Source organism: Rubellimicrobium roseum (assembly GCF_006152145.1).
Lineage (GTDB): Bacteria > Pseudomonadota > Alphaproteobacteria > Rhodobacterales > Rhodobacteraceae > Rubellimicrobium > Rubellimicrobium roseum.
In genome coordinates this window covers 1-57,671 of record NZ_VDFV01000001.1, presented here as the reverse complement: position 1 = coordinate 57,671, position 57,671 = coordinate 1, and the positions used below count along the sequence as shown (strand labels likewise).

Annotated in this window: 46 protein-coding genes and 2 tRNA genes (1 of these 48 running past the window's edge); 23 read left to right on the top strand and 25 right to left on the bottom strand. The window is 68.1% G+C overall.

Going from position 1 to position 57,671, the window contains the following annotated elements:
- From FHG71_RS00240 to glmM, 10 genes are all read left to right on the top strand, one after another.
- Positions 1–4,479, top strand: partial view of an Ig-like domain-containing protein gene (locus FHG71_RS00240; RefSeq protein WP_139079602.1) — the 3' portion only. The gene continues 1,347 nt to the left of window position 1, outside the view; 4,479 of the gene's 5,826 nt are visible here — the last part of the coding sequence; the start codon falls outside the window, past its left edge; the stop codon is at positions 4,477–4,479.
- A gap of 203 nt (positions 4,480–4,682) precedes the next feature.
- Positions 4,683–5,687, top strand: coding sequence for a hypothetical protein (locus tag FHG71_RS00235; protein WP_139079601.1), 1,005 nt, complete (start codon positions 4,683–4,685; stop codon positions 5,685–5,687).
- Positions 5,688–5,780: 93 nt separating this feature from the next.
- Entirely contained in the window at positions 5,781–6,689 is a 909-nt protein-coding gene (locus FHG71_RS00230) for a glycosyltransferase family 2 protein (RefSeq protein ID WP_176559217.1), read from the top strand.
- A 93-nt stretch (positions 6,690–6,782) separates the two neighbouring features.
- Positions 6,783–7,310: a DUF6446 family protein gene (locus tag FHG71_RS00225; RefSeq protein WP_139079599.1), complete on the top strand. Its 528-nt coding sequence runs from the start codon at positions 6,783–6,785 to the stop codon at positions 7,308–7,310.
- Position 7,311: 1 nt separating this feature from the next.
- Entirely contained in the window at positions 7,312–9,606 is a 2,295-nt protein-coding gene (glyS, locus tag FHG71_RS00220; RefSeq protein ID WP_139079598.1) for a glycine--tRNA ligase subunit beta, read from the top strand.
- 360 nt (positions 9,607–9,966) lie between these two features.
- Positions 9,967–12,468, top strand: a complete 2,502-nt coding sequence (locus FHG71_RS00215; RefSeq protein ID WP_139079991.1) for a putative PEP-binding protein — start codon at positions 9,967–9,969, stop codon at positions 12,466–12,468.
- A 199-nt stretch (positions 12,469–12,667) separates the two neighbouring features.
- Positions 12,668–13,324, top strand: coding sequence for a cell wall hydrolase (locus FHG71_RS00210; RefSeq protein WP_246045276.1), 657 nt, complete (start codon positions 12,668–12,670; stop codon positions 13,322–13,324).
- Positions 13,325–13,385: 61 nt separating this feature from the next.
- On the top strand, positions 13,386–14,291 hold the full coding sequence (locus FHG71_RS00205; protein WP_139079597.1) for a dihydroneopterin aldolase: 906 nt from the start codon (positions 13,386–13,388) through the stop codon (positions 14,289–14,291).
- Positions 14,288–15,292: a dihydropteroate synthase gene (folP, locus tag FHG71_RS00200; protein ID WP_139079596.1), complete on the top strand. Its 1,005-nt coding sequence runs from the start codon at positions 14,288–14,290 to the stop codon at positions 15,290–15,292. The genes FHG71_RS00205 and folP overlap by 4 nt, the downstream gene beginning before the upstream one ends.
- Positions 15,289–16,650: a phosphoglucosamine mutase gene (gene glmM, locus FHG71_RS00195; protein ID WP_139079595.1), complete on the top strand. Its 1,362-nt coding sequence runs from the start codon at positions 15,289–15,291 to the stop codon at positions 16,648–16,650. Before folP ends, glmM begins: the two co-directional genes overlap by 4 nt.
- A gap of 35 nt (positions 16,651–16,685) precedes the next feature.
- Here glmM and FHG71_RS00190 read toward each other — a convergent pair whose 3' ends face one another.
- Positions 16,686–17,366, bottom strand: a complete 681-nt coding sequence (locus tag FHG71_RS00190; RefSeq protein WP_139079594.1) for a PEP-CTERM sorting domain-containing protein — start codon at positions 17,364–17,366, stop codon at positions 16,686–16,688.
- 302 nt (positions 17,367–17,668) lie between these two features.
- Here FHG71_RS00190 and FHG71_RS00185 point away from each other — a divergent pair, with 302 nt between their 5' ends.
- On the top strand, positions 17,669–18,550 hold the full coding sequence (locus tag FHG71_RS00185) for a manganese catalase (protein WP_139079593.1): 882 nt from the start codon (positions 17,669–17,671) through the stop codon (positions 18,548–18,550).
- A 33-nt stretch (positions 18,551–18,583) separates the two neighbouring features.
- On the opposite strand, the gene FHG71_RS00180 is transcribed toward FHG71_RS00185, so the two are convergent.
- From FHG71_RS00180 to FHG71_RS00160, 5 genes are all read right to left on the bottom strand, one after another.
- Entirely contained in the window at positions 18,584–19,003 is a 420-nt protein-coding gene (locus tag FHG71_RS00180; RefSeq protein WP_139079592.1) for a hypothetical protein, read from the bottom strand.
- Positions 19,004–19,170: 167 nt separating this feature from the next.
- Positions 19,171–20,193, bottom strand: coding sequence for a ketol-acid reductoisomerase (ilvC, locus tag FHG71_RS00175; RefSeq protein WP_139079591.1), 1,023 nt, complete (start codon positions 20,191–20,193; stop codon positions 19,171–19,173).
- A 102-nt stretch (positions 20,194–20,295) separates the two neighbouring features.
- Positions 20,296–21,513, bottom strand: a complete 1,218-nt coding sequence (locus tag FHG71_RS00170) for an Ig-like domain-containing protein (protein ID WP_139079590.1) — start codon at positions 21,511–21,513, stop codon at positions 20,296–20,298.
- 138 nt (positions 21,514–21,651) lie between these two features.
- Positions 21,652–22,827: an FAD-dependent monooxygenase gene (locus tag FHG71_RS00165; protein WP_139079589.1), complete on the bottom strand. Its 1,176-nt coding sequence runs from the start codon at positions 22,825–22,827 to the stop codon at positions 21,652–21,654.
- Positions 22,828–22,869: 42 nt separating this feature from the next.
- A complete protein-coding gene (locus FHG71_RS00160; protein WP_139079989.1) occupies positions 22,870–23,514 on the bottom strand; it encodes a pyrimidine 5'-nucleotidase in 645 nt (214 codons plus the stop codon).
- Between the two features lie 84 nt (positions 23,515–23,598).
- Between FHG71_RS00160 and FHG71_RS00155 the strand changes: the two genes are divergently transcribed.
- The gene (locus FHG71_RS00155) at positions 23,599–24,249 is read left to right on the top strand and encodes a GntR family transcriptional regulator (RefSeq protein WP_139079588.1); all 651 of its coding nucleotides are present in this window, start codon (positions 23,599–23,601) and stop codon (positions 24,247–24,249) included.
- Here FHG71_RS00155 and FHG71_RS00150 read toward each other — a convergent pair.
- Both FHG71_RS00150 and carA read right to left on the bottom strand, forming a co-directional pair.
- A complete protein-coding gene (locus FHG71_RS00150; protein WP_139079587.1) occupies positions 24,200–25,969 on the bottom strand; it encodes a glycosyltransferase in 1,770 nt (589 codons plus the stop codon). The genes FHG71_RS00155 and FHG71_RS00150 overlap by 50 nt on opposite strands.
- A 76-nt stretch (positions 25,970–26,045) precedes the next feature.
- A complete protein-coding gene (gene carA, locus FHG71_RS00145; RefSeq protein ID WP_139079586.1) occupies positions 26,046–27,215 on the bottom strand; it encodes a glutamine-hydrolyzing carbamoyl-phosphate synthase small subunit in 1,170 nt (389 codons plus the stop codon).
- A gap of 125 nt (positions 27,216–27,340) precedes the next feature.
- On the opposite strand from carA, the gene FHG71_RS00140 reads away from it, so the two are divergent.
- Positions 27,341–27,799, top strand: a complete 459-nt coding sequence (locus FHG71_RS00140; RefSeq protein ID WP_139079585.1) for a GatB/YqeY domain-containing protein — start codon at positions 27,341–27,343, stop codon at positions 27,797–27,799.
- 431 nt (positions 27,800–28,230) lie between these two features.
- Entirely contained in the window at positions 28,231–28,431 is a 201-nt protein-coding gene (locus tag FHG71_RS00135; protein WP_139079584.1) for a DUF3008 family protein, read from the top strand.
- Here FHG71_RS00135 and FHG71_RS00130 read toward each other — a convergent pair.
- The 3 genes from FHG71_RS00130 to lipB all read right to left on the bottom strand — a co-directional run bounded on the left by FHG71_RS00130 (position 28,428) and on the right by lipB (position 31,655).
- Positions 28,428–28,934, bottom strand: a complete 507-nt coding sequence (locus FHG71_RS00130) for a DUF2244 domain-containing protein (RefSeq protein ID WP_139079583.1) — start codon at positions 28,932–28,934, stop codon at positions 28,428–28,430. The two genes, FHG71_RS00135 and FHG71_RS00130, sit on opposite strands and share 4 nt — an antisense overlap.
- A 196-nt stretch (positions 28,935–29,130) precedes the next feature.
- Positions 29,131–30,804, bottom strand: a complete 1,674-nt coding sequence (ctaD, locus tag FHG71_RS00125) for a cytochrome c oxidase subunit I (protein ID WP_139079582.1) — start codon at positions 30,802–30,804, stop codon at positions 29,131–29,133.
- A gap of 185 nt (positions 30,805–30,989) precedes the next feature.
- Positions 30,990–31,655 carry a lipoyl(octanoyl) transferase LipB gene (gene lipB, locus FHG71_RS00120; protein ID WP_139079988.1) on the bottom strand — a complete coding sequence of 222 codons (666 nt, stop codon included), beginning with the start codon at positions 31,653–31,655 and terminating at the stop codon, positions 30,990–30,992.
- Positions 31,656–31,766: 111 nt separating this feature from the next.
- Here lipB and FHG71_RS00115 point away from each other — a divergent pair.
- From FHG71_RS00115 to FHG71_RS00095, 5 genes are all read left to right on the top strand, one after another.
- Positions 31,767–31,853, top strand: a tRNA-Leu gene (locus FHG71_RS00115).
- A gap of 288 nt (positions 31,854–32,141) precedes the next feature.
- Complete coding sequence (locus FHG71_RS00110; protein WP_139079581.1) at positions 32,142–33,245, top strand: ABC transporter ATP-binding protein; 1,104 nt, start codon at positions 32,142–32,144, stop codon at positions 33,243–33,245.
- A gap of 34 nt (positions 33,246–33,279) precedes the next feature.
- Positions 33,280–34,425, top strand: coding sequence for an extracellular solute-binding protein (locus FHG71_RS00105; protein WP_139079580.1), 1,146 nt, complete (start codon positions 33,280–33,282; stop codon positions 34,423–34,425).
- Between the two features lie 54 nt (positions 34,426–34,479).
- Complete coding sequence (locus FHG71_RS00100) at positions 34,480–36,051, top strand: ABC transporter permease (RefSeq protein ID WP_425467308.1); 1,572 nt, start codon at positions 34,480–34,482, stop codon at positions 36,049–36,051.
- A 4-nt stretch (positions 36,052–36,055) separates the two neighbouring features.
- Positions 36,056–36,907: an ABC transporter permease gene (locus FHG71_RS00095; RefSeq protein WP_139079579.1), complete on the top strand. Its 852-nt coding sequence runs from the start codon at positions 36,056–36,058 to the stop codon at positions 36,905–36,907.
- A gap of 334 nt (positions 36,908–37,241) precedes the next feature.
- Here FHG71_RS00095 and FHG71_RS00090 read toward each other — a convergent pair whose 3' ends face one another.
- Genes FHG71_RS00090 through FHG71_RS00060 form a run of 7 tightly spaced genes read right to left on the bottom strand, consistent with a single transcriptional unit; the run spans position 37,242 to position 43,779 of the window.
- Positions 37,242–38,171 carry an AEC family transporter gene (locus FHG71_RS00090; RefSeq protein ID WP_139079578.1) on the bottom strand — a complete coding sequence of 310 codons (930 nt, stop codon included), beginning with the start codon at positions 38,169–38,171 and terminating at the stop codon, positions 37,242–37,244.
- A complete protein-coding gene (locus FHG71_RS00085) occupies positions 38,168–38,962 on the bottom strand; it encodes an MBL fold metallo-hydrolase (protein WP_139079577.1) in 795 nt (264 codons plus the stop codon). Before FHG71_RS00085 ends, FHG71_RS00090 begins: the two co-directional genes overlap by 4 nt.
- Positions 38,959–39,774 (bottom strand): TatD family hydrolase, encoded by an 816-nt coding sequence (locus FHG71_RS00080; RefSeq protein ID WP_139079576.1) that lies wholly within the window; start codon positions 39,772–39,774, stop codon positions 38,959–38,961. Before FHG71_RS00080 ends, FHG71_RS00085 begins: the two co-directional genes overlap by 4 nt.
- 10 nt (positions 39,775–39,784) lie before the next feature.
- Entirely contained in the window at positions 39,785–40,891 is a 1,107-nt protein-coding gene (locus FHG71_RS00075; protein ID WP_139079575.1) for a DNA polymerase III subunit delta', read from the bottom strand.
- On the bottom strand, positions 40,891–41,640 hold the full coding sequence (gene tmk, locus FHG71_RS00070) for a dTMP kinase (RefSeq protein ID WP_139079574.1): 750 nt from the start codon (positions 41,638–41,640) through the stop codon (positions 40,891–40,893). Before tmk ends, FHG71_RS00075 begins: the two co-directional genes overlap by 1 nt.
- On the bottom strand, positions 41,630–42,937 hold the full coding sequence (locus FHG71_RS00065; RefSeq protein WP_139079573.1) for a D-alanyl-D-alanine carboxypeptidase family protein: 1,308 nt from the start codon (positions 42,935–42,937) through the stop codon (positions 41,630–41,632). Before FHG71_RS00065 ends, tmk begins: the two co-directional genes overlap by 11 nt.
- Before the next feature lie 17 nt (positions 42,938–42,954).
- On the bottom strand, positions 42,955–43,779 hold the full coding sequence (locus tag FHG71_RS00060) for an SPOR domain-containing protein (protein WP_246045275.1): 825 nt from the start codon (positions 43,777–43,779) through the stop codon (positions 42,955–42,957).
- 207 nt (positions 43,780–43,986) lie between these two features.
- On the opposite strand from FHG71_RS00060, the gene FHG71_RS00055 reads away from it, so the two are divergent.
- Positions 43,987–44,076: transfer RNA gene (locus FHG71_RS00055), tRNA-Ser, on the top strand.
- A gap of 730 nt (positions 44,077–44,806) precedes the next feature.
- Positions 44,807–45,988 carry a P63C domain-containing protein gene (locus tag FHG71_RS00050; protein ID WP_218013998.1) on the top strand — a complete coding sequence of 394 codons (1,182 nt, stop codon included), beginning with the start codon at positions 44,807–44,809 and terminating at the stop codon, positions 45,986–45,988.
- Between the two features lie 201 nt (positions 45,989–46,189).
- Here the strand turns inward: FHG71_RS00050 and FHG71_RS00045 are convergent, their stop codons facing one another.
- From FHG71_RS00045 to FHG71_RS24680, 5 genes are all read right to left on the bottom strand, one after another.
- Entirely contained in the window at positions 46,190–48,754 is a 2,565-nt protein-coding gene (locus FHG71_RS00045) for an RNA-binding domain-containing protein (RefSeq protein ID WP_139079571.1), read from the bottom strand.
- A gap of 990 nt (positions 48,755–49,744) precedes the next feature.
- Positions 49,745–51,604 (bottom strand): DUF1998 domain-containing protein, encoded by a 1,860-nt coding sequence (drmB, locus tag FHG71_RS00040; RefSeq protein WP_139079570.1) that lies wholly within the window; start codon positions 51,602–51,604, stop codon positions 49,745–49,747.
- Positions 51,601–52,161 carry a hypothetical protein gene (locus FHG71_RS00035; protein ID WP_176559216.1) on the bottom strand — a complete coding sequence of 187 codons (561 nt, stop codon included), beginning with the start codon at positions 52,159–52,161 and terminating at the stop codon, positions 51,601–51,603. Before FHG71_RS00035 ends, drmB begins: the two co-directional genes overlap by 4 nt.
- Entirely contained in the window at positions 52,112–52,792 is a 681-nt protein-coding gene (locus tag FHG71_RS00030) for a recombinase family protein (protein ID WP_218013997.1), read from the bottom strand. Before FHG71_RS00030 ends, FHG71_RS00035 begins: the two co-directional genes overlap by 50 nt.
- 1,017 nt (positions 52,793–53,809) lie before the next feature.
- Positions 53,810–54,346 (bottom strand): HGGxSTG domain-containing protein, encoded by a 537-nt coding sequence (locus tag FHG71_RS24680; RefSeq protein WP_139079568.1) that lies wholly within the window; start codon positions 54,344–54,346, stop codon positions 53,810–53,812.
- 1,213 nt (positions 54,347–55,559) lie between these two features.
- Between FHG71_RS24680 and FHG71_RS00020 the strand changes: the two genes are divergently transcribed.
- Both FHG71_RS00020 and FHG71_RS00015 read left to right on the top strand, forming a co-directional pair.
- On the top strand, positions 55,560–56,138 hold the full coding sequence (locus FHG71_RS00020; protein WP_139079567.1) for a GNAT family N-acetyltransferase: 579 nt from the start codon (positions 55,560–55,562) through the stop codon (positions 56,136–56,138).
- 263 nt (positions 56,139–56,401) lie between these two features.
- On the top strand, positions 56,402–56,632 hold the full coding sequence (locus FHG71_RS00015) for a hypothetical protein (RefSeq protein WP_139079566.1): 231 nt from the start codon (positions 56,402–56,404) through the stop codon (positions 56,630–56,632).
- Between the two features lie 35 nt (positions 56,633–56,667).
- Here FHG71_RS00015 and FHG71_RS00010 read toward each other — a convergent pair whose 3' ends face one another.
- Positions 56,668–56,865 (bottom strand): hypothetical protein, encoded by a 198-nt coding sequence (locus FHG71_RS00010; RefSeq protein WP_139079565.1) that lies wholly within the window; start codon positions 56,863–56,865, stop codon positions 56,668–56,670.
- A gap of 128 nt (positions 56,866–56,993) precedes the next feature.
- On the bottom strand, positions 56,994–57,671 hold a 678-nt coding region (locus FHG71_RS00005), incomplete at its 5' end, for a calcium-binding protein (RefSeq protein ID WP_425467307.1).

Genomic DNA, 57,671 nt, shown 5'->3' with positions numbered 1-57,671 from the left:
CGCGTCGGCCGGATCGCCGATGGGCAGAGCATCGACCCGGACCTGCTGTCGGGCGGCCAGTACAGCATCGAGGTGGTCCCCGATCCGAGCCTGGGCGCCAGGAGCGTCAAGCTGACGCTGGGAAGCCAGGTCCGCATCGAGGGCGCCGCGCCCTATGCCCTGTTCGGGGACAGCAGCGGCAACTTCGCGGGCGTCGCGCTGCCGAGCGGGCCGCAGACCCTTCTCGTGCAGGTCTACTCCGGCACCAACGCCTCGGGGACGCTCCTGTTCGATCAGGCGCTCGACTACAGCTTCGTGGCGCCCGCCCCCAATGCGGCGCCCGTGGCGGGGGATGACGTGGCGACGGGGGCGGAGGACGCGGCGATCACGGTGTCGGTGCTGGGCAACGACCGCGACTCGGACGGGGGCGTGCTGAGCGTGACGGCGGTGACGCAGGGGGCGAACGGCGCGGTGGCGGTGAACGCCAACGGCACGCTGACCTACACGCCCAAGGCGAACTTCTTCGGCACCGACAGCTTCACCTACACGGTGTCGGACGGGCAGGGCGGCACGGACACGGCCAGCGTGTCGGTGACGGTGAGCCCGGTCAACGACGCGCCGGTGGCGGGGGACGACACGGGCCGCACGGCGGCGGGCCAGGCGGTCACGGTGTCGGTGCTGGGCAACGACAGCGACGTGGACGGGGGCACGCTGAGCGTGGGCTCGGTCACGCAGGGCGCGAACGGCGCGGTGGTGAAGAACGCGGACGGCACGCTGACCTACACGCCCCGGGCGGGCTTCAGCGGCGCCGACAGCTTCACCTACACGGTGTCGGACGGGCAGGGCGGCACGGACACGGCCAGCGTGGCGGTGACGGTCGACCCGGCGGCCGGCGCGACCCTGGTGGCGGCGGTCAACGCGGGCGGGCCGGCCTTCACGGCCGCCGACGGCGACGCGCACGCGGCCGACCAGTTCTTCACGGGCGGCAAGGCCTACAAGAAGGTCGCGGCGATCGCGGGCACGGTGGACGACGCGCTCTACCAGACCGAGCGCTTCGGCAACTTCACCTACGCGGTGCCCGTCGAGAACGGCACCTACGAGGTGACGCTCAAGTTCGCCGAGATCTTCTTCAGCGCCGCCGGGCAGCGGGTGTTCGACGTGGCGGCCGAAGGCCAGGTGGTGATCAACGACCTCGACATCTGGTCGGCGGCGGGGGGCAAGAACATCGCCTACGACGTGCCGGTCACGGTGCAGGTCTCCGACGGCGTGCTCAACCTCCAGTTCATCAACGGCATCGAGAACGCCAAGGTCAACGCCATCGAGATCAACCGCCTCACCGGCCCCGCCCCCAATGCGGCGCCCGTGGCGGGGGCCGATGCCGCCACAACCTCGACGGACACGCCGGTGATGATCGACGTGCTGGCCAACGACCGCGACTCCGATGGCGGCACCCTGCGGATCCAGGGCGCGACGGCGCCGGCCAACGGCACCGCGACCGTGGACGACCGGGGCACGAGCGCCACGACCGACGACCGGATCGTCTACACCCCCAAGGCCGGCTTCACCGGCACCGACACCTTCTCCTACACCGTCGCGGACGGCCAGGGCGGGACGGACACGGAAACGGTTACGGTGTCCGTGGAGTCGCCCGACCAGGTGGCCTTCACGACGGTCTCCCTGACCGGCATCCCGGACAAGAGCTACACCTCGATCCAGTTCGGGCCGGACGGGCGCCTCTACGCATCGAGCCGCTTCGGCGAGATCTTCGCCATCGACGTGGAGCAGCGCGTCGACGCCAGCGGCAAGATCATCGGCTACGCGGCCACGCGGGTCGAGACGATCAACCTCATCAACACCATTCCCAACCACAACGACGACGGGACGCTCAATACCGCCATCACGAACCGGCAGGTGACCGGGATCGTGGTGGCCGGCACCGCCGACCGGCCCGTGATCTACGTGGGGTCGAGCGACCCGCGCGAGGGCGGCGGGAGCGGCGGCGGCAAGGGCGACACCGGGCTCGACACCAACTCGGGCGTCCTGTCGCGGCTGTCGTGGAACGGCGCCTTGTGGGAGAAGGTGGACCTCGTCCGCGGCCTGCCCCGGTCGGAGGAGAACCATTCCACCAACGGCCTCGCGCTGACCACCGACCCCGAGACCGGCCATAAGGTCCTGCTCGTGGCGCAGGGGGGGCACACGAACGCCGGCGCGCCGTCGGTCAACTTCGCCTATTCCAACGAATACGCCCTTTCGGCCGCGATCCTGGAGGTCGACCTGACCGTCCTGGAAAGCGGGACGGGCGCCTACTCGGTCAAGACCGACGGGGCGCACAGGTACGTCTACGACATCCCCACCGTGCTGGGCCCGGTCTTCGGGGGGCAGGACGGCCTCAACCAGGCCCGGCTCGTCGCGGGCGGGCCCGTCCAGGTCTATTCCTCGGGCTACCGGAACCCCTATGACGTCGTGGTCACCGAGGCCGGCGAGGTCTACACCATCGACAACGGCGCCAACCAGGGCTGGGGCGGGCTGCCGGACGGGGAAGGGACGACGAACGTCACCAACAAGATTCCGACCCTCGATCCGAACGGCAGCAAGAGCGTCAACAACCTCGACCATCTCGAATACATCCCCCAGGCCGGCTACTACGCGGGGCACCCGAACCCCGTGCGGGCCAATCCGACCGGCGCGGGCGTGACCTACACCAGCGCCTCCGGGACCGAGACCTGGACCCAGAGGCCGCCGGGAACCTGGCCGCCGGTCGATCCGGGCCTGTCCTTCCCCGAGGACGGCGACTTCCGCCTGCCCGGCGTGGAGGACGACGCCCTCGTTACCTGGGCGGTCTCGACCAACGGCCTCGACGAGTACACCGCCTCCAACTTCGGCGGGGCGCTCAAGGGCAGCCTGATCGCGGCGGCCTTCGATTCGAGCATCTACCGGATCGACGTCGATCCGACCAAGTCCGGCGCGACCAAGGAGGCGATCGCCAGCGGGCTGAGCGGCACGCCGCTCGACGTTATCGCGCAGGGCGACTTCGACCGCTTCCCCGGCACGATCTGGATCGCCTACGTCGCAGGGACGTCGGACATCCAGGTGCTCGTCCCGACCACCGTGAACGGCACCGCCAACGACCTCGACGGCGACGGCTACAGCAACGAGGACGAGCTCGCCAACGGCACCAATCCCAACAGCCCGTCGAGCATCCCGCCGGACAACGACACGGACCGGCTCTCCGACCTGCGCGACCTCAACGACGACAACGACGGCCAGGCCGACCGCCTCGATCACTTCGCGCTCGACGCGGCCAACGGCACGGCGCTCACCGTCACGGGCAGCGAGGGCTTCTTCAACCCGCTGCGCAACGACAATCCGGGCTACGGCTTCAGCGGCCTGGGCTTCACGGGCTGGATGAGCAACGGCACGGCAGACTACCTGAACCAGTACGACGACGACAACCTGATCGCCGGCGGGACCTCGGGCATCTTCACCATCATCCAGACGACCTCGGGGGATGCCCGCGGCAGCCTGAACACGCAGGACAACGGTTTCCAGTTCGGCGTGCGCAGCGACCTGGCGGGGTCGGGCTTCGACTCCTTCCTCGTCAACGCCCGGATGCTCAGCGTCTTCGCGCCGCTGACGGCGGCCCAGCTCGCCAACGGGCAGTCGGCCGGCATCCAGATCGGGACCGGCGACCAGGACAACTACATCAAGCTCGCGGTGGCCTCGAACGGCGGCAAGCTCGCCATCGCGGTGCTGCGCGAGGAGGGCGGGCAGGTTTCCGAGACCTTCATCCCCGCCACGATCCCCATCGGCGCGCAGGTCGACCTGTTCTTCCAGGTCAATCCCACGGCGGGCACCGTGACCCCCGCCTGGCAGGTCGACGGCGGCGAGCTCCAGACCGGGGCGGCCATCACGCTGGCCGCCGACAGCGAGATCCTGTCGGCCATCCGGGGGACCTACCAGAACGGCACCGAGCCCAGCGCCCTGGCGGTGGGGGTGATCGCGACGCATGGCAGCACAGGAACGCCGTTCTCGGCCCAGTACGACCACATCAACGTCTATGCCGGCTCGCTCGCGACGCAGGCGACGACCACGGTCCTCCTGGCCGAGAGCAACCTGGAGGCGCTGACCTTCGACGCCAACGACACCTTCATCTTCGGGGGAGACCTGACCTTCGAGGAGGTCAGCAGGCTCAATCTGGACCGGCCGCTGCCCCCGGGGATCCTGATCAGGGAGGCGCTCCCGCCCGGCCTCGCCAAGAGGGACGTGCTCCCGCCCGGCCTGGACAAGAAGGACGTGCTCCCGCCCGGCCTCCAGAAGCGGGTGACGACCGAGCAGGACGGTCAGGAGACGGGCCCGGACGACCGCCTGTCGGCACCCCTCGACCGTGCCGCTTCGGCCCAGCCCGAGGCGTCGGGCCGCGATCTGGCCGGGGTGCTGGCGGCGCAGGGCGCGGAGGACGGAATCATGGCGTCCGCCGACGACTGGCTGGCCTGGGCCTAGAACGGGCAGGCGGCAGGCCGGGCTGGGCGAGCTTGACTTGCCGATGAGGAGGCCGCCATGGTCGTCCCAGCACCTCGGGGCGGCCTGTGGCGGCCCGGCCCGTCCCCAGGATGCGGGACGGGGACCGGAATCCCTGGGCGGGGGCATCACGCCAACGGCAACCCGGCCCCGCGCATGTCGGCGGGCCTGTGAATTCGGAGCGAGTGAGACTGGGTACCCTGCACATCTGCATCAGCGAGAACCGGCCCGCGGACGAGGTCGGTGTCAAGCTCCTCGTCCTCAGCCTGGCCCGGCACGAGCCGACCGCCATCCTGCATCTCTTCGTCAACGACCTGAGCGACGGGCTGAAGGCGTGGCTTTCGGCGCGCCCGAACGTGATCCAGGACAGCCTGCCGATCGACCCGGATCTGACCTGGAACATCAAGCCCAGGCTCCTGACCAAGCTTCTGGACGATGACCTCGACTCGGTCGTCTGGATCGACTCCGACATCATCGTGACCGCGCCCATCGGCCGCTTCTTCGACGGGCTGGACGACGACACCCTCGTGCTGACCGAGGAATACTTCGGCTACCGGAACCAAGGCGCCGCCGTGCGGACGCAGGGCTGGAAGCTGCCCGCCGGGCGCGATCTGCCCTTCACGCCCAACAGCGCCGTGCTCCGCGTCACCCAGCGTCACCGGCCGCTCCTGTCCGCCTGGCAGGCTCTTCTGGAGCGGCCGGACTACCTCGCGGCCCAAGCCGCGCCGTGGGCGCAGCGCCCCTTCTACATGATGGGGGACCAGGACGCCCTGTCGGCCCTCCTGGGCAGCCGCGACTTCGCCCATGTGCCCGTGCAGCCGCTCCGCCGGGGCAGGGACATCGCCCAGTGCTTCAAGGAGGACGGCTACAGCCCGACCGAGCGGCTGGCCAACCTGCGCAGCCTGCCGCCCTTCATCCACGCCCAGGGCGGAAAGCCCTGGCGTCCGGTGGCCCGGTCGATGGCCTATCAGTCCGTCAGCCCCTTCTGGTATGCCGCGCAGCCCTACCGGGACGAGCTGACCTCCGACGAGCGACGCTGGCTCGACGAACGTCCTGCCTCGGCCCGCGTGCTGCACGCCATGACGCTGGGGCATCCCAGCCTCGCGGGGCTTCCGCCGGCCGTCGGACGCGTCGTGGCCAAGCGGTGGGCCGCGGCGGCTCGACGGGCAAGGAAGCTGATGCAGCGGTAGCATGGTGCCGGCCGCGTCCCGAAGCAGGACGGCAAGGAGGCCGGCCCGTGCGGCTCGGGTCGGCTCGGATCGATCAGGAATGGGTGCGCACGCGTGAAGATCTCGGTCATCATCCCCACCTTCAACAACGAGGACACGCTCGGGGCGACGGTCCGGTCCGTGCTGGCGCAGGATCACGGCGATCTCGAAGCCGTCGTCGTGAACGACGGAGGCCGTTCGCCGTCGGGCTTCCTGGACATTTCCGATCCGCGCCTCAGGGTCATCGACCTGCCAAGCAACGGGGGCGTGTCCCGCGCGCGCAACCGCGGCTTCCACGAGACCTCGGGCGAGCTGGTCCTGTTCCTCGACTCCGACGACGTGGTGGCGCCCGATCTCCTCTCCTTCGCGGCGCGCGTCCTCTCCGACCCCGCCATCGCCGTCCTCGCCGTCGGGCACGAGACCGTCGAGGACGACGTCATCCGGGACAAGGGCCTCGTGCTACCGACGCATCGCTCGGAGGGGCTCCGCACCCTGTCCGCCCGCGACAGCTTCGACCTGATGCGCCGCCGGCCGAGCGCCCTGCTGCCTTCGGGCATGGTCTTCCGCCGCCGGGTCGTGGCCGACGCCGCGGGGCCCGAGCCCTTCCACACCGGGCTCAAGATCGCGCAGGACACGCTCATGATCCTGCTGGTCGCCTGGAAGAACGAGATCCGCCTGTCCGACGACAAGTACTTCATCTACCGGGTCCGTCCCGACAGCCTCAGCCGGAACGAGCGCAGGACCCTGCTGGAGCGGATCGAGGTCATGGACATCTGTGCCGCGACCATCCGGCAGGCCGGGGGCGACCCGGCGCTCGTGGACCTGGCGCGGCGGATGCGCCAGAACTCGGCCCGTCGGGTGGCCCGGCTTCTCCGGCAGGACGGCGACCGCCACGGGGCCCGCCGCATCCTGGCCGCGGACCTGAGGCACCGGTTCAACTGGAAGTCCGCCGTCGAGTACGCGGCCACGCTGGCGCGACGCTGACAGGCCCCGCGCGGCGGCTCCGGCCCGTCACGCCTTGTGCGCAGGGCCGAGCGGGGGTAGGTGCGGGGCGCTAGGCGGCTCTTGGGAAGATCGGTGCTCGGACGGATTATCGTGGTCACGATCCTGGCGCTCGCCGTCCTGGGCGGGGCCCTTCTCTACTACATGCAGGTCTACGCCTTCTACGAGGAGCTGACCCCCGAGCAGGCCGGGCCCATCGCGCTCTCGCTCGCCGACGGCTCGGGCTCCGAGCCCCTGCGCGTCTCGGACCTGCGCGCCATCGACGCCGGATCCTCGCCCATCCGCTTCCGTGCCTGCTTCACGCAGGGCGAGCCGTTCGACAGCCTCGCCGCCCGCGCGCAGCCCTACGAGGACCCCCGGCCGCTCAATGCGCCCGGCTGGTTCGACTGCTTCGACGCCCCCGCCATCGGCGCGGCGCTGGAATCGGGGCAGGCGCGCGCGTTCCTGTCCGCCAAGGACATCCGCTACGGCATCGACCGGGTCGTGGCCCTGTTCCCCGACGGGCGCGGCTATGCCTGGCACCAGATCAACGCCTGCGGCGAGGTCGTCTTCGACGGCGAGCCCCCGCCCGAAGGCTGCCCCCCCGTTCCCGAAAGCGAATGAGATGCCCGACCTCCTGATCGAGCTCCTGTCCGAGGAGATCCCCGCCCGGATGCAGGCCAAGGCCGCCGAGGACCTGCGCCGCCTGATGACCGACGGCCTGGTCGAATCCGGGCTGACCTACGCCCACGCCGCGAGCTTCGCGACGCCCCGCCGCCTCGCGCTGACCGTCGAGGGCCTGTCCGAGCGGTCGCGCCCCGTGCGGGAAGAGCGCAAGGGGCCCGCGACCACCGCGCCCGAGGCCGCGATCCAGGGCTTCCTGCGCTCCACCGGCCTGACGCTCGACCAGTTGGAGACCCGCGCCGACAAGAAGGGTCAGGCCTACTTCGCCGTCATCGAGAAGCCCGGCCGCGAAGCCGCCGCCATCGTCGCCGAGGTGCTGGAACGGACGATCCGCGACTTCCCCTGGCCCAAGTCGATGCGCTGGGGCTCCGGGTCGCTGCGCTGGGTGCGCCCGCTCCAGTCCATCCTTTGCCTGCTGGTCGCCGAGGAGGGCGCCGAGGTCGTCCCCTTCGAGATCGAGGGCATCAGGGCGTCCAACGTCACGCGCGGCCACCGCTTCCACGCGCCCGCCGAGTTCGCCGCCACGTCCTTCGAGGACTACGAGCAGAAGCTCACCCGCGCCCACGTCATCCTGCGCCCCGAGGAGCGCAAGGACCGCATCCGCCACGACGCCGCCACGCTCGCCTTCGCGCGCGGGCTGGAGATCGTCCCCGACGAGGGGCTGCTCTCGGAGGTCGCGGGCCTCGTCGAATGGCCCGTGACGCTGATGGGCCAGATCGAGGAACAGTTCCTGGGCTTGCCGCCCGAGGTGCTGCAAACCTCGATGAAGGAGCACCAGAAGTTCTTCTCCGTGAAGAACCCCGCCACGTCCCGCATCGAGGGCTTCGTGACGGTCGCCAACATCGAGACCGCCGACCGGGGCGAGACGATCCTGGCGGGCAACGCCAAGGTCCTCCGTGCCCGCCTCTCGGACGCGCGCTTCTTCTGGGAGAACGACCTGCGGGTGGCCAAGTCCGGCATGGAGGAGTGGAAGGAGGGCCTGCGCGCCGTCACCTTCCACAACAAGCTGGGCAGCCAGTGGGAACGCATCGAGCGCATCGCGGCGCTCGCCCGCGAGATCGCGCCCCATGTCAGCGCGGACCCGGACCTCGCGGCCCAAGCCGCCGAGGTCGCCAAGCTCGACCTCCGCTCCGCGATGGTGGGCGAGTTCCCCGAGCTTCAGGGCCTCATGGGCCGCTACTACGCCGACGCGGCGGGCCTGCCCGCCGAGGTCGCCGCGGCGGCCGAGGAGCACTACTCCCCCCTCGGCCCCAACGACGAGGTGCCCACCGCCCCGGTGTCGGTGGCCGTCGCACTAGCTGACAAGCTTTTTGCGCTCGTCGGATTCTGGGCCATTGATGAGAAGCCTACAGGAAGCAAAGATCCATATGCTCTCCGTCGGGCAGCACTGGGTGTCATCAGAACCGTTCTCCACAACGGTTCTCGCATCAATCTAAGACGGCCCATCTCTTACGAGTTTGCGGCGTTGCCTTCAGTAGTCGCTCGCGGAGTTTTCAAGGAGATTGCTCCCGGGAAGGTCGATGGCGAACGGCTAATGCGGGCGCTCGATGGTGTTCTTCCTGACGGTAAGACCGTCTCCTTGACCTTGGCCATGATGAGAGACTTCGATCTCTTCTTGTCGCAGTATGAGGATGAAGAGCTTCAGTACCAGATCGTGGAAGCAATCTCGGCAAATCTGATTGGTCGTTCAATTGACGTCGCCCATGATACTGCCGACCTCCTCTCCTTCCTCCACGACCGCCTGAAGGTCCACCTCCGCGACCAGGGCATCCGGCACGACGTCATCGACGCCTGCCTCGCCATGCCGGGGAACGACGATCTCGTCCTCCTCGTGCGCCGGGCCGAGGCGCTGAGCGCCTTTCTCAAGACCGAGGACGGCACCAACCTGCTCCAGGGCTTCAAGCGCGCGGCGAACCTGCTCGCGCAGGCCGAGGCCAAGGACGGCGTGGAATACTCCTACGGCGCCGACCGGAAATGGGCCGAATACCCCGAGGAGGAGGCGATCTTCGATGCGCTCGACGCGGCGGAGCAGCGCATCCGCCCGGCGATGGAGCAGGAGGACTTCGGAGAGGCCATGTCGGCGCTCGCCGCCCTTCGCGCCCCGCTCGACGCCTTCCTGACGGCGGCGCAGGTGAACACGCCGAACCAGGTGATCCGCCGCAACCGCCTCAACCTCCTGAGCCGCATCCGCCGGCTCTGCCTAGAGGTCGCGGACCTCACGCGCGTCGAGGGGTGAGGCGCGACCGGAAACCGTCCCGGGGACGGTTTCCGGCGTCGAACGGCCTACGCCGGGGACGGCGCGAGTCCCCGCCCGGCGGTGCTCGTGCCCTGCGCGAACACCCGCCGATCCCGTTCACGTCTCCTTAACCCCACCGCGCGGTGCCGCAAGGAAGCCTTAATCATCCTGTGGGAGGCTCGGGTCATGGCCAACCCGCGCGATCTCCGTTCCGACCTCCTCGATGGACCTCACCAAAGGTCCGACGACGCGGCCCTTTCCGCAGCCCCGTCCGCGCACTACTCTCGGTCCCGAAAGGATGCCGCAGTGCAGCGACACGTCACCTTCCCGCAGATCACCCTGGTCACCCCGGACGCCCCCATGTCGCCCGAGGTCTACGGCGGCCGTGCGAAGTGCCTCCAGCGGCTCATCCGGCTCGACATGCCGGTGCCGCTCACGGTGGCGCTGTCCTTCGACTGCGTGCGCGACATCGCCAAGGGCCGGATGCCCGACCTGAGCCCGGTCATCGCGCCCTTCGGCTTCGCGCCGCTCCTCTCGGTGCGGCCCTCCTCGCTCGACCCCGACTGGGGCGGGCCGGGGGCGATCCTCAACATCGGCATGAACCACGAACGGCACGAGGCGCTGGCCCTCACGGCCGGCGAACGGGCGGCGACATCGCTCTATCTCCGCTTCATCCAGAGCTACGCGGTGCAGGTCGCGCGCCTCGACCCCGATCCCTTCGACCTGCCGGCCGAGCCCAACCGCGCCACGCTCAAGGCCATGCTCGACGCCTACGAGAACGAGACGGACGAACCCTTCCCGCAGGACCCCGCCACGCAACTGGCCGAGGTGCTGCGCTCCATGGCCCGCGCCTGGGACGGCACCACCGCGCGGCTCCTCCGGCAGGCCAAGGGCGCGCCGGCCGACGCGGGGCTGGGCCTTGTCGTGCAGGCCATGGCGCTGGGCGTCGGCCGGGGCGAGAGCGGGTCCGGCGTCATTCAGTTCGTGGACAGCGAAACGGGCGAGCCCCGCATCACGGGCCGCTACCTGGGCCAGAGCCAGGGGCGCGAGGCCCTGCGCGACAGGCGCGACGCCATCCCGCTGACCAGGGCCGAGGGCTCCCCCTCGCTGGAGGAGGTCGCCCCCTTCGCGCTGCGCGAGCTGCTGGCCCACGGCACCACGGGGCGCGAGCGTCTGCGCGAGGAGATGCAGATGGAGTTCACGCTCGAGAACGGGCGGCTCTGCATCCTCGACTCGGTGCGCGTGCCGCGCAGCCCCCGCGCCGCCATCCGCATCGCGGTCAGCCTGGCCCAGGACGGCGTGATCCCGCGCGAGGAGGCGGTGATGCGGGTCGAGCCCGGCTCGCTGTCCTCGCTCCTCCACCGGCAGGTGGACCCCACGGCCCCCCGCGACCGCATCGTGACGGGGATCGCCGCCAGCCCCGGCGCCGCCTCGGGGCGGATCGTGCTGGCCGCCGCCGACGCCCAGGCCTTCGCCGCGCGGGGCGAGCCCTGCATCCTCGTCCGGCGCGAGACCACGCCCGAGGACATCCGCGGGATGCACGCGGCCTCGGCGGTGCTGACGGTCCGCGGCGGCGTCACCAGCCATGCCGCCGTCATCGGGCGGGGGTTGGGCCTGCCCTGCGTCGTCGGCGCCTCCCACCTCGAGATCGACCGCCGCCGCCGTGCCATCATCGCGCCGGGCGGACGGATCTTCCACGAAGGCGACATCATCACCGTGGACGGCACCGCCGGAGAGGTGCTGGCTGGCGAGGCGCCCACGCTGGACGCCGCGCTCGACGACAGCTTCCGCACGCTCCTGTCCTGGGCGGACGAGTTCCGCGACGTGGGCGTGCGCGCCAACGCCGACACGCCGCAGGACGCCCGCATCGCCCGCGACTTCGACGCGCAGGGCATCGGCCTGTGCCGGACCGAGCACATGTTCTTCGAAGGCGAGCGCATCGGCATGATGCGCGAGATGATCTTCGCCGAAGGGGCGCAGGCCCGGCGCGCCGTTCTGGACCGCCTCCTGCCCATGCAGCGCGCCGACTTCGCCGCGCTCTTCCGCATCATGGCCGGCCAGCCCGTCTGCATCCGGCTCTTCGACCCCCCGCTGCACGAATTCCTGCCCTCCGACCGCCAGTCGCTGCGCGACCTGGCCGAGGGTCTGTCGCGCCCGCTCTCGGACGTGGAGGCCCGCGTCGAGGCCCTGCGCGAGTACAACCCGATGCTCGGCCTGCGCGGCGTGCGCTTGGGCATCACCGTGCCCGAGATCTACGAGATGCAGGCCCGCGCCATCTTCGAGGCGGCGGTCCTGGCGGGCCGCGACGGCGAGCCCGTCGTGCCCGAGGTGATGATCCCCCTCGTCTCCGCCAAGCGCGAGGTGGAGTTGGTGAAGGCCCGCGTCGACGCCGTGGCCTCGGCCGTGCGGGCCGAGACGGGCGTGGCCTTCGCCTACCGCTTGGGCGTGATGGTCGAGACGCCGCGCGCCGCTCTGCGCGCCGCCGAGATCGCGCAGCACTCGGCCTTCCTGTCCTTCGGCACCAACGACCTCACGCAGATGACCTATGGTCTGTCGCGTGACGACGCAGGCCGTTTCCTCGGCTCCTATGTCGAACAGGGCGTCTACGAGGAGGACCCCTTTCATACGCTCGACCTCGACGGGGTAGGGGAACTCCTCCGCATCGGGGCCTCGCGGGGACGGCAGGGACGCCCCGACGTGACGCTCGCCATCTGCGGCGAGCACGCCGGCACGCGCCGCGCCATCGAGTTCTGCCGCCGCGAAGGCTTCGATTACGTCTCCTGTTCGCCCTATCGCGTGCCCATTGCGCGGCTTTCCGCCGCTCAGGTTTCCTTGTGCAACCGTCGCCTTTCTGAAGGTTAGAAGGCGTTCCTAATGTCACTCGCGAAGATGCGCGGGTTTCCTCCCGGTCCGATGGCGACGCCCCGCCGAACCGACTGTGGCCGCATGGACACAGATGATCCGAATTTCGTAACCCCTTTCCGTTGCGGGGCTCACCCGCACGGAACGATGGGACAGCGAAATGACGATCAGGTCCAGGCTTTCCGCCTGCGGTGCGTTCATGACGGTTGCGACGCTGGCGGCCGTCTGGGGCGGGGCGGCCCCGGCGGGCCCGACGGCGCTGGGCGAGCGGCTCGACCCCCTCCTCGGAGCGGCGAGGTCGGGCGCCGAGGTGTCGCTCTCGGCTCGCGAGGGGGAAATGCCCCCGCCTTCCGACCGGGGGGTGGCGACGGCCCCCGCCTCCGACCTTTCGCTGGTCGAGGCGCGCATCGGAACGGCCGACCCTCGCGGGGACGACGAATGGCGCTGCCTCGCGGAAGCGATCTATCACGAGGCGCGGGGCGAATCCTTGACGGGCCAGATCGCCGTGGCCGAGGTGGTGCTGAACCGCCGCGACAGCGGGCGCTATCCCGCCACCGTCTGCGGCGTGGTCGAGCAGGGCTCGGGCCAGCGCAACATGTGCCAGTTCAGCTTCTACTGCGATGGCCTGTCCGATGCGGTGGCCGACGACGGGGCCTGGGACATCGCCGGGCGCATCGCCCGCGCCATGCTGGATGGGGCGCCGCGGCTTCTGACCGACGGGGCGATGTTCTACCACACCCGCACGGTCTCCCCCTACTGGGCCGACGACTTCACCCGCACCGCCGCCATCGGCGCGCATCTCTTCTACCGCGAGGACGAGGCCTCCGTTCTGATGGCCTCCAGCACCGCGAACTGACCCCGGCTTGCCCCGTCCGGCGCCGCGCTGTAGCAACCGGCGCGATCTGGGGCACGGGACCATGACGAACGACGAGATCCGACAGGCCTTCGGGCACCCCCTCGCGCGGAGCGAGGCCACGGCCACCCGGCCGCTCGACCGCATCTCCCTGCGTGACCATGTCGTCGCCGTCGAGATCGGCGCCTTCGAGGTCGAGCGCGGCGTGACCCAGCGGCTCCGCTTCGACATCGTGGTCGAGGTCGCCCCCCAGTCGGATGCCGGCGATGACGTGGACCGCATCCTGTCCTACGACCGTCTGACCGAGGCCGTCGCCGCCGAGCTGTCCCGCGAGCGGCTGGCGCTTCTGGAGACCCTGGCCGAGCGCGTCGCCGCCCGCATCCTGCGCGAGCCGCAGGCCGAGCGTGCCTTCGTCCGCATCCAGAAGCTCGACCGTGGTCCGGGCGACCTGGGGGTGGAGATCGTCCGTATCCGTGACGACCAACTGCAGGAGCACGAGATGCCCAAGGGCCTGAACCCTCGCGTGGTGCTTCTGGGCGAGAGCGAAGCAGCCTCCCCCGGCTTCTCGAGCACGCTGCGCCTCCTGAAGGCCGACGACGTTCCGCTCGTGCTGGTGGCGCCCGCCGCAAAGGCGCCCGGGGCGGCTACCCCCGAGGCGCAGGATCGCATGGACCTGCTCGCCGCCGACCAGGGCGCCTGGCTCTTGGCCGGACGCCATCCGGAACTCGTGGTGGCAGCGACGCGCACCGAGGTGGACTGGAATCTCCGACACGGCCGCACGGTCGTCTGGGCTCCCTTCAAGCTGGCACTCGACCAGGGGTGGCAGGGCAACGATCCGCTTTATCGGACGATCATGTTCGCCTGGTCGCTCGACGCGGCGGAGGTTGTCCTGATCGGCCACCCCCTCAAGGGCCTCATGGAGGCACCGGTCCGCGTGCGGTCCGCCAGCCCCGAGGCCCCGCTCGAATGACCACCTACTGGCGCCCCATCCCCATGACCGATCCCGCCCGGCCTCCGGGCGCCCAGGCGCTTGCGGGCGGCTGGTGCTGGTTCGACCGGGTGGAGCGCCTGTCGCGAACCGAGCCGCCTCGCGTCGTGAACCTTGACGAGGTCCCCGCCGACGTGCTCGCCCGCCTGACCGCGCCGCGCGAGCCCATCGCGGGCCTCACCTTCGACGCCCCCCGGATCATGGGCATCCTCAACGTCACGCCCGACAGCTTCTCGGATGGCGGGCTCTTCGTGGCGGAGGAGGCCGCGCTCGCGCAGGCCCGCGCCATGAAGGCGCAGGGGGCGGACCTGCTCGACCTGGGCGGCGAGAGCACGCGCCCGGGGGCGGCCACCGTCCCGGACACCGAGGAGATCGCCCGCGTCATCCCCGTCCTGGCCGCCCTGCGGCGGGACGGCGCGATGCCGCTGTCCATCGACACCCGCAAGGCCGCCGTCGCCGAGGCCGCGCTCGCCGCCGGGGCGGACATCGTCAACGACGTCTCGGGCCTGGACTACGATCCCGGCATGGCCGCCGTGGCCGCCCGTGCACGCGGCTTTTGCGTGATGCACGCGCAGGGCACCCCCGAGACGATGCAGGCCGACCCGCGCTACCAGGACGTTCTCCTCGACGTCTACGACGCGCTTGAGAGTCGCGTCGCACGGGCCGAGGCCGCGGGCATCCCGCGCGGGCGCCTCCTCGTCGACCCGGGCCTCGGCTTCGGAAAGACGCTGCAACATAACGTGAGCCTCGTGCGCCGCCTCTCGCTTTACCACGGGCTGGGGTGCACGATACTTCTGGGCGCCTCGCGCAAGGGCTTCATTGGCGTCCTCGGCGGCGGCGCCCAGGCGCGGGACCGCATGCCGGGCTCCGTGGCCGTCGCGCTCCATGCGGCGCGGCAGGGGGTGCAGGTGCTGCGGGTGCATGACGTGGCGGAGACAAGACAGGCCTTGAGCCTGCAAGGGGCAGTGGGCGGGACAGCATGACGAGACAGCTTTTCGGAACCGACGGGGTCCGGGGCACGGCCAACACCTGGCCCATGACCGCCGAGATGGCGCTGCGCATCGGCGCGGCCGCCGGGCGCTACTTCCGCAACGACGGCTCCAACGGCCATCGCGTGGTGATCGGCAAGGACACCCGCCTGTCCGGCTACATGTTCGAGAACGCGCTGACCGCCGGCCTCACCTCCACCGGCATGAACGTCCTTCTCCTCGGCCCCGTGCCGACGCCTGCCGTGGGGCTGCTGACCACCTCCATGCGCGCGGACGTGGGGATCATGATCTCGGCGTCCCACAACCCGCACCAGGACAACGGCATCAAGTTCTTCGGCCCCGACGGCTTCAAGCTCTCCGACGAGGCCGAGACCGAGATCGAGGCCCTGGTCGAGCAGGGCGTGGAGCCCGCCAAGGCCGGCAACATCGGCCGCGCCAAGCGCATCGACGACGGCCGCTTCCGCTACATGGAGCGGCTCAAGGGCACCTTCCCGCACGGACGGCGGCTCGACGGGCTCAAGGTCGTGATCGACTGCGCCAACGGCGCGGCCTACAAGGTCGCCCCCGAGGTCCTGTGGGAGCTGGGCGCCAAGGTCGTCCCCATGGGCACCAACCCCAACGGCACCAACATCAACGCGGGCTGCGGCTCGACCCACCCCCAGGCGGCGGCCGAGATGGTGGTGACCCACGGCGCGGACCTGGGCATCTGCCTGGACGGCGACGCCGACCGCGTGATCCTGATCGACGAGAACGGCGACGTCGCCGACGGCGACCAGCTCATGGCGCTGATGGCCGCCCGCTGGGCCGAGCAGGGGCGCCTGCGCGACGGCACGCTCGTCGCCACCGTGATGTCGAACCTCGGGCTCGAGCGGTTCCTGGGCGGGCGCGGGCTCCGGCTCGAACGCACCGCCGTGGGCGACCGCTACGTGGTCGAGGCCATGCGCCAGGGCGGCTGGAACCTGGGCGGCGAGCAGTCGGGCCACATCGTTCTGACCGACTTCGCCACCACCGGCGACGGGCTCCTCGCCGCGCTCCAGGTCCTTGCCGCGATGACCGAGAGCGGCCAGCCTGCCTCCCGGCTCCTGCGCCAGTTCGACACGGTGCCTCAGCTCCTGAAGAACGTGCGCTACGCCGCCGGCCAGCGCCCGCTGGAGGCGCCTTCCGTCGAGAGGGCCATCGCCGGCGCCCAGGCCCGGCTGAACGGCCACGGCCGCCTCCTGATCCGCAAGTCGGGAACCGAGCCCCTGATCCGCGTCATGGCCGAATGCGAGGACGAATCGCTCCTCGCGGAGGTCGTGGGCGACATCGTCGCCGCGGTGGAGGGCGCCGCGATGATCCGCGCCGCCGAGTAGGGGCCCGGCCGAAGGGAGCGGGCCCGTCCCGCCGGTCAGGCCTTGCGGCGGCTCATCCAGCCCAGCAGGCCTAGCCCGGCGGCCAGAAGCGGCATCGAGGCCGGCAGCGGCACCGGCGCGACCGCGACGCTGGTCAGCTTGAACTGGTCGTTGTTGCCGCCACAGGCCCCGGTGGTGCTCGTCAGCCGGCAGGTCTGGTTGGGGTAGCCCGCCATGATGTCGAACGACCGACCCATGAGGGGGGTGCTGGTAAAGGCACTTCCGGGGTTCGAGATGCGGACGCCCGGCTGGCCGGTCACGGCGATGTAGAAGTCGTCGTTGTCGTCCACGAGGCCGAAGGTGAAGCCGCTGATCTTCACGTCCGTTTCGAAGGTGATCCGCAGCAGCTCGTTGCGGTTATAGCCCAGGCCGTCGATGCTGAAGGGGCTGGCCGTCACGGTGTTGCCGTTCGCGTCCCGGCCGCCAGTCCCGGTCAGGGCGGACACGCCGAATCCGCCCGCGTCGAAGCCGACCCTTCTTACCCTTTGATTGGTCAGGTCGTCGTTCAGGGTGTAGCCCTGCATCGTGAAGCGGAAGCCGTTGATGGAGCCCGCGATCACCGCGTAGGTCGTTCCCGAGTTGAAGGACGTGTCGACCGTGATGGTCGCAGCCGAGGCCATGCCCCCTAGTCCGATAGCCGCGATGGCGGCCAGGACGGTCGCCTTGAACAGGTTCATACTCGTCTCCTTTGGGCCTTGGCTTCGTGCCGGGCCCGACGTGCCGGGGTGGCCTTGCAGACCAAGCAGGCAAAAGAATGGAAAAACCGTGAATGCCACCGCCGCCGAGTCCGATGCTCGGCCAGGTGCCCCGATGTTTCCAGGCGCACCACAGTCGGGCGCGTAGGGCCGCCGTGGACGAGGCCGGTCCCCGGCGGCCGGCCGGAAACCGGGGCGCCTTCGGGAACCACAGGCCGGGGCAGGGGTTCGCGTCGCCATTACCCCAGGCGTTCCGACGCCGGCCAGAAACAGGAGTCCCTGACATGTTCTTCCGGACGAACCACCTGCAATTCGACGCCAAGCCCGAGCGCCCCGACCCCGTCTTCGCCAAGATGCTCCAGGAGCCGCTGGGCGGGCAGTGGGGCGAGATCAGCGTCATGATGACCTATCTGTTCCAGGGCTGGAACTGCCGCGGCCCGGCCAAGTACAAGGACATGATCATGGACATCGGGACCGAGGAGATCGCCCATGTCGAGATGCTCGCCACCATGATCGCCCGCCTCCTGGAAACCTCGCCGGTCGAGACGCAGGAGGACGCGGCCAAGAACAGCGCCGTGGCCGCCGTGCTGGGTGGCGCGCGGGTCGAGGACGCCATCCTCGCCGGCATGAACCCGCAGCACGCCATCGTCTCCGGGTCCGGCGCCATGCCGTCGGACAGCGTGGGCTATCCCTGGAACGCCAAGTACACCATCGCGTCCGGCAACCTGCTCGCGGACTTCCGCTTCAACGTCACCGCCGAGAGCCAGGGGCGGCTGCAGGTCTCGCGCCTCTTCAACCTGACCGAGGACCCGGGCGTGAAGAAGATGCTGGCCTACATGATCGCCCGCGACACCATGCACCAGAACCAGTGGCTCGCCGCCATCCAGGAACTGGAGGCCGACGGGCTGGAAGAGACGCCGTGCCCGTCGAACTTCCCGCAGTCGATGGAGGACCAGCGCGTCAGCTACCAGTTCTGGAACTGCTCGGGCGGGACGGAGAGTGCCGAGGGCCGCTGGGCCTCGGGCACGACGCCCGACGGCAAGGGCCAGTTCGAATATCTTGCCGAGCCCAAGCCCATGACGGACGACATGGGGATGCTGGGCCAGGTCGACCCGCGCCTTTACGGGACGCCCGCCATGCCGGTGCCCAAGGACGCCAAGAAGTGACCGCAGAGGGCCCGGCGACCCCCGCCGGGCCGCTCACCCGCCGGGCCCATCCCGGACATGGTCGAACAGCGCCTGCTGCTGGGCCCGCAGGAAGACGGCGGGCTCGCTCCCGTCGTAGCGTCCCAGCCGCCGGGCCGCCGCGACGAAACCCTTGAGGGTCTCGGGCTCCATCCGGCCCGTCAGAAGATGCATCTTGTTGACCACGATGGCCGACAGGATCGGAAAGCCGTTCCGGTCGCCCCAGACGATCAGGTCCCACAGATGGGCGTTGATCGGCCGCCGCGCCGCCGCCCAGTCCAGCCCGTTCGCCCAGGCCAGTTCCCCGTAGGACAGGAACCGCCGCTGGCGCGCCGCGCCCAGGATGCAGCCGAGCGACCGCTCCAGGCGGAACCCGGCCCGTTCGGCGGGGCTCGGGGCAACCTTGGGCGGCGGGTCCGCGTCGGGACGAGGCATGGTTCACCTCCGGGGCGGCGCGGTGGCCCGGCTTGTCAAGGGTGTTGCGCGAAGCGCCCCCCACCGTTCGCTGCTGTCAGAAACCGTTAATCCTGTCGCGCCATCCTGGAACGCGAAAGGGCGCCGGATGATCCGGCGCCCCCTGCATGAGGAATCCTCGGATGCCGTCAGTTGCGCGCGCGGTCGACCATCTTGCCCTTGGAGATCCAGGGCATCATGGCGCGCAGCTTCTCGCCGACCTGCTCGATCTGGTGCTCGTCGTTCAGGCGGCGGGTGGCCTTGAACATCGGCTGGCCGACAGCGTTCTCCTGCATGAAGTCGCGGACGAACTTGCCGGTCTGGATGTCCCGCAGGACTTCCTTCATGCGCGCCTTGGTTTCCTCGTAGGGGAGGATGCGCGGGCCCGAGACATACTCGCCGTACTCGGCGGTGTTCGAGATCGAATAGTTCATGTTGGCGATGCCGCCTTCGTAGATCAGGTCCACGATCAGCTTCACCTCGTGAAGGCACTCGAAGTAGGCCATCTCGGGCTCGTAGCCCGCCTCGACCAGCGTCTCGAAGCCCATGCGGATCAGCTCCACGAGGCCGCCGCACAGCACCGCCTGCTCGCCGAACAGGTCGGTCTCGCATTCCTGGCGGAAGTTGGTCTCGATGATGCCCGAGCGCCCGCCGCCGATGGCCGAGCAGTAGGACAGCCCGATCTCCATGGCCTTTCCGCTCGCGTCGTTGTGGACGGCCACGAGGCAGGGCACGCCGCCGCCCTTGACGTATTCGCCGCGCACGGTGTGGCCCGGGCCCTTGGGCGCCATCATGATGACGTCCACGCCCTTCTTGGGCTCGATCAGGCCGAAGTGGATGTTCAGGCCGTGGGCGAAGGCGATCGCCGCGCCTTCGCGCAGGTGCTCGTGGACGAAACGGCGGTAGGTATCGGCCTGCAGCTCGTCGGGCATGGTGAACATGATGAGGTCGCACCAGGCGGCGGCCTCGGAGATCCCCATGACCTGAAGGCCCTCGCCTTCGGCCTTGGCGCGGGAGGGCGAGCCCTCGCGCAGCGCCACGACGACATTCTTCGCGCCCGAGTCGCGCAGGTTCAGCGCATGGGCATGGCCTTGGCTGCCATAGCCCAGGATCGCGACCTTCTTGTCCTTGATCAGGTTCACGTCGCAGTCGCGATCGTAATACACGCGCATCGGGGTCCCTCCGTCCGTCCGTTCCGCGGCGTCCTAGCGCAGCGGCAAGGGGAGGGCAATCGCGCAAGGGCCAAGGCGCGCGATCCGCGCCGCGGCCGGTCCTCAGAGCAGCAGGAAGCAGTCCGCGGTCAGCTCGACCGGGGCCGCGAAGGTGGCCATGAGCCGGTTCTCGGTGGCCGCTTCCCCGTCGGCATCGAACAGAAGCCGCGTGCCGTCCGCACTCAGGAGCAGGCGGGCATGGTCGGCGGGCGCCGCGTCCTCCGCGGCCAGCCGGTCGGCCGACAGGGGCCCGGCGAGCAGGTCCAGGGCCCGCGCCGAGAGCCCGATCCGGTCGCCGTCGCCCCAGTCCGCGATCGTATCGGCGCTGCGGCTCGTGAAGGTCGAGAGCACGAAGACATCGGCCCCCGCACCTCCCTCAAGCGCATCCCGGCCCGAGCCGCCGTTCAGCCGGTCGTTGCCCGCGTCGCCCCTCAGGCTGTCGTGGCCGCTGCCGCCCCACAGCCGGTCCTTGCCGTCGCCGCCGGTCATCCTGTCGTCGCCGGTCCCACCCCCGACCGAGTCGGAGCCGAGGCCGCCCCGCAGCACGTCGTCCTCGGTGCCGCCGTGCAGGCGATCCCACCCGCCGCCGCCCCAGATGTTGTCAGCGCCCGCCTCGCCGTGGACGACGTCGTAGCCGAAGCCACCGCTCAGCCGGTCGCTGCCGCCACCACCGGTCAACTGGTCGTTGCCGCCCGAACCGTGCAGCGTATCGGTCCCCTCCGATCCCCGAAGGATCTCGCCCGTCTCCGTGCCCCGGACCACGAGGCCGGTGGGGATCGTGACGACGCCAGCTCCCGTGCCGACGCCAGGTCCCGCATCCGTGCCGGCTCCGGCCCCGCCATCGGTTCCCGAAACCGGGACGCCGGCCGGTTCCCCGACGACGATCGTGGCCGTCGCGGTCGCGGTGGCCATGCTGGAATCGATCAGCGTGTAGTCGAAGCTGTCGGTCCCCGAAAAGCCGGGCGCGGCGGTGTAGATGAAGCTGCCGTCGGTCTGGAGTTGCACCTGCCCGCCGGCGGCCGTCGTCAGGTAGGTGGCCGTGGTCCAGACCGGCATCGTGACGTAGCCGGACTGCACCACCGAGAGGAAGCCCAGCTCGCCGTACGCGAACATCGCGCCCTCGCCGGTGCCCAGCGGCCCCAGGATCCAGCCCAGCGCTCCGCCGTCGGGGTCGCGGTCCGGGCCGCCGCCGTTATCGGCGCCCAGGTGTCCGCTCAGGGTGATCGGCGATCCGGCAGGAACCGTGAAGAGATCGTTCACCGCGACCGGCGCCAAAGCCATGATGAACCTCCGCGAGACGCCGGGCCCGCCTATCGGACGCGGTCATGCCTCAGGACGCATCATAGCAGGCGGAGGCACGCTGGGCTCAGGGGCTCAGGTCTGATGGACTACGGACAAAGGTCCGATGCGGTCTCCCCTTCACCCCCGGCCGACGCCCAATCCCAGGCGCATGAGACCATGGCGAAGAGGCGCAAGGTCGTGCATCGCCCGGAGCCCCAGGGCACGCAGCGGCCCCAGCCCGCCGATGGAGGCGCGGTTGAGCGCGTCGATCCCGAAGGCGCGCAGGCGGATATCGGCCTCCCTCTGGCGCGCATAGCCGTCGAGCCAGGCGTCCGTTCCGATCTCGGCCGGTCGCGCGCGGGCGAGGTCCCGCAGCGCCCGCAGGTCCGCGAGCGACATGTTGAGCCCCTGCGCCCCGATGGGCGGCACCACGTGGGCGGCCTCGGCCATGAGAGCCGTGCGCCGCGCCACGAGGCGGTCTGCGACCTGGGTGATGATGGGCCAGACCTGCCGCCCGCCCACGGGCGCGAGGTGCCCCATCACGCCGGCCGAACGGGCATTGACGGCGGTGGCGAAGGCCTCCTCGGGCAGGGCGCGCAGGTGCAGCGCCTCGGCCCCATCGGTCATCCAGACCACGGCCGAGCAGGGGCGCCCTTCGTGGTCGGGCAGCGGCACCAGCGTGAAGGGGCCACCCTTGGCGTGGACCTCGGTCGAGACGCCGAAATGCGGCTCGTCATGGGTGACCGCGAAGACCAGCGCCTTCTGGCCGTAGCGAGTCGTCCGGACACCGATCCCACAGGCGCGCCGGACGGCCGAGTCGCGCCCGTCTGCCCCCACGAGAAGCCGCGCCGACACGCGCCGTCCGTCCGAGAGCGTCGCCACCACCTCGTCCACCTGAGCGTCGCGACCGGCGAAACCCGTGCCCCGCAGCAACGTGACGTTCGGCATCGTGGCCAGCTGATCGGCCAAGGCGCGCTTCAGGGCGAGGTTCGGGACGTTCCAGCCGAAGGGCTGGTCGCCCAGGTCGCCGGCGTCGAAGTCGCGCCGCACCGGGGCGCCCCGCGCGTCGACGATGCGCATCACCCGCAACGGCGTCGCTTCGGCAGCGATCCTTTCCCAAAGGCCCGCGCCTTCCAGGAGAGTGCGGGCGGGCGAGAGGATCGCGGTGGTCCGCAGGTCGGCGTCGGGGCCGTCCGGCGTCTCGGCGGGGGCGGGGTCCACACAGGTCACGCGGAGCCCGAGGCTCCCGAAAACGGCCGCTGCGGAAAGCCCTGCGGTTCCGCCGCCGGCGATGAGGATGTCGGTGCTGTCCATGTCCTCTCAGATAGGACAAGGCCCGAGGACCGGGAAGGGCGCTCAGACGAGCCGGGCCAGGAACTCCGACAAGTCGTCGGCGTGATGGTGGATATGATCCTGGGCTGCCGCCTCGGGCCCGATCAGCACCGTCCGCATCCCCATCAGATGCGGCACCATCAGGTTGCGCGGGTCGTCCTCGAACATCGCCCCCTCCTGCGGCGACAGGCCATCCAGCGCGAAGACCGCCTCGAAGGCGGCCTGCTCAGGCTTGGGAAGGTAGCCCGCGTGCTCCACGCCGTAGACGGCATCGAAGGCTCCCGTCAGGCCGCGTGCGGCGAGCACGCGCCGGGCGTAGGGCCCGTCGCCGTTCGTGAACACGATCTTGCGGCCCGGCAGCCGCGCGATACGCGCGGCGAGCAGCGGGTCCGGCGTCAGTCCGGACAGGTCGATGTCGTGGACCTCGGCCAGATAAGGGCCGGGCTCGATGCCGTGCTCGGCCATGAGCCCGGCCAGCGTGGTGCCGTAGGTCGCCCAATAATGGGAGCGGAGCCGGTCTGCCTCCGATTCGGATAGACTCAGAGTGCGAACGACAAAGGCCGTCATGCGCACCTCGATCTGCGCGAAGAGCCGGGCGGAGGGCGGATAGAGCGTGTTGTCCAGGTCGAAGACCCAGGCGCGCACATGCGCGAAGGAAGCGGCCACCATGTCGCGGATGCTACGGAAGTCGATCCCCGGCCGCAACCGGGCCGCCTTGCACCCCTGCGGCGGCAGCGTAACATGCCTCTTGAAATGACCGATGTGAAAACCCAGCGCGACGCCTACGACCTGATCCTGGAGGCCATCGACTCCGGGCTCTACAAGCCTGGCGACCGTCTTGTGGAGAGCGAGCTCGCCGAACGCTTCGGCGTGTCGCGCACCCCCATCCGCGAGGCGCTCCAGCGGATGGAGACGCAATCGCTCCTGAGTCGGGACGGACGGTCGTTGATCGTGGCCTCGCTCGACCACAACCAGCTTGCCGAACTCTACATCGTGCGGGGGGAGTTGGAGGGCTTGGCCGCCCGGCTGGCCGCCAAGCATGCCACGCGCGAGGAGGTGCGGGTCCTGCGTGACATGCTGGAGGCTGACCGGCCGCTGGTGAATGACCCGCAGGCGCTGAGCCGCGCGAACCGCCGCTTCCACCGGCAGATCCACTTGGCCTCGCACAACCGCTTCCTCGTGCAGCAGCTCGACATGGTGCACAGGTCCATGGCGCTCCTGGCTTCGACGTCCCTCTCGGCAGAGGGACGCTCGAAGGGTACGCTCGAGGAGCACGAGGCCATCGTCAGCGCCATCGAGGCCGGCGACGAGGACGCCGCCGACGCCGCGCTGCGCGAGCACATCTCGCGTGCCTTCATGACCCGTCTGCGGCTGGATGCGGCGAAGGTGCAGGCAGCGGAGTAAGCGGCGGAGCCCTATCGAAGCCATGGGCGGTCTTGTCCCAATGGAAGGGCCGACGTGCCGCCTCCCAAAGCGCTTTGGCAAGCGCCAGTGTCGCTAATGGGAAATAGATCGCCAGGGTCGGGGCCCAGAGCGCGAGGTCTGCCTTGCCAGCGCGCCGTGCGCCCATCCAGGCATAGGCCAGATCGAGCACGAAGCTCGCCAGGAACAGGGTCGACAGCGCCACGAGAACTACAGGGGACAAGAGGGGGGCCAGCGGATGCGGCAGGCCCAGAGGCACGAGCCAGAAGCTCCACAGGATGGGGGCCAACGCGATCTGGAGCAGGCTGCCTAGGAGCATGACCTGAAAGCCCCAGAACCGACGCGGTCCCAGATCCCGCCAGAGCGCCCATGGATCGCGCATGTGGACCGCCCAGGTGATTGCATATCCCTTCAGCCAGCGCGACCGCTGCCGGACCCAGGGCCAGAGCCGGGCGTTCGCTTCCTCCTGCGTGATGATGGGGATCATCTCGGTCCGAAAGCCATGGCGGGCCAGAAGTATGCCCAGGTCCGCGTCCTCGGTGACGTTGTGGGCGTCCCAGCCGCCGACTGCCTCCAAGGCCCCGCGTCGCAGGAAGAGCGTCGTTCCCCCGAGTGGCAGCGCGAGCTCCAGACGTTCGAGCCCCGGCAGGAGAACCCGGAACCAGCCCGCGTATTCGAGCGTGAAGCAGCGAGCAATCCAGTTGCGCTCTCCGTTGTGGTAATCGAGCGCGCCCTGCAGGCAGGCCGTCGACGGATCCCGGCGCGCGAAGATGGCAGCCACGCAGCGAAGTTGGTCGGGTGCAGGGACATCCTCGGCGTCGTAGATGCCAATGATCGAGCCGCGGGCAAAATTCAGGGCGTAATTCAGCGCCCGCGGCTTGGTCCGGATCGTCCGCCCGGGCACCTCGACGATCCGCGCCCAGTGCGGCAGCCTCGCGGCATCCAGAGCCGCGCGGGTCAGTGCGTCGTCGTCCTCGACCACGAGACAGAGGTCGAGACGGTCACGGGGGTAATCGAGCGCCTCCATGTGCCGGAGGAGCGAGGTGGCGACCTCGCGTTCGCGGTAGAGGGGCACGAGGAGCGAGATCACGGGCAGGCGGGCCGGCACGACCGGCGTGATCTCGACAGGGAGGTCCCGACGCAGCGTGGCCCAGGCGGCTGCGAACTTGAGCGCGGCGGACAGCAGAAGGACCAGGGACCCGGCCAAGGCAAGCGTGGCGAAGACGGCTAGAGGGAACGCCAGGACGAGCGTCAAGAAAACGATTCCCGCGCCTATCGCAAGGCGTCCTAGCCGGAGACCCGGCAGGGACCTGCAACTCAGCGGATTAGGCCTGCGCCGTTCAGCCTCCCCGACGAGCGGGTGCGCCGCAATCGCAGCGAGCGCCCTCTCCAAGGCCTCGGGCGCCGCGCGGGCCAGCCGGACAGGGCCGAGGTGGGATTCGAGGCGCGGCAGGTAACGGTGGGCGGCGCGGGGATCGGCCGCGAGGACCACCGTGACGGCGCCCGTCCTTCGCCAAGGCAGCAGCCCCTGGGTCAATGCGAAGACCGGATCGAGCCCGGCCGCGAGCGAAGGGTCCGGCGCCTGCCGAATCGGATCGATGAAAGTGGGCTCGCCGTCGCTTGCCCATTCGGCCGAGGCTGGCCCTGGCCGTGCGCCTTGGTCCAACGGATCGCTGCGAAGCGGAAGGAACTCCTCGGTCATCGGTCCTGTCCCTCAGGTTCTTGGGGACAGGATGCCTCGGAGTGATTAAGAAGTGATTAACCAACTGTTGGTTCGGTCAGCCGGCCGAGGGCCGTCTCCCGCGCTCGGCCATGGCCTGGGCGAAGCGATCGAACAGGTAGGCGCTGTCCTGAGGGCCGGGGCTCGCCTCCGGGTGGTACTGGACGCTGAACACCGGGCGATCCACGAGCCGCAGCCCGCAGTTCGAGCCGTCGAAGAGGCTTACATGCGTTTCCTTGACGCCCACGGGCAGGGTCTGGCTGTCCACGGTGAAGCCGTGGTTCATCGAGGTGATCTCGACCTTGCCGGTCTCCAGGTCCTTGACCGGGTGGTTGGCGCCGTGGTGGCCGTGGTTCATCTTGACAGTCCGCGCGCCCAGCGCGAGCGCCAGCATCTGATGGCCGAGGCATATTCCGAAGAGGGGCACGTCCGAGCGGTCGAGCACGCCGCGGATCATCGGCACGGCATAGGCGCCGGTCGCGGCTGGGTCGCCGGGGCCGTTCGACAGGAATACCCCGTCGGGGTTGAGTGCAAGCACGTCTTCGGCGGTCGCGGTGGCCGGCAGGACCGTCACTTCGGCGCCGACCGACGCCAGCGAGCGCAGGATGTTGCGCTTGGCGCCGTAGTCGATGGCGACGACGCGGTGGAGGGGTTGCTCCTGCCGGGCATAGCCCTGCGGCCAGGCCCAACGCATCTCGTCCCAGCGGTAGCTCTGTGCGCAGGTCACGTCCTTGGCGAGGTCAAGGCCCACAAGTCCCCGGAAAGCTCTTGCCTTCGCGACGAGCGCCTCAATGTCGAAGTTGCCCGAGGGATCATGCGACAGCGCCACATGCGGCGCGCCCTGTTGGCGAATCGCGCGGGTCAGGCGGCGAGTGTCGACCCCGCCCAGCCCGATGCGGCCACGCTTCTGGAGCCAAGCCGACAGGGACTCGGTCGCCCGCCAGTTCGAGGGCTCGGTCGGGTCCCACTTGACGACCATGCCCTCGGCCACCGGGTCGGCGGCCTCGTCGTCCTCGGGGTTGGCGCCGACGTTGCCCACGTGCGGGAAGGTGAACGTCACGACCTGCCCGGCATAGGAGGGGTCGGTCATGATTTCCTGGTAGCCGGTCATGGCAGTGTTGAAGACCAGTTCGGCCACGGTGGTGCCGGTGGCCCCGAAGCCCTTGCCAAAGAACAGGGTCCCGTCGGCCAAGGCGAGACAGGCGGTCGGACGCGGCGACTGCGGCATGGCGGGCTTTCCTTCTGCGGATCGGCGCACCCCCTACGCGCGCGGGAAAGCCGGGTCAAGCCAAGCGATTGCGCCAAACGGACGCGGCACTTATGACGCGCCCAACTCACGAGGGAGATGCGGCCATGGACCTGCGGGCGAGGATCAACGAAGCCCTGAAGGAGGCGATGCGCGCCAAGGCGGGCGACCGCCTGGGGGCGCTGCGGCTGGTGAACTCGGCCATCAAGGACCGCGACATCGCGGCCCGCGGCGAGGGCCAGCCTTCGCCCGTCCCGGAGGAGGCCGTCGTCGCCGTCCTTGCGAAGATGGTGAAGCAGCGGCAGGAGAGCGCGCGTGCCTATGACGAAGCCGGGCGGGACGATCTCGCAGGGAAGGAGCGCGCCGAGATCCTGGTGATCGAGGAATTCCTGCCGCGGCAACTGTCGGAGACCGAAACCGCGGAGGCCATCGCGGCGGCGATCGCCGAGACGGGGGCGACCTCGGTCAGGGACATGGGCCGGGTGATGGCTGCGCTGAAGGCGCGCCATGCGGGCCAGATGGACTTCGGCAAAGCTGGGGCTCTGGTGAAGGCCAAGCTGGGCTGACCGGAACTGCCGGCTTGCTGAGTCGTGACTTCGCGGCCCGGCAAGCGTCGGATCCTCCTTCCGTTGATGCAGGATCGGATCGCTCTGTCGCGGTGAACGCGGCATGAATTCGGTCCAGGTCCGGCAGCCATGCGAGATCGGCGGGAACAAGGCTCTCCGGAGCAAGGGCAGGTTGGCCTTTCCATCTCAAGGGGAGAGGGGCTGACAGAATGAGCCGTGGAGGCGGCCCAGCCCGCACGGACCGAAGCAGCTTGCCAATCGCGGGCAGGGGCTAGACCTGTGGGTGGATGCCGACGGGGACGCCGGTGCTCGGTTTGTGGTGACCTTCGCGAATGCGAACCGAATTGATCGTGTTGCCCCGATCGTCTGCGGGACGGCGGAACGCCGGCATATGCTGCGCGTTGGCCCGGGCCGACGCAAGGAGGTGACCCATGCCTGCCCAGTCCAAGGCCCAACAGCGCGCCGCCGGCGCGGCCCTGTCCGCCAAGCGGGGAGAGGTCGACCCGGAGGAACTGCAGGGCGCCGCGCGCGCCATGTACGACAGCATGACGGAGGAGGAGCTGGAGGCGCTCGCCGCGACGAAGCTCGACGGCCTGCCCGAGCATGTGGACGACGAGCGCAGCGGCAGCTAGCGAAGCCGCGCGAGGGCATCCTCGATCTCGGGCCGGAGCTCCAGCCGCTCCTCCTCGCTGAGGAAGGCGCCCAGTTCGACCGTGCGGCCGGCCCCTGTCAGGGTCAGGTAGTTCGGCACGGGTCCTCCCGAAACATGGAGGGCGGTGCGGATCCAGTGGGGGTTGGCTTCCCAGAGGCGAGGCGGGCGACGCGGGTCGTGGCGGGTCAGCAGCACACGGTCGGGCCAGAGCCGCAACTCCTCCCGTACCTCTCCGGTCCGATAGGTCGACTGGATCGCGAACCACAGGGCGGCGAAGGTCGCCACCAAGAAGGGCAGGAGCCCCCAGAGCACGGGCGAGCCCAGCACCATCAGCAGGGGCAGCGCCGCCAGGAGCGCCGTGCCGCCGAAGAAGCCCGCGAAGCCGGTGCGGGGCAGTGAGCGGTGCGGCCAGAGCCGGAGTTGCGCCACCGGTGGCATTGCGTCGTCGGGCAGGGGGGTCGGGTCGGTCCACTGATAGGGCATGAAACGGTCGGGTCCTCCTCGTCGGCAGGGCGGGCCGTCGCGGCCGCGGCCTGAAGCGGAGCGGGCCGGCACCATCGAGCAATTTCGACGTAGGCGCGGGCCGGAAAGGTCAAGCCGGGCGGCGAGGTCATCCGGAATGCAAGAAGGCCCCGGTCGTTGCCGGGGCCACCTGTCGTCGTTCGTCCTGCGGGCCCGGTCAGTGGTGGGCGTGGCTGCGGTCCCAGTCGGACTGCTTGGGCAGGATCTCGAAGGTGTGCTCGGGCGGGGGCGAAGGCAGGGTCCACTCGAGCGTGTCGGCCCATTCGTTCCACGGGTTCGCCGGCGCGGTCGCCTTCTGCTTCAGCAGCACGTAGAACAGCGCGCCGATGAAGAAGAGGAACGAGGCGAAGGCGATGTAGGCGCCGACCGACGACACGTAGTTCCAGGTGGCGAAGGCCTCCGGGTAGTCGATGTAGCGGCGCGGCATGCCCTGGCGGCCCAGGAAGTGCTGCGGGAAGAACGTCAGGTTCGCGCCGATGAACATGAGCGTAAAGTGCGTGCGCCCGATCCATTCCGGCATCATCTTGCCCGTGAACTTGGGCAGGTAGAAGTAGATGCCGGCGAAGATCGCGAAGACTGCGCCCAGCGACATCACGTAGTGGAAGTGGGCCACCACGTAGTAGGTGTCGTGATAGTAGCGGTCGATGGCCGCCTGGCTGAGGACGATGCCGGTAACGCCGCCCACGGTGAACAGGAACAGGAAGCCCAGGGCCCAGAGCATGGGCGTCTTGAACTCCACCGAGCCGCCCCACATCGTGGCGATCCACGAGAAGATCTTCACCCCGGTCGGGACCGCGATCACCATCGTGGCGAGCATGAAGTAGGACTGCTGCGTCAGCGACATGCCGGCGGTGTACATGTGGTGCGCCCACACGACGAAGCCCAGCACGCCGATGGCGATCATCGCCCAGACCATCGGCAGATAGCCGAAGATCGGCTTGCGCGAGAAGGTGGCGATGACGTGGCTGATGATCCCGAAGCCCGGGATGATGATGATGTACACTTCCGGGTGGCCGAAGAACCACAGGATGTGCTGGTACAGGACCGGGTCGCCGCCGCCTTCGGGCTGGAAGAAGGTGGTGCCGAAGTTGCGGTCGGTCAGCAGCATGGTGATCGCGCCGGCCAGCACGGGCAGGGCCAGGAGGATCAGCCAGGCGGTGACGAAGATCGACCAGGCGAAGAGCGGCACCTTGAACAGCGTCATGCCGGGGGCGCGCATGTTCAGGAAGGTCGTGATGATGTTGATGGCGCCCAGGATCGACGAGGCGCCCGACAGGTGCACCGCGAAGATCGCGAGGTCCATCGACATGCCGCCGTCCGCGGTCGAGAGCGGCGGGTAGAGCACCCAGCCCACGCCCGCGCCGCGCTGGCCGTCGCCGCCCGGAGAGAGCATGGAGGCCACGCCGAGCGCGACGCCCGCCACGAACATCCAGAACGACAGGTTGTTAAGGCGCGGGAAGGCCATGTCCGGCGCGCCGATCTGGAGCGGCATCAGGTAGTTCCCGAAGCCGCCGAACAGCGCCGGGATCACCACGAAGAACATCATGAGCACCCCGTGATAGGTGATCAAGACGTTCCAGAGATGTCCGTTGGGCGTGCATTCGGCAGGGTCGGCGGGCCAGAACCGTGCCCCTTCGAGGCACATGTACTGCACGCCGGGATGCATCAGCTCCATCCGCATGTAGACGGTGAAGGCGACGGCGATGAAGCCCGCGATCCCCGACACGATGAGGTAAAGGATGCCGATGTCCTTGTGGTTCGTCGACATGAACCAGCGGGTGAAGAAGCCCCGCTCGTCATGGTGGTCGTGATGGATGGCGGCGTCGGCCATGCGGCGGCTCTCCAAAGGAATCGGGAGGGCCGCGGAACTGGCCGGGCCCTAGCAGTCCGGCTTCTAGTGCGATCGGAGCGGACCGACAAGCCGACAGGCGGTCGCAGTTCGGCCCGGAGCCATGCTAGCGGCCCGGCGATCAACCGACTTTGACCTGCGTCAAGCGGACCGTGCGGAACGGGGCGTCAGGCGCGGGCGGGCTCGGCCCCGAGTCGGGCGTCGAAGGTCCGCCTGAGCGCCGCGTCGAGATCGCCCATGTCCACGGGCAGCCCGAGGTCCACGAGGCTCGTGACGCCGTGCTTTGAGATGCCGCAAGGCACGATGCCGTCGAAATGCGTCAGGTCCGGCTCCACGTTGATGCTGATTCCGTGGAAGCTCACCCAGCGGCGCAGGCGGATGCCGATGGCGGCGATCTTGTCCTCGCGCACGGAGCCGTCGGGGTTCGGTGCCTTGTCGGGGCGTGTCACCCAGATGCCCACGCGGCCTTCGCGACGCTCGCCGCGGACCCCGAACTCGGACAGGGCGTCGATCACCCAGCCTTCGAGGGCGCAGACGAAGCGGCGCACGTCCCGACCGCGCCGATCGAGGTCGAGCATGACATAGACGACACGCTGTCCGGGCCCGTGATAGGTGTACTGCCCCCCCCGCCGCGCCTCGAAGACGGGGAAGCGGCCAGGCTCCTTCAGATCCTCCGGCTTCGCCGATGTGCCGGATGTGTAGAGCGGCGGATGCTCCAGGAGCCAGATCATCTCGGGTGCCTCGCCGCGGGCGATCGCCTCGGCGCGCGCTTCCATGACGGCGAGCGCCTCGGGGTAGGGGACCAGCCCCTCGCTGTGTTGCCATTCGACCATCTCCGACAGATGGCCCGGAACGGACGCCACGAAAAGCCCGGAAATCGTGCGGGTCCCCCTTGCGGGTTCCTGATGGGCTCGTCTATACGCCCCCTCACCAAGCCAGAACATGCGGTTGTGGCGGAATTGGTAGACGCGCAGCGTTGAGGTCGCTGTGGGGTAACACCCGTGAAGGTTCGAGTCCTTTCAACCGCACCACTCCTTTCGGGGAGACGCTCAGAAGCCCGCCCTTGTGGCGGGTTTTTGCGTTTTCGGCTGTGGCCCCGAGAGGCGGCGCCAGACTCGGCCGCTCGAGGTCGGAAAGCGTCCGCATCCTCGGCCGATGTTCACGCAGATGCCCGCTTCTTGGGCGAATGCTCGGCCTTTATACTTTCGTGAGTGACCCGACCCGCGGAACGGTCCTCTCTCGGGTTGCCATCGCAGAGTGCTCTCGGCTAGATCGCCGGCACCTAGCGCGGTTCTGCGCGCCAACAAGAGGGAACCCCAGTGCTCCAGGCCTCGCAGACTGCGCCCTTCGTCGAGTTCGACCGCGTGCAGAAGAGCTATGACGGCCAGACGCTCGTGGTGAAGGACCTGAACCTTTCGATTCCGCGGGGCGAGTTCCTGACGATGCTGGGACCCTCGGGCTCGGGCAAGACGACCACGCTGATGATGCTGGCGGGCTTCGAGACGGCCACCCACGGCGAGATCCGGCTGGGGGGGCGCAACATCAACGACGTGCCGCCGCACAAGCGCGGCATCGGCATGGTGTTCCAGAACTACGCGCTGTTCCCGCACATGAGCGTGGCCGAGAACCTGGCCTTCCCGCTCGAGGTCCGGAAGATGGACAAGGCCGAGCGCGACGCCAAGGTGCGGCGAGCGCTCGACATGGTGCAGATGGGCCAGTTCGCCAACCGGCGACCGGCGCAGCTGTCGGGCGGGCAGCAGCAGCGCATCGCGCTGGCGCGCGCCCTGGTGTTCGAGCCCGAGCTGGTGCTGATGGACGAGCCGCTCGGCGCGCTCGACAAGCAGCTGCGCGAGCACATGCAGTTCGAGATCAAGCACCTGCACGACCGGCTTGGCATCACGGTGGTCTACGTGACCCATGACCAGACCGAGGCGCTGACCATGTCGGACCGGGTCGCGGTGTTCAACGACGGGATCGTGCAGCAGCTCGCCCCGCCCGACGAGCTCTACGAGGCCCCGGTGAACAGCTTCGTCGCCCAGTTCATCGGAGAGAACAACACGCTCGAAGGGATCGTGACCGCGCTCGACCGGGAGAAGTGCGTGGTGCGGCTCGATTCGGGGGACGAGATCGACGCCAAGCCCGTGAACGTGAGCCGCGTGGGCGACCGGACGCGGGTCTCGATCCGGCCCGAGCGGGTGGAGTTCAACAAGGCCCGCCTGCGCCCGGACGCCCACACGCTGCGCGCGCGGGTCGAGGAATTCATCTACATGGGCGACATGTTCCGCACCCGCCTTTCGGTCGCGGGCAACGACGAGTTCGTCATCAAGAGCCGCAACGCCCCCGATCAGGTCCGCCTCCAGCCGGGGCAGGAGATCGAGATCGGCTGGTTGCCCGAGGATTGTCGCGCGCTCGACGCGGCATGATAAGCGACAAGGTTCAACAGGGAGAAGAACCGCAATGACGATCACCAAGCTGATGGGGTCCGCGGCGCTGGCGCTGCTGCCGATGGCCGGCGCGGCCCTTGCCCAGGACGCCGCGGCGCCCGAGCTGCCCGCCTGCGAGAACTGCGCGGACTCCATGGTCATCATGTCCTGGGGCGGCGCCTACCAGAACTCGCAGCTCAAGGCCTATGTGGAGCCCTACATCGCCGCCACCGGCATCACCGTGACCTGGGACGAGTCCTCGAACGAGGCCATCGCCAAGCTGCGCGCCGCCCAGGAAGCCGGCAACATGCCCTTCGACCTCGTGGACGTGGAAGGGCCCGACGCCCAGCGCGCCTGCGACGAAGGGCTGGCGGTCGAGATCGACCATGACGAGGTGCTGGCCCCCGGCGACGACGGCTCGGCCCCCACCGAGGACTTCGGCGACTCGATCATCAACGACTGCTACCTGCCGCAGATCTACTTCTCGACCACCTTCGGCTACCGCACCGACGTGGCCGAGTGGAACGGCGCGACGCCCGACGACATCTGCGACGTCTTCGACATCGAGGCCTTCCCGGGCATGCGCTCGCTGCAGGCCTCTCCGAAGAAGAACCTCGAATGGGCGCTGATCTGCGACGGCGTCGCCGCCGAGGACGTCTATGACGTGCTGGACGAGGACGGCGGCGTCGAGCGCGCGCTCGCCAAGCTCGACACGATCAAGGACAGCACGATCTGGTGGACCGCCGGCGCCGAGACGCCGCAGCTGCTCGCCGACAAGGAAGTCGTGATGGGTTCGACCTACAACGGCCGCCTGTTCTCGGTCATCGCCGAGCAGAACCAGCCGGTCGAGATGCTGTGGGACTACCAGAACTTCGACTTCGACGGCTGGATCGTCCCGGCTGGCCTGTCGGAGGACCGGATGAACCGCGTGATGCACTTCGCGCGCTTCGCGACCGACACCCAGCGTCTGGCCGATCAGGCCAAGTACATCGCCTACGGGCCCGCGCGCGCCTCGTCGCAGCCGCTCGTCTCGACCCATGCCGACCTTGGCATCGAGATGGCGCCGCACATGCCGACGAACCCCGACAACATGAAGAACTACCTCGTGAACAACATCGAGTGGTGGGCGGACAACCAGGACGAGGTCGAAGCGACCTTCCAGAACTGGCTGGCCCAATAAGCGGACGCGGCGGGGCCCTGCGGGGCCCCGCCCACCTTCAGAAGGAGTGACGGCATGGCCGACGCAACCATCTCGGGCGGGATGCCCGCGGGACGCGAGGCGCGGCCCGTCGCTTCGGGGCCGGTGCTGGCCGCGGACGGCACGCCGCTGAAGGCGAGCCTCGCGCGCAGCCTGCGGCGGCAGAAGGCGCGGGCGCTGCTGCTGATCGCGCCGCTGCTTCTTTTCATCCTTGCCACCTTCGTGCTGCCGATCGGGGACATGCTGTTCCGCTCGGTCGAGAACCGGATCGTGGGCGATACGCTGCCGCGCACGGTCGCGGCCCTGCGCGAGGACACGGCCCCCGTGCCGGGTGAGCCCGCCTTCGTCGCGCTCTACGAGGATCTGGTGGTCGCCGAGGAGTACAAGCGGCACACGCAGCTCGGCACGCGGCTCAACTACGAATGGGGCGGGGCCTCGTCGCTGTTCCGGGGCACGGGGCGGGCGGTCGCGCGCTTCGGCACCGACGTCTACACCGACCAGTTCCAGGACGCGGACCCGGCCTTCGAGGACGGGGCGCAGTGGGCCGCCTGGATGGCCGACGAGGCGGTGCGCGCCGCGCTGCCCGAGACGGCCGACGCCTACGACGCCTGGGCGCAGTTCACGACCGAGGTGGGCAACGACGACCCCGCCGAAGAGGAGCCCGGCGACATGGTCTATGCCGCGCTCCATCGCGACCTTTCGGCCGGCGCGCAGCCGCCGGGGCTGCCGGCGGTGGACGTGACGGGCTTCGAGACCGTGTCGATCAAGGAGCTCCTGATCGAGGAGGACGACGCCTGGGGCGAGCCGGAGATCTGGAACGTCCTTCGGCTCTATGCGCCCGCCTACACGCCGGGCTACTACCTGAACGCCGTGGACCTGCAGAAGGACCTCGACGGCGTCTCGGTCCGGCCGGAGAACGACCGCATCTACGTGACGCTGTTCGTCCGCACGATGATCATGTCGCTGGTCATCACCGGGACCTGCATCCTTTTGGGCTATCCCATCGCGTACCTGCTGGCGAGCCTGCCGATGCGGACGGCGAACCTGCTGATGATCCTCGTGCTGCTGCCGTTCTGGACCTCGCTCCTCGTGCGGACCTCGGCCTGGAAGGTGCTTCTTCAGCAGCAGGGGGTCATCAACGACATCCTCGTCTGGGCGGGGGTCGTGAGCGACGCGAACCGGCTCGTGATGATCAACAACCAGACCGGCACGATCATCGCGATGACTCACATCCTGCTGCCGTTCATGATCCTGCCGCTCTATTCGGTGATGAAGGGCATTCCGCCTTCGTTCGTGCGCGCGGCCAAGTCGCTGGGCGCGAACGACTGGACAGCCTTCTGGCGGGTCTACTTCCCGCAGTCGGTGCCGGGCATCGGGGCGGGCTCGATCCTCGTCTTCATCCTGTCCATCGGCTACTACATCACACCGGAACTCGTGGGCGGGACCAAGGGCGTCTTCATCTCGAACCGGATCGCCTACCACATCTCGACCTCGCTCAACTGGGGCCTCGCGGCGGCGCTGGGGACGATCCTGCTGGCGGTCGTGCTGCTGCTCTACTGGGTCTACGACCGGCTCGTGGGCATCGACAACGTGAAGCTGGGGGGCTGAACCAATGGCATTGCCGAGCTACGCCACGACGGGCCAGCGGGTCTGGCACTACACCTTCCGCACGATCTGCGGGCTGATCCTCTTCTACCTGATCGCGCCGATCCTGGTCATCATCCCGCTGTCGTTCAACGCCACGGACTTCTTCACCTTCACGCCGGAGATGCTGGCGCTCGACCCGGCGGGGTATTCGCTCAAGCACTACGACGACTTCTTCAACAACATCGACTGGCAGGGACCGCTCTGGAACTCGCTGAAGATCGCGCCCATGGCGACGCTCCTCGCGGTGGCGCTGGGGACGCTGGCGGCGGTGGGGCTGTCTCAGTCCCACGTGCCGTTCAAGGGGGCGATCATGGCGATCCTGATCTCGCCCATGATCGTGCCGCTCATCATCTCGGCGGCCGGCATGTACTTCTTCTACAGCCGGATCGGGCTGCAGGGGACCTATTGGGGCGTGGTGCTGGCGCATGCGGCGCTGGGCATCCCCTTCGTCATCATCACCGTGACGGCGACGCTGGTGGGCTTCGACAAGTCGCTGACGCGGGCCTCGGCCAGCTTGGGGGCGGGGCCGATCCGCACCTTCTTCAAGGTGCAGATGCCGCTGATCCTGCCGGGCGTGGTGTCGGGGGCGCTGTTCGCCTTCATCACCTCGTTCGACGAGGTGGTGGTAGTGATGTTCATGGGCGCGGCCGGGCAGAAGACCCTGCCGTGGCAGATGTTCATCGGCCTGCGCGAGCAGATCTCGCCCACGATCCTGGCCGCGGCGACCGTGCTGATCGCGGTGTCCGTCCTGCTGCTGGCCACGCTGGAGCTGCTGCGGCGGCGGAACGAGCGGATGCGGGGGCTGTCGGCGGCCTGAGGGCGCGAGATCGGAGCGTTTCCGCCGCGCTTGGGCGCGCGTGGCGGACGGCCTCCGGCGCTGCCCGCGGGACGCCACTCCGACGCGGGCAGGGGGCGCGTGTTCGACGCGCGGCGGCTGGGGGGTGGGATCCCCAGATGGTCCGGCGGCACGCGGGCCGGGTTCCTGCAAAGAGCGGGCCACGAAGATGTCGTCCGAGAGCGGGAGAGCAATGTCCCGCAGGCGGTCCCGTGGCGATGCGTGCGCGATCAGGGTGCGGGACAGAGGTTAACAGGTTCCTACAGCACCGAACGGTCCTCCCCCGCTTGACGCAACACCTTGGGCGCGCCGGGCCCTAGGCCAGCAGCGCGAGCCAGACGGCGGCGGTGAGGGTCGATAGCGCGGTGCCGAGAAGGACGCAGGAGGCGGCGACGCGCGTGGCGCGCCCGTACATGGAGGCGAAGAGATAGGCGTTGGCGCCGGGCGCCATGCAGGCCGTCACCACCACCGAACGGAAGGCGTCCGGGGGCAGTTGCATGGCCGTCCCGAGCCCCCAGGCGATGGCCGGGTGGAGGATCAGCGACAGCGCCAGGGTGAAGAGGATCGTGGGCAGGTCGCCCTCGATCCGGTAGCGGGCGATGACGCCGCCCAGGCCGAAGAGCGCGGAAGGCAGGGCCGCGCGCACCAGCATGTCGAGCCCTTCGTCCACCACGGTCGGGATCGGCAGGCCGGTGAGGTTGACGATCAGCCCCAGCGTGATCCCGACGATGAGGGAGTTGGAGAAGATGGCCTTGAGGACCTTGAGCGGCACCGTGCGGGGCGGCTGGCCCTTGGACTTGACGATCTCCATGGCCGTGATGCCCACCGCGTAGCAGAAGGGGGAGTGCACGGCGATGATGGCGAAGTTGGCCGCCGTCGAAGCCGGCCCGAAGGCCCGCTCGGTGATGGGGAGGCCCAGGAGGAGCGAGTTGGAGAAGAGCGCGATGAAGCCGATGGCGACCGCGTCCTCCCAGTCGCGCTTGAAAAGGTAGACCGCCGCCAACATCCCGATCACGAAGCAGGTGAACGAGCCGGTGTAGAAGGTCCCGACGAGCCGGAGGTCGAAGTTCGCGCCCAGGTCGAGGTTCGCGAGCGCCTGGAACAACAGGACGGGGACCGCGAAGCCCTGGGAGAAGCGCATCACGCCGTCGATGCCGGATTCGGTCATCAGGCCGCGCTTGGCCGCGAGGAAGCCGATCCCGATCACCACGAAGACCGGCAGGATGACGGACAGGAGGATGCTCACGGATCGAATGCGAGTTCGAGCCCGTCATGGGCGGGGATCACGCCCGGAGGCAGGTCGCGCGCGAGCGTCGCGTAGTCGAGGTCCACGTGCATGTTGGTCGTCACCGCCTGCCGGGGGCGGGCGCGCGCGATCCATTCGAGCGCCTGGTCGAGATGGGCGTGGGTCGGGTGCGGCTTGTAGCGCAGGGCGTCCACGATGAAGGTGTCGAGGCCCATGAGCGCGGGCCAGGCGGGCTCGGGGATCGCGGAGACGTCGGGGAGATAGGCCAGGGCGCCGACGCGGAAGCCCAGGGCGGGGATGCCCCCATGCTCCACGGTGAAGGGGGTGAAGGTGAGGGGGCCGCCCGCGCCGTCGATGGTGACGGGTCCCTCGATCCGGTGGAGGTCGCAGATCGGCGGGTAGCCCGAGCCGGGGGGCGTCTCGAAGGCGTAGCCGAAGCGGAGCAGGAGCGCCTGCGAGGTGGGCGCGTCGGCCCAGACGGGCAGGCGCGAGCGCAGGTTGAAGACCACCATCCGCAGGTCGTCGATGCCGTGGACATGGTCAGCGTGCGGGTGCGTGTAGAGCACGGCGTCGAGGAGGCCCACGCCCGCCGCGAGGAGCTGGTGGCGCAGGTCCGGCGAGGTGTCGATGAGGACGCGGGTGGTGCCCTGGGGGCCGGTGCGCGTGACGAGGGCCGAGCAGCGGGTGCGGGCGTTGCGCGGGTCGGCGGGGTCGCAGGCGCCCCAGTCGCCGCCCAGGCGCGGCACGCCCCCCGAGGAGCCGCAGCCCAGGATGCGGAAGGTGCCGCTCACGCCGCCCGGCCCTGGGCCGCCTTGGCGAAGAGGCGGTCGAAGTTCGCGGTGGTGGCGCGGGCGAAGTCCTCGGGGCTCTGGTCCCAGAGGTGGGCCACGGCGCGGGCGGTATGGGCGACGTAGCCGGGCTCGTTGCGCTGTCCGCGATGGGGCGGGGGGGCGAGGTAGGGGGAGTCCGTTTCCACCAGGATGCGGTCGAGGGGGGCGTGGCGGAGGATGTCACGCAGCTCGCCCGACTTGGGGAAGGCGGCGATGCCGGAGACGGACAGGTAGAAGCCGAGGTCGAGCGCGGCGCGGGCGAGGTTCTCGCCCGAGGAGAAGCAGTGCATGACGCAGCCGTAGGGCTTCTGGAGGTAGCCCTCGGAGAGGATGCGGGCCATGTCCTCGTCCGCGTCGCGGGCGTGGATGATGAGGGGGAGGCCGGTTTCCTGCGCGGCCTCGATGTGGACGCAGAGCGAGGTCTGCTGGATCGCGGCGCTGTCGGCCGAGTAGTGGTAGTCGAGCCCCGTCTCTCCGATGCCGACCATGAGCGGGTGGCGGGCGAGACCCACGAGCTGCTCGACGGTGGCGAGCGGCTCCTCGGCGGCGCTCATGGGATGGGTGCCCGCGGCGTAGAAGAGGCCGGGGTGGGATTCGGCGAGCGCGCGGACCTGCGGCTCGGTGCGCAGGCGGGTGCAGATGGTGACCATCCGCTCGACGCCCATGGCGCGGGCGCGGGCCAAGACCTCGGGCAGGTCGGCGGCGAGCTGCGGGAAGTCCAGGTGGCAGTGGCTGTCCACGAGGCCGGGAAGGGGGGCTGCGTCGGGCTTCAAGGGCCGCCTCTCAGGCTGCGGCGGCCGTGCGCGCCGTCTGTTCGATCTGGAGGAGCATATCGATGAGGAGCGCGGCAGGGTCAAGGTTGACCGCCTTGCCCTGACGCGCCCGCGCCGAGGCCAGCGCCTGCCGGTCGGCCCAGGCGCGGGCGGCGAGATCGTGGGGCGCGAGGCGCTGGAGGAGGGCGGCTTCGCCCGGCGCGGCCTCGGTCGGGGGGCCCTGGAGGCCCGTGCGGGCGAGGCGGGTGAGGAGGAGGTCGAGAAGGTCGAGGAGGAGGTCGAAGCGGCCCTCGGCGCGACCGGCGGCGGATTCGGCGAGGCGGATCGCGCGGGGGCGGTCGAGGCGGGGGAGAGTGTTCAGGAGCGCGACCAGCTCGGCATAGAGGTCGAGGCCGCCCGCGTGGGCGAGGCGGACGGCGTTGCCGACGGAGCCTGCGGCCAGTTCGGCCAGCGCCTCGGGGGAGTCGGTCGAAAGGCCGATGGCGTCCATGGCGTGGCCGAGGTCGCCGGCGCCGAGCGGGGACAGGCGAAGCGTCCGGCAGCGCGAGCGGATGGTGGGCAGGAGACGCGCGGGCTGGTGCGCGATCAGGAGGAGGGTGGCCTGCGCCGGGGGCTCCTCCAGGAGCTTCAGGATGGCATTGGCGGCGTTGGGGTTCATCTCGTCGGCGGCGTCGACGATGACGACGCGCCGGCCGCCATCGGCGGCGGACAGGCCGAAGAAGCCCCGGAGCTTGCGCGCCTCCTCCACGGTGATGACGGAGCGGAGGTTGCCCTTGTCGTCGGGGCCGCGCCGCAGGACGAAGAGCCGGGGATGGGCGCCCGCGCGCAGGAGCCGGGCGTCGGGGTGGTCGAGTGGCAGGCCCAGCGCGGAGGGCGCGGGATCGCCCGGGCGGTGGGCGAGCAGCGTGGCGGCCATGCGGTAGGCGAGCGTCGCCTTGCCCACGCCCTCGGGGCCCGACAGGAGCCAGCCGGAATGGACCTTGCCGGAGGCGAGCGCCGTCAGGATGTCGCGCTGGGCCGCGTCGTGGCCGACAAGGGCCGTCGCCTCGCGCGGGTGGGGGGCGCCGTCGCGGCGGTCGGGCTCGGGCAAGGGCTCGTCGACGGGGGCGCGGGCCATCAGGCGGGGGCCAGCCGGGACAGGGCGAGCGCGGCCACGTCGGCGGCGACCTCGGCCTCGGGGCGGTCGCCGTCGATGACGGCGATGCGGGCGGGTTGCGCGCGGGCGAGGGCGAGGAAGCCGTCGCGGATGCGCTCCTGGAAGGCGAGGCCGAAGGTCTCGAAGCGGTCCTCGGGCGGCGCGGCGGGCGCGAGCAGGGCGGCCTCCGGGGCCAGGCTGTCCTCGGCGGGCAAGCGCAGGACCTCCAGCACCTCCTGCAGGGCCACCTCGGCGGGCTCGGGCGGGGTGCCGAGGCGCCGCAGGCTGCGGGCCAGGGCGCGGGCCGGGTCCATGTCGATCACGAAGGTCAGGTCGGGCTCTACCCCGATCATCAGCGCGTGGAGCCGGTCCACCGTGGCGCGGAGGTCGCCGCGCGTGGTGCCCTGGTAGAGCCGCGTCGAGTCGGCGAAGCGGTCGGTGATGACCACCGCGCCGCGGTCGAGAGCGGGCCGGATCGTGCGCTCCAGATGGTCGCGGCGGGCGGCGGTGAAGAGGAGGATCTCGGTCTCGGCCGACCAGCGGCCGCGGTCGCCGGTGAGCACCAGGCGGCGGATCTCCTCGGCGCCGGGGCTGCCGCCGGGCTCGCGCGTGAGGACGACCTCGCGGCCCTGCGCGCGCAGGCGCTCGGCCAGGAGCCGCGCCTGCGTGGACTTGCCGCTGCCGTCGATGCCCTCGAAGCTGACGAAGAGGCCGGAAGGCTCAGCCGCCATCCGGCAGGCCCTCGCTCTCCTCGGCCGGGGCGGGCGCGGGCTCCTCGGCGGCTGGCTCTTCCGCCGGGGCCTCGGGGGCCGGTTCCTCGGCGGGCTCGGCCACGGGCGTTTCGACGGCGGGCGCGCCGGCCAGGATGGGGATCGCCCCCGCATTGAGGCCCGCCTTGCCCAGGAGCACCCCCAGCGCCGTCTGCACGCGCGGCATGAAGCCGCCCGTGGGCACGGCCGCCTCGGCCACCAGCGGCAGGCGCATCTCGGGCAGGCCCTCGCGCGTCAGCACCAGCTCGGCGACCTCCTGGCCCGCCTCGATCGGGGCGGGGAGCGGGCCCTGGTAGGAGACCGAGGCTTCCACGCCGTCGCTGCCGGTGATGGGGATGAGGATGGACAGGTCCTCGGGCAGCACGAGGCCCACGGAGGGCTGCGCGCCCATCCAGACCTCGGCCTCGGCGATGCGGTTTCCGGCCTCGCCCACGTCGCGCAGGGCGAACTGCCGGAAGGCCCAGTTGACGATGCGCTCGGATTCGGTGCGCCGGGCCTCCTCGGAGGGAAGGCCCGTGACCACGAAGATCACCCGCCGGTCGTCCTGCACCGCCGAGCCCACGAGGCCGTAGCCCGCCTCTTGCGTGTGGCCGGTCTTGAGCCCGTCCGCGCCGGGAACGAGGCCCAGGATCGGGTTGCGGTTGCGCGTGTTGGCGGGCGCGCGGCCATCGTAGTCGAATTCCTGCTCGGCGAAGATCGTGTAAAGGTCGGGGAAGTCCTCGATCAGGTGCTCGGCCAGGATGCCCAGGTCGCGGGCGGACATGACGTGCCCCTCGGCCGGCCAGCCGTTCGAGTTCTCGAAGTGGGAATGCAGCATCCCCAGCTCCTCGGCCTTGCGGTTCATCAGCTCGGCGAAGCCCGCCTCGGTGCCGTCGGGGCTCAGGGCCTCGGCCAGGACGACGGTCGCGTCGTTGCCCGACAGGATGATGACGCCGCGCAGCAGCTCCTCGACGGTGGGGCGGTCGAGCGTGTTGAGGAACATGGTCGAGCCGCCGTAGCTCATGGCGTGCTCGGAGACGGGCAGGGTCTGGTCGAGCGTGAGCTGGCCCTTCCCGATGGCGTCGAAGGCCATGTAGATGGTCATGAGCTTCGACATCGAGGCCGGAGGGATCTCGGCGTCGGCGTTCTTTTCGAGGAGCACCGTGCCCGTGGTCTCGTCGTAGACCCAGGCGGCGCGGGCGGCGGTCTGGAACTCCTGCGCCACTGCGGGAAGCGCGGAGGCGAGGAGCAGGGCCAGGGCAGGGACGAGACGGGTCATCGGCGGGACCTCCGGGGTCAGCTTCGGACGAGGTAGGCGTCGGCGAAGCCTTCGGCCGCCGCGCGTTCGAGGAGTTCGGTCTGGCCGGACTCGGTGGTGGCCGGGCCGAGGAGGAGGCGCCAGACCTCCTGTCCGGGAACCTGCACGAGGCGCGCGGGCAGGCCCTTGGCCTGGAGACCGTTCGCGGTGTCCTGGGCGAAGGGCTCGACGTTGTACGAGCCGAGCTGGACGTAGGGGAAGTTCAGGGACGAGGCCGGATCGGCCCCCTGCGCGGCCGTGGCCGGGCCCTCCGGCGCGGCCGCGTCGAGCGGGGCGGTGGCAACGGCGGCGGGGGTGGCGCCGGCGGCCTCGGTCTCGGCTGCCGCCGATGCGGCCGGGGTGGCGGCTGGGGCCTCGGTGCGCCGCAGTGCTGTCACCTCCAGTTGCGCGGGGGCGCCCGCCAGCATCCCCAGGGCCTCGGCGGTGTCGGAGGAAACCTGGAGCGCGGGGCCGGGCAGGTCGCGCTCGCGCCGGAAGAGGGCGCCGATGGCGGAGCGTCCGTTGCCCGTGTTGACGATGCGGACGCGCTCGGGGTCGGTCACGTCGGGATGGGCGACCCAGAGGCCGCCCAGGGAGGGGCGCCCGTCCCAGAGACCGGGCTCGGAGACCTGGAAGACCTCGGGCGCGGCGACGTCGGTGGGGTCGAGGTCGGCGGAGGCGGGTGCGGCGTCGGTCTGGGGGGCGGACGCCCCGCCCAGGCCCAGCCCGCCCGAGCATCCCCCGAGCGTCAGCGCGAGCGCGAGCGCGAGACCCGCGCGCCCTCCTGCCGCCCCGGGCCATCCTGCCGGTTCCTGCGTCCTCATCCCGTTTCCGTCCCCTGCCTGCCGGAGCCGTTGGCCGGCCCGCGGTCGTCGTGTCCCGTGTCGTGCCCGCCCCATGAAGCGGTCCGGCGGGCGGCAGGATAGCCGCCGCGCCCGCCCTTGGAAAGGCGAGGCCGCCCCGGACGGAGACGATCCCGCCATCGTGAAGGCGCTTTTCTTCGCGACGCCGGGATCGTATCAGGGCCCGACGGAGGAGTGGCAGAGCGGTCGATTGCTGCGGTCTTGAAAACCGCCGGGGGTGCAAGCCCCCCGTGGGTTCGAATCCCACCTCCTCCGCCAAATAAATTAGTTAACCTACTGAAATTTGTGAGATATCCGCTGATAGATCGGATTTCGCCCCACATTCCAACCCACTTCTCTTCGCGGGTGCTTGTACGGCTTCGTAGCCTCGCCGCGCTGTCTGCTTCGGCACTTTGAATCGCTAGAGTGACCTCCAATCGTCTACGTCTGGCCCCAAGGCGCCCAGTGGCGCCGCGTCCAGCTGCCTAGATCTGAAGCGAACCTGGTCCAAGGGAGCCGCTTCCAGGATGTTGGCTAACGATGACAAGGCGGGGATACTCCGTGCAGAGATCGCCCAGGTGACCGATGATGCATGGGCCTACATGGCCAACGAGATCGAACGGGTGATCGACGAGGAAGTGAATCGCCTTGCAAGCAAGGACGACTAATTTGCCTAGAAGGCCACGCGGAGGGAAGCGGTCGGACTGGCCGTCCACGTGGCCAGTATCACTACGGGCGAGATCGAGAATCCGCCAGTAGCCGACGAGGACAGCAAGTACCCCGCCGCCAGGGCGCTCGGTCGCAAGGGCGAGCGGCGCGCGCGGCCAAGCTGTTGCAGGAGGCGCGGGCGGAGATCGCCAGGAAGGTGGCGGCACAGCGATGGAGCGGCAAGTAGAGCCAACCAACCGCGAAGTCCCCCGTTTTGAATTGCATGATCCACAACTTCAAAAAAACTGTTTGACGTCGACAGTTCTGCTGCTTAGCACATGCTAAGTAGGAGGCTGAACGCATGAGCGCTGCAGACATCGTGATCGGCAAGTTTGGTGGGCCTGCGGCCCTTGCGAAGTTGATCGGCAAGGGGCCGAGCACAATTTCGTACTGGCGTAAGGCGGGGGTGATCCCCGCCAAGTGGCAGCCAGTTCTTTTGAAGCTGGCCGAGGAAATGTCTATCTCGCTTAGCCCATCCGACTTTGTGGGTACCCCTGCAGAAGACTTGAGCCCCACAGAAGCCGCTCAGCCCAGCCTACCCAAGGCAACGCATTGGGGCGACCTTCCCATCGGGTCCGCCGTTCTGCCGGCCTATGTGCTGCAGGACGGGCAGCGTGTCTTCAGTCTCAAGGGCATCATGGTGGGCCTGATTGGGACGGAGGGTGGCCCACTCGCGGAGTACCTTAAGGTCCGTGCGCTTCGTGACTTCCTACCAGACGATTTGAAGCCGGCAGAAGATGGCTCGATCCCCGCTCTGATCCGGTTCGACACTGGCAGGGAAGCGGGGGAGGACGACGGTGGGAAAGATAGCCGCTTCAAGTATGCACTTGGCTTCCCTGTTGAGCGGTTCATGGACCTTTGTTCAGCGTACTCTGACGCCCTGATGCATCACTTAAATGCCGACTCCGACTTTACGCTCACCAAGCGGCAACTTGAGATTGCCCAGAAAGCAGTCGCTTTCCAGCGTGCTTGCGGCAAGGTCGGCATTATCGCGATGGTAGATGAGGTGACGGGGTATCAGTACGAACGAGCCGAAGATGCCCTACGCCTCAAGCTCAACTTGTTTCTCGTGGAGGAGATGAGGAAGTGGGAACGAACGTTCCCGGACCAGCTTTGGGTTGAGTTTGGACGACTTACCAAATGGAAAGGCCCCGTTCACTCTCGGCCGAAGTACTGGGGCAAGCTCGTCATGGAGCTTATCTATGGCTACCTTGACCCCGATGTAGCTAAGTGGCTCAAGGAGCATGCTCCCAAGCCGCTACACGGTCAGAACTATCATCAGTGGTTGACAAGCCAGTACGGCCTTAAGCGCCTCGTGGAGCATATCTGGATGGTAATTGGGATGGCGGCCGCTTGCGAAGACATGGCTGAGCTTCGCAGCCGGATGGCCGAACGATACGGGCGGCATCCCGTACAGTTGACGCTATATCTACCACCCCCTCAGGGCTCCTCGACAAAAGGACCTGCTAGGTTCAAATCTTAGAAACGGGCGGCCTGATCCAAGTAAGCGTCCGGTCTCGCCGCTCTGACGGGCGGAGGTGGCGGGAGATAGTGCCCGCTTGTGAATGATGGGCACTATCGAGTCTCGGGTGGCGCAGGGACGGAAGCGGCGGATCTGGTCGGACGAGGAGAAGCGGGCAATCTGCGCGCAGACGCGGGTGCCCGACGTGTCGGTGAGCCAAGTTCAATTCGACCTACGCCGCGACTCAACGGCGATAATTTGAAGCTCCAAACTGCGGAGGACAGCCTCAGCTTCGATGCAGAAGACATCGAGCCCAAGCAGCTGCTTCTGTCGACTGACACGGCGCAACAGGGCAATTACGCCCTTCAGGCGACCTTGCGCTTGCTTCAGAAGCCCGAGATCACCAGACTTGGCCAACTGATAAAGCGGCGCAGCGATGACCTGAGAGGCATCCTTGCTGAGGTCAACTCCGTCCCTAGCGGCTTCTGCGAGCAGATCAAAAAACCCACTGAAGTCGGCACGGCAGGTCTGGAACAGGCTTGAGGTGGCTCGCTGCAGCCACTCGACTGTTTTACTTCGATCAAGCCCCTCGCCGTCGTCAATGGAGTGCATCGCACGAACATAAGCGATAACGGCCTGACCGAGAATGCGTACACGACTTTCCGGGCTTTCACCCAAGGAGCCTTTCGCTATTGAGCTGAGGCAGTCCCCTAATTTTGAGTAGAATTCCGACTTGTGTCTGTTGCTGAACTTGGCGCCTGAGATCACCAGTTGGCACACGTCCGCAGCTTCTCGGAAGCGATAGCCTGTGTTTCGTTCTGCGTGATACCATGCTCTCATCATAAAGATATCAGAGTGCCCGAAGTTCATCGCTTTTTGGAATAAGTCTCTTGCTGCAGTATAGTCTGGGATGGTTGCCTGCACATAAGCACGACCAAGGGCGGCCATAAAGCGGGGATTAACTTGGAGCGGGTCGGCGGAGCCGATGCCACGCGCAATCACAACGACGTCATCATACCTTCTAGATTTAACTAGCTCCTCCATCTTAATGATGGTCACTGCTTCCGCCGGGGTCGATTTAGCAGTGCTAGTGCGATACTGCTCCACGGCGCGCTTTACGGCTCCATAGTAGGCCAGCCCTTGTGACGCGGTTCTGATGAAAGGTATCGCTGACTGGGACAGCTCATACAATGTGCCCACACCTTCAACATTCCTAACTTTCAAGAAAACACTAACGGTGTCGGTGATGGCTTCTCGCGTCTGCTCTGGCGTAGCAGAGACTACCGTTGATAGTGCGTCGAAGTCCAAGGATCCACCGTACTCGACAAGTGCGGCAAGAACCTGTCGGCTCTTACCGCCAGATTTAAGCTTGTCGTACTCCCGTTGGTAGAGATACTTTCGTGCAGCCTCGCCGCCTCGATCTTTGAAGTCCCTAAGCGCCTGAGCATAGTTGCTCGAGCTCTTTCTTAGTCCAATGATTGTTTCGACTAAGAGCGGAAGGGCACTCGACTCTTTGATGATTTCTTTTTCGTATTCTGCTTCCGGCGGAGGCACTTGGAACATGGCGCAGCAAGCATCTACAAATTGAGGGAACTCTTTGTCAAGCTCCAGACCGGGAACGGATATCGAGGCATTTCTGGCGAACGATGCGTCATTTCTGAGTGTATAGAGGATCTTGGTTATCTTCTTGGACTTCGATGACAGGTAAAATAGCTCTTCCTCTCCGGTGTCAATTCCAGCTCGGCTGAGCGTGTCGATGTCGTCGATAACTATGAAGCCGTTGAAGCTATCGAAAGTCTCTTCGAGCGCATCCAATTTTTCTTCCGTGGTCATTCCGTTGACTGCGCTTGTTGTATGCAAGCCGGAGTGGACGAGGATCTGGGTAAAAAGTTCCTCAGCTGAAGAGAACTGTCTGAGTACGAAGGGCTGTTCGGTGGCGGTAGTTACGTTAAACTCGGTCTCCTTGGCTGAAACGTAGACGATGTAGTCGAGAGTTCCGCCATTTGTCAGGACGAGATCCTCGGCGGTCACAGCCAAGATTGCTGCAAACTCATGGGCCAGAGTACTCTTGCCAGATCCGCCAGCGCCCGACAGGTACTGTCGGGGATTCTTACCGAACGTGAACCATTCCCAAAGCTTCAGTGATAGATCAGATCTGCTTATGAACTGCTGCATCGTTGCCGGGGACGGGGGCATCGAGACGTGAATAGCGACTGGCCCGGTCGGCGTAGGATCCTCAAAGGCTGTTCGGCTTGAGAATAGGAGTGGGAGGTGACGTTCGTCAGCTCGGATTGCTTGATGTCGATCTCGTAAGAAGATGCTTCCTTTTTTCAGGGATGCAACATCCCTTAAGAGGCGGGCTGGGCTTTTCTTTGTGCGCTTGGGAATGAGGAGAACAACAATCTTCCGGCCTTCCTCTGGAGGTCCGACGGGGTAATCATTCCGAAGCAGCTCCTCCGAAACTCCAAAGAAGTCGGTGAGCAGTGCGTTGAATTTTTCAATATCGAGCGACTCTTTAACTCCGACCGCTTTGAGGTCGGAGTCTCTCACGCCGAAAATGATCAGTCCGCCATAGGTATTGTGAAAGGCTACAATGAGCTTCAATAGTCCATAGACGTAGTTGGGATCATTGTAGGGAAGATGCTCCTTGTAGTCGAGAACTGATGTCTCTTGTGTGGTAAAGCGATGTTCTTCGTAGTCGTAGCAGTCTGCAAATAGTTCGTCGAATGAGACAGGAAGTTCTTTGGCGTGAATAGCTCGAAGGACGCCTGATAATTGTTCTTTCATCACTGCACCGTTTTCGTACGACTGCGTTTGCGGATCCGATTTTTCACGGAGCTAATCGGATGGTGGGTTTCTAGTGGTAGGGCGGACGATCAACGCGTCTCGGTTAGGTCTCTGATCCTCTGGAGCCGCTGGTTGATGTTCGAGCAACTGGGTGATTGTACTTCGTTGTTTGTTCTTGAAAGGTAGGTGTGAGCTGAGGGCAACTTTTGTGTCGCGGAGGTATAAGAAGGCTACGCGCGTGTTGCTTAAAGGTTACCCCGGCGGTCGTGGGTGCGGGTTCCCTAGTGCCTTCCATCAATAGGGTGCGGCGTGCCTCCGAGCACGCGACTTTAATTTGGATCCGATCCGCGAGTACCTGACAGGCCCGCGGCATCTTGAGGCCGCATCGAAGGCCGGACAGATGTCAGCACCCGGCACCGTCATGCCGGTCCAAGATCCCTCTTGCGCTCCGGTCGGTTTCTATTCGCGTCCGCTCCGTCACGCGGTTCTCGTCTGGCCTGCCCTGATGATCGCCCCGGGGTCACGGTTCTCTTCGCGGTCGGCTCTGTGCCGCCGCATCATGTGGTCCAAAGCGCGAGATGTGGCTCATGTCTACACCGGGCTTGCGTCGGCCGAACGCGGCCCACACCCCAGACGCGCAGTGATCTGCACCCTCGCCCGGCAGGGCAGCTGATCACGTCCGGCCAGGAGGGGCAGACGTATCCGAGAGTAGGTGGCTCAAGTCATGGCCGCTCCGACTGCCGGTTCCGGCGCCGACCAGCGGAACGGCTCCCCGAGCGCCAGATCGCATGCAGCAGATCCGACAGCTTGCGCGCGAGGGCCACGCGAGCCTTGGCCGGCCCGGAGCGCCGTGCCACGGCAAGCGCCCAGCTTTTTAAAGCGGGGTCGGGCTTAACCCGACAGAGAAGGATCACCGCCGCCTCGGAGAGCAGCGTCCGGACCAGCGCGTCGCCGCATCGCGAGATGCGGCTTATTAGAGTGGCCGGCCGGCTAGCCAGGATCAATTGCTGAAGCAAGGGCTAAACCTTCTGCTCCGACCAGTAGAACCCGATCCAAACGACCGTTCCGCGCTTCGCAACTCGTCTCTGGCACCAGAAGACAGGCATGACACGCTGCCCCATGCAAGTTGCGGTCGTCACGTGGGTCGTCAGGCTCGTGCTCGAAGCAGACGGGGTCGTTCGAGCATGTAGCAAGGCGCTCAAGCGCGCGGTCAAGAAGCCGAGGGATGTGCTCCGCCATGCCGCACAGGCCGCCAAGGGTTCCCTGTCCGCCGGAGGTGGCCGTGTAAATGAGGATGCCATGCCGTGGAATCGCGCCAGTCTTGCTGGCGTAGATTCGCTCCTTGAGGGAGGAGAGCGGATAGCCAGCCTCAAGCGACAACTCAATCATCAGCGCATGGCTGAGGCCATGGATGGCCCAGTAGGCGGTTCCCAAGTGTTCCGGTTCACGACCACGTCGCTCTGCGTCACGCCGCTCGCCGGCCTTGAGATGCTTGGCACGGTCCCGGGTCACCTCACGACCGCTCCAAGACTGGATTGCGGCGGAGTCGAGACGAATGAAGATCCCTTCGCCGAACTGCTCGACGGTCGGAAACCACGTAGGCTCGCGCTCGAGGGGAGCCCCTTTGGTGGCGAGGGTAATCTCGTCGAGTTCGCTCTCAGTCGCAGAAGGGGCGGCGTCGAGCCGGGTGAACCCGTACAGGCAAGCGACTTCGCGCAGCCGATCCACTCTGACAACCATAGCGAGAAGGGGGGCGATCCGTTTCGGCATAGCCGAAGGATCAAGCGTCAGTCTGCGGCCGAGCAGCCGGGAGTCGGCACCTTCCCGACCGATTATATCGACGTTCGCGGAGAACCGGTCGAACTCCTCTATTCGGGGGTCGGGCGAGCGCTTGGGACTTGTTCCATGGCCCGCGATAGCCGCCAGGATGTCAGCATCGGAGAAGGGCTTCAGGGCTGACGCCGTCGCCGGCAAGGCCCGTAGGATGTCGAGCAGGTTTGGCAGCCCTCGCATCGCTGCGATCGTCGACCAGTGGTCGCTCACCGCCTGCGCGGCGGCGTCGCTCTCTATCGGCATCGAGATTACCGAGACGGTCTGCGGGAAATAGGCGTTCGTTGCAGACCGCGCGAGGAGTCGAAGCTCTTGGTCGCATGCATCTTCGGCTTGGTGGCGCGGCGTCAGCCAGGGGCTGAAAGCATCACAGGTGCCGAGCCGCCCCTGGACATGCAGGTTCGCCAGGGACACGGACTTGGTGCAGGCGCAGCGTACGGTGACATCTGTCGGGTCTGAGCTCGCGCCGCGCTCGGCCCAGTAGAGCGGGCGCGAGCAGGGATCGGCGCCATGCACGACGCGGCGCCAGTTGATGTCCTTGAGATGCCCTTCGGGACAGGCGGCAACAAATCGGACGGGACTCACGCGGACCTTGCGCTTGTCGGCTTGGTACCGGAGGGAGCCGTCGCTCTGGAGGACGAGGTTGCGGAACTCGACCATCCGGCGGCGAGTCTCACCAGAAGGCCCGGCCGCCGCGTCGTCCTCGGCCTCCTCGAGCACGAACCACTCAGGGAAAATCCTCACCTCGACGCCAGGACGGAACCCATTTTGACGGTCGGGATCGTGGAGCGGCGGCGTGCGCAGTACAGGCACGGATCCGGGTGCTAGGCGCGAGGCGTTGAGACCAGCGAGAAGGCGGGTGAGGCGGAACTCCTCGATGATGTGTGAGGTCTCCTCGCCTCCCATCCGCCAGTCCTGCAGCCCTGCAACGATCACGGGGATGTCGGGCAGGTCCATCATGGCGCCCGGCCCATAGGTGTAGAGAAACTGGCTGAAGCCTTGGGTGACGTCGTTCGTCATGGGGTCGCCTTGAATGCGCTGCCGTCCGGGCGACGAGGCAGGAGAAGGGCGGAGGGCTCGGTCTCGCGCATGGACCGGCCCGCGGCGAACCAGGCGCGGCGCGGGTCAGGGTCGGTTGCGAGAGGCTTCAGCGGCTCCTGGAGGAGGCGTTGCGGCGGGGCATGGGAGCCGAAGCGGAAGTCGTCGCCGGACCGGGTCTGCACTGCGGCGATCTCGCCCCAAGCCGCGATTAGAGCGTCCAGCCGGTCCAGCACCGCAGTCCGCTCCGCCTCGGTCAACTCCGACAGGCCAAGCTTCGCCTCGAGGGCGCCTCGCACCGCCTCCAGAGCGTGCGGGTGTGTCTCCAGCGTTCCGGCGGCATCGTCATGTGTGAACCCCGCCTCGACGTGCCGCGCACCGGCTACGAGCGTTGCGGCCAAGGCGCGGTCCAGGGCGCGGGAGGCGAAAGGCGTCACGCTCGTCGCCTCGACGGCGCGGTAGAAGCTCATGTGGAACGCGCGGAACTGCTCATGGTGGGTGCGGTCGCGGGGCTTGTGGAGGTTGAGAAGCGTGACCACGAGTCCCGGCTTGCCTCGCTGACGGCCGACACGCGAACACGAGCCCGAGACGGGCTTGCACCTCGAGGTTGGGGTCCTTGACCACGACGTCGCCGGGCCCGCGCACGAGGCCGACCGGCAGGGTGAGCGCAAGCTCCCCACGGGCGGCCTTGGCCAGCAGCCCGGCCGTGAGACGGCTGCGGATCGTGTGGAGTTCGAGCTCGGAGATCGTGCCCTTGAGCCCGAGCAGCAACCGTCCGTTCGGCGAGCCGGGATCATAGACGCCGTCACGGTCGGCGATCAGGCAGCCCCGGAGTGCGCAGATGTCCAGGAGCGGGTACCAGTCCGAGCAGTTGCGGGCCAGGCGGGTGACGTCGATCGACAGGACGAGACCGACCTCGCCCAAGCCCACGCGCGCGGCCAGCTCCTTGAAGCCATTGCGCCCCGTCGTGGAGGCGCCGCTCAGCCCGAGATCGGCGTCGATGACGTCGACGTAGGAAGAACGCCAGCCGAGTTCACGCGCGCGTTCGACGAGCGCGTATTGCAGCCGCAGGCTCTCCTGATGGCTGACCACCTGGGCGGGCGTGGACTGCCGAATGTAGACGACCGCCCGGCGCGCCAGATGCGTGGGCATGACCAGTTCGGACTTCATGAGGCGCCTCCGCCAGGACCGCGGCGACGTCCTCGACGATGCGCCGGCGCAGCGCCGGTGGCAGCGTCGCCCAGAGATCTTCGGGATCGATTGACATGAGCGTCGAGAGCCTCCGCCAGCGAGACAAGGTCCCGCAGGCCCTCAACGCTCAGCTTAACCTCGGTCGCCCGCGCCGGGTGCGGCTCGCACGCCGCCACCGGGATCAGCAGGGTGCCGCCAGCCTCGTGTTCGACCTCGAAAGAGGGCGCGACGTTGCCGGCCCGGACTGCCAGCCGTCGCAGGACCCGGAAGCGACGTCCGAAGAGCGGATGGCGAGGGTCGCAGACCGTGATCTCCGCCAAACAGGGATCATCAGCCTCACCAGAGGGGACATTCCTGTAGGCCTTCGCAGAGGAGCATTGGTGGGCGTGTCCTCGGTCCCCATGAGGGGTTGGGAGGACAACCCGCAGGGCACCATCGGCGCCACGCTCTGGGTTCTGGGTCCCCATGACGGGCTAGGAAAAGGAGTTGACCGGCGGCGAGCCCATCCAAGCGCGCGCGTCCTCGGTCCCCATGAGGGATCAGGAGGTGCGCGAGCGCGACATCCGCACTCGGTCGTGATCATCGTGGTTCTCGATCCCCCCCGGAGGGGTTAGGAGGCGACTATCGTGGGCACCACTGTCGAGATCGCGCCATCGTTCTTGGATCCCATGAGGAGTTAGGAGTTGTTCGCGTGGGCGGCCATGCCGCACTCACCGGCCGGTCCTCGGTCCCGGAAAGGGGTTAGCAGAAGGAAGACCCACTTTACTGGGCGGGGTTCTTCACGAGTTCTTCGTCCCATGAGAGGTTAGGAGACGCGCGACGACGTCACTCTGCCGGGCTTAATCCGCACCCTTGGTCCCCATGAGAGGTTGGGAGACCCGTCAGGCGATCATCAACGACGACCTTAGCATGGTCCTCGGTCCCTAGGGGTTAGGAACACAGCGGCGGCTCCTTATGCACGCGGCAAGGCGGCGGTCCTCGGTCCCCATGAGGGGTTTAGTAGAGATGTTCCGAGTTGCCGATGTAGCAGCGCACGTCGTCGTGTAACGCCCGCCACTTTGCCCAACGTCGCCGCTGCGCCTCGGCAATGCGAGCACGCCCGTCGGCCGTCCCCGGCCCCGTACTCTTGCCGCCGTGGAACTTGCAGCGTGTGCGGCCGGGCTCAGGCTTGTTGCGGCAGGACAGGCCTTTGCGGGTCCGAGCGCCACAGAGAGCCGGCTGCTGGGTGCTGCCCGGCGCTGAGGATACTGACACAGATACAAACGAGGGGCGCGTTTCAAGAGCTGCGGCCTGCGCTGTGGGGATGATGTCGCCAGGAGTAACACCCCACCCCCGCGCGCGCGCGTTTGGTGTCGAAGAACCCCGCACGCCGAGCACCTCGCAAAACCGTCGCGGGGCCACCTCGCTCGTATCCACGATGGCCTTGCACTCCCAGTACCGAACTGTGTCGCGGGTGAAGCCAGTCTGTTGGGCAAGCTGCTGCTGGGTCAGGCCGACCGCTCTGCGGCGTGTGCGTAGCTCATCTCCAGTCATCGGAACGGCTCCTCGGGTATGTCACTTAGTTCAGGTGCGCCGGTTCTGTTATCCGAGAGGCGTGTGAACCCCGCCGAGCCGCTTCAGCTCATACGCTAGCCCTCGACGGTGCTTAGCCTACTTCGGAACTCGCGGGCGCCCTCCTTCGTGGTTGGCATTCAGCACGTGGCGAACTCTCACGTGCTGCGCCGCTCAGGCTGGAGGGGTAAGGGCATCCACCACTTGGGGTCGTTGGTGATCATACAGCTGTAGCGCGCCCACGGGTCCTCGGGTTTGTCACTTTCGAAGAATAGGCACTCGGCCGCAGGATCCACAAACACTCCCTGCCAGCAACCGTAAGGGTGAGGCTCACCGCTCCATTCGCCTATCATGATAGGGCCCTCGCCATTGCTGAGCAGTACGGGTTGGCCATTACGCGGGGCCGTTTCGATGGGTAGCCAAATATTCATAACTTGAGATCCCTTAAGATGTTTCTGAGTAATACCCCATAGACATATCGCATGCTACGGATGCCCAAGCGGATGAGTTCAAGACTTTGTGCCTGCGCCAGTTATAGGTCCATCCTCAACGCTGGCAGAGCGTGCCGTGCACGGTGAGTCGCGTGCTAGTATGAGCGCCTGTGGCGCCGCTTGTGCCAACAGGGATGTTCCCGCAGGTTTCAGTGCTGGAGAAATGTGTTGTGAGCAACATGTCGGCAGGTTCGCGTGGCATTTCAGCGCTTGGTCGGATCGGACAAGTTCGGCAACCAGACAGGGTCCTCACCCCTTGGCACAGTATGTGCATTAATAGGCGACGGATCTGTACTGGTCTCATCAGGCCTGTTCAGTGCATCGCGGGCCATTGATATCGTGGCCAAGGGATATGGTAGACTAAGGATGTCATCAGAGTGGTGACGTGAGCATTCGCCAAAGCGCCCGAAACGTCACTGCTTCAGCGACAGCCTGTCTACATTTCGGTGACGCCCTTCGGGCTTTCGTCACCATTTCAGAGACAGTGCTGTCATCGTTCTGATGACAGGGTATTGCACTCGAGAGGTATCCAGTCTGTTGTTTTCAGTGCCTGGGGCGGTTGTCATCAGGCGCTGGGCCCGCCTTGGTCGAAGCGCTCTTCGGGTTCTACGATGAGCCTCTCCGCCTCCTAGGGACCCGAAGGTGGGCGGGCGCGCCGGGCTCTGGTAGCCTCGTTCCAGCCAGCCTGGCCTCGGAGACGCTCCATGGACCTGAAGATCCGCCCCGCCATGCCCGACGACGCCCCCTTCATGGCGCCACTTGTCAACGAGGCCGATGGCGGGCTGCCCTTGCAGATCTGGACGAGCCTGGCCCGACCGGGCGAGGACCCCTGGGAGGTGGGCATCCGGCGCATCCAGAACGACGACACGCCCGTGTCCTGGAGCATGGGATGGATCGCGGAGCTGGAGAACCGGCCCGTCGGCCTCGTGATCGTTCACCAGCTCTCGGAAACTCCAGAGGAGCTCCGGGCCACGATCATGTCGCCCCTCTGGGCCCCCATCGTCGAGCTGGAGCTCCTGGCCATCGACACCGCCTATATCGAAGCGGTTTCGGTCATCCCCGAGATGCGGGGCCAGGGCATTGGAGCACGGCTCCTGGCCTTCGCCGAACGCTTCCGAGGCCCCGAAGGCACCAGCGTGATCATGGCGAACCAGGACACGCCGGCCCTCATCCACCTGCAGCGGAACGGCTACCGAGAGATTGCCCGCCGCCCTATGGTCAAGGACGGCTGGGAGACCCCGGGCACCCACTGGGTCCTGCTCCGGAAGCCCTTCGCCGAGTGATGGGTTTTCACCGTAGGAGGGTAGGCTCGGCCAACCCGTCCTGGAGTCCCTCATGAGCCGCGCCCTTTCGCTCCGATCCTGGCCTGCCTCAACGACGCCGACACTTTCCGCAGCTTCAACTTCAGCTTCCGCGACTTGCGCGAGGGCGACTTCGGCCCAGAAGGCGCAGCGCCGCCCGGTCTGGGGACGGCGCAGAGGCCATCCAGCTCTGCTATCAGGCCGCCTCCCACGCGCTCGCTGCTGTGGAGGCTGATGCGGGCCTCGTGGCGCGCACGAAGGGACGCACGCTTCTGTCGCACTGGCAGTCGCTGGAGGCCCAGGGGCATGCGCCCCGGACGGTGCGCGCGATGCGCTCGATCCTGAGCAAGATCGACGAGATCGCCAACCGCACCCATCCCCATACGCCCCGCGCGCCCGCGTTCCAGCTTGGCGACGTGGCGGGCATCTCGGCCCTCACCTCGCGTGTCGTCGAGTTCTTCCGCGCCCCCCTCTAGGTGGAGCCTGCGGCGCGGGAGGCCGAGGTCGAGGCCTAGCACATGTGGTGATCGCGGACGTCCGGCCTCTGGAGGGAGTGCGGCCCTACGACCAGAAGCGCCGGCGGCGGCGCCTGCAGGACGAGCGGCAACTCCAGCTCCGCCACGGTCTCAGCCGTGACGGGCATCAGCCGCATCTCAGTCGCCTCCGGCCCCTGGCCTAACTGGAAGGTGAGGTCGGCCGGGCGCGTCATGCGCCGAAGCGCCTCCTCAAGGCGAACAGTGATGCCAAGCTCAGCGCCCTAGTGATCGGGGACATTTGGGCGTGGCCCCGGCGGGCCTTGCGCGGAGGCCCGCCTGTCTTCCGGCCAGTCAGCCCAGGCTACACGAACACGAAGTCCGCAGCGTCGATCAGGGCGGTCCCGGTGTCCTTCAGCAGGATGGAAGCGTCCGCGAAGCGGATGAGCGTGTCTTCCCCTTTGGCGCGGATCGTCAGGTCCGACAGGTCATCGGCCCCCGACCCGATCTCGAAGAGATCCAAGCCATTCTTAAAATCGATCACGATGTCCCGGCCGCCCTTCGCTCCGAACACAAACACATCGGCCTCGTGGCCGCCGGTCAGACTGTCATGGCCGGCGCCTCCCATGAGGCGGTCCTGCCCTTCGCTTCCGACAAGGACGTCATGGCCCGATCCGCCGTCCAGGAGGTTGCCGGAGCCTCCGATCGCCGTGAGAGTATCGCAACCCTCGCCGCCGCGAAGCTCGCTGGCGCCCCCGCTGCCCGCCGCAATGGTGGACACCAGCCGGTCGTCGCCTGCACCGCCGTCGAGACTATTGCGGGCCAAGCCCACGACGTAGCCGTCCTCTTCGTTGTAGCCGTAATGGTTGGCATCCGTGAAGGCGGTGAGGATGTCCTGGCCAACGCCGCCCGACAGGTGGTTGGTCGCGGTGGCCTGCATGCCATCCTGGGGATAGCCGGCGCCGAGACGGATGGTCGAGGTCAGGACGTCGTTCCCTGTGCCTCCGTCCAGCCGGTGATCGGCACTGGCCAGATACTCCGC

Bases quoted from the DNA above. Each gene is read 5' to 3' on its own strand.
- FHG71_RS00150 (WP_139079587.1), bottom strand. From the start codon at position 25,969: ATGACCGAGGAGTTCCTTCCGCTTCGCAGCGATCCGTTGGACCAAGGC.
- FHG71_RS00130 (WP_139079583.1), bottom strand. From the start codon at position 28,934: ATGCCCTATCAGTGGACCGACCCGACCCCCCTGCCCGACGACGCAATG.
- FHG71_RS00010 (WP_139079565.1), bottom strand. From the start codon at position 56,865: ATGACGCGCCCGGCCGACCTCACCTTCCAGTTAGGCCAGGGGCCGGAG.
- FHG71_RS00050 (WP_218013998.1), top strand. From the start codon at position 44,807: ATGAGCGCTGCAGACATCGTGATCGGCAAGTTTGGTGGGCCTGCGGCC.
- FHG71_RS00155 (WP_139079588.1), top strand. From the start codon at position 23,599: ATGACCGATGTGAAAACCCAGCGCGACGCCTACGACCTGATCCTGGAG.
- FHG71_RS24680 (WP_139079568.1), bottom strand. From the start codon at position 54,346: ATGACTGGAGATGAGCTACGCACACGCCGCAGAGCGGTCGGCCTGACC.
- FHG71_RS00190 (WP_139079594.1), bottom strand. From the start codon at position 17,366: ATGAACCTGTTCAAGGCGACCGTCCTGGCCGCCATCGCGGCTATCGGA.
- FHG71_RS00075 (WP_139079575.1), bottom strand. From the start codon at position 40,891: ATGGCCCGCGCCCCCGTCGACGAGCCCTTGCCCGAGCCCGACCGCCGC.
- FHG71_RS00065 (WP_139079573.1), bottom strand. From the start codon at position 42,937: ATGACCCGTCTCGTCCCTGCCCTGGCCCTGCTCCTCGCCTCCGCGCTT.
- tmk (WP_139079574.1), bottom strand. From the start codon at position 41,640: ATGGCGGCTGAGCCTTCCGGCCTCTTCGTCAGCTTCGAGGGCATCGAC.
- glmM (WP_139079595.1), top strand. From the start codon at position 15,289: ATGACGAGACAGCTTTTCGGAACCGACGGGGTCCGGGGCACGGCCAAC.
- FHG71_RS00170 (WP_139079590.1), bottom strand. From the start codon at position 21,513: ATGGCTTTGGCGCCGGTCGCGGTGAACGATCTCTTCACGGTTCCTGCC.
- FHG71_RS00045 (WP_139079571.1), bottom strand. From the start codon at position 48,754: ATGAAAGAACAATTATCAGGCGTCCTTCGAGCTATTCACGCCAAAGAA.
- FHG71_RS00140 (WP_139079585.1), top strand. From the start codon at position 27,341: ATGGACCTGCGGGCGAGGATCAACGAAGCCCTGAAGGAGGCGATGCGC.
- FHG71_RS00105 (WP_139079580.1), top strand. From the start codon at position 33,280: ATGACGATCACCAAGCTGATGGGGTCCGCGGCGCTGGCGCTGCTGCCG.
- FHG71_RS00060 (WP_246045275.1), bottom strand. From the start codon at position 43,779: ATGAGGACGCAGGAACCGGCAGGATGGCCCGGGGCGGCAGGAGGGCGC.
- folP (WP_139079596.1), top strand. From the start codon at position 14,288: ATGACCACCTACTGGCGCCCCATCCCCATGACCGATCCCGCCCGGCCT.
- FHG71_RS00135 (WP_139079584.1), top strand. From the start codon at position 28,231: ATGCCTGCCCAGTCCAAGGCCCAACAGCGCGCCGCCGGCGCGGCCCTG.
- FHG71_RS00030 (WP_218013997.1), bottom strand. From the start codon at position 52,792: ATGAAGTCCGAACTGGTCATGCCCACGCATCTGGCGCGCCGGGCGGTC.
- FHG71_RS00205 (WP_139079597.1), top strand. From the start codon at position 13,386: ATGACGAACGACGAGATCCGACAGGCCTTCGGGCACCCCCTCGCGCGG.
- ilvC (WP_139079591.1), bottom strand. From the start codon at position 20,193: ATGCGCGTGTATTACGATCGCGACTGCGACGTGAACCTGATCAAGGAC.
- FHG71_RS00095 (WP_139079579.1), top strand. From the start codon at position 36,056: ATGGCATTGCCGAGCTACGCCACGACGGGCCAGCGGGTCTGGCACTAC.
- FHG71_RS00160 (WP_139079989.1), bottom strand. From the start codon at position 23,514: ATGGTGGCCGCTTCCTTCGCGCATGTGCGCGCCTGGGTCTTCGACCTG.
- FHG71_RS00185 (WP_139079593.1), top strand. From the start codon at position 17,669: ATGTTCTTCCGGACGAACCACCTGCAATTCGACGCCAAGCCCGAGCGC.
- FHG71_RS00180 (WP_139079592.1), bottom strand. From the start codon at position 19,003: ATGCCTCGTCCCGACGCGGACCCGCCGCCCAAGGTTGCCCCGAGCCCC.
- drmB (WP_139079570.1), bottom strand. From the start codon at position 51,604: ATGACGAACGACGTCACCCAAGGCTTCAGCCAGTTTCTCTACACCTAT.
- FHG71_RS00020 (WP_139079567.1), top strand. From the start codon at position 55,560: ATGGACCTGAAGATCCGCCCCGCCATGCCCGACGACGCCCCCTTCATG.
- ctaD (WP_139079582.1), bottom strand. From the start codon at position 30,804: ATGGCCGACGCCGCCATCCATCACGACCACCATGACGAGCGGGGCTTC.
- lipB (WP_139079988.1), bottom strand. From the start codon at position 31,655: ATGGTCGAATGGCAACACAGCGAGGGGCTGGTCCCCTACCCCGAGGCG.
- glyS (WP_139079598.1), top strand. From the start codon at position 7,312: ATGCCCGACCTCCTGATCGAGCTCCTGTCCGAGGAGATCCCCGCCCGG.
- carA (WP_139079586.1), bottom strand. From the start codon at position 27,215: ATGCCGCAGTCGCCGCGTCCGACCGCCTGTCTCGCCTTGGCCGACGGG.
- FHG71_RS00100 (WP_425467308.1), top strand. From the start codon at position 34,480: ATGGCCGACGCAACCATCTCGGGCGGGATGCCCGCGGGACGCGAGGCG.
- FHG71_RS00165 (WP_139079589.1), bottom strand. From the start codon at position 22,827: ATGGACAGCACCGACATCCTCATCGCCGGCGGCGGAACCGCAGGGCTT.
- FHG71_RS00210 (WP_246045276.1), top strand. From the start codon at position 12,668: ATGACGGTTGCGACGCTGGCGGCCGTCTGGGGCGGGGCGGCCCCGGCG.
- FHG71_RS00215 (WP_139079991.1), top strand. From the start codon at position 9,967: ATGTCGCCCGAGGTCTACGGCGGCCGTGCGAAGTGCCTCCAGCGGCTC.